Origin of the sequence: Sphingopyxis sp. BE259, from assembly GCF_031457495.1 — a bacterium.
GTDB lineage: Bacteria > Pseudomonadota > Alphaproteobacteria > Sphingomonadales > Sphingomonadaceae > Sphingopyxis.
Map to the genome: position 1 here is coordinate 620,048 of NZ_JAVDWM010000001.1, position 44,953 is coordinate 665,000.

The following is a 44,953-nucleotide window of genomic DNA, read 5'->3' on the forward strand; positions in this document are numbered from 1 at the left end:
AAGATTGTCGATGAGATCACCGAATTCGACATCGCGGCGCCCGGCACCGCCTGGTGGATCACCGCGGGCGAGTGGAACCGCTACGAACAGATTTATCAAAAGACCCCGATCGATGCGGTCGCCACCGCGCACACGCCAATGACGATGCGGCTCGACGACGGCACCCATCTGGCGTTTCACGAAGCGGCGCTGGTCGATTATTCGGGCATGTGGCTGAAACGCGCCGAGGGGCGGCTGTTCCGTTCGACGCTGTCGCCCTCGTCGCGCGGGCCGCGCGTCATCCGCGACTTGCCGTTCAACACCCCCTGGCGCACGATCCGGATCACCGACGATGCCGCGGGACTCGTCGAAAGCGACCTGGAGCTTAACCTCAACGAACCCAATAAGCTCGGCGATGTCAGCTGGGTCAAGCCGATGAAATATATCGGCATCTGGTGGGGGATGATCCGCGGCGACTGGAGCTGGGCCGAGGGGCCGAACCATGGCGCAACCACCGCGCGGACCAAGCAATATATCGATTTCGCCGCCAAACATGGGTTCGGCGGGGTGCTGGTCGAGGGCTGGAACAAGGGCTGGGAAAGCAATTGGTTCGGGCATGGCGACGCCTATAGCTTTACCCAGGCCTATCCCGATTTTGACCTCAAGGCCGTGACCGACCACGCCCGCAAAAAGGGCGTTACGCTGATCGGCCACCATGAAACCGGCGGCAACATCGCGGTCTATGAAGCGCAGCTTGAAGACGCCATGAAGCTCTATGGCGACCTCGGCGTCCGGGCGGTCAAGACCGGCTATGTCGCCGACGCGGGCGGGATTATCGCGCCAGGCGATGCGCCGGGCGAGACGCGCATGGAATGGCACGACGGCCAGCGGCAGGTGCAGCATCATCAAAAGGTCGTCGAGACCGCGGCAAAATATAAGGTTGCGGTCAATCCGCACGAACCGGTCAAGGACACCGGGTTGCGCCGGACTTACCCCAATTGGGTGGCGCGCGAGGGCGCACGCGGCATGGAATATAATAGCTGGAGCGCCTTTGCGAACGGCGGTCCCGACCATGAGCCGACATTGGTCTATACGCGCATGTTGTCGGGGCCGATGGACTATACGCCCGGGGTCTTGAGCCTCGTCGGCGGCGAAGGGCGGCCGCACGCCTCGACCCTTGCAAAGCAGCTGGGACTCTATCTTGCCATTTATTCGCCGATCCAGATGGCGGCCGACTTCATCGAAAATCTGGAAAAGCATCCGCGCGAGCTGGAGTTTATCAAGGTCGTTCCCGCCGATTGGGCCGACAGCCACCTGATCGCGGGTGAGGTTGGCGATTATGCGATTTTTGCGCGCAAGGACCGGAACAGCGCCGACTGGTATGTCGGCGGGGTCAACGACGGCACCGAACGCACGCTGACGCTGGGGTTCGACTTTCTCGACGCGGACAAGACCTACACCGCGACGATCTACAAGGATGGCGAAGGCGCGACCTATCTGACCGAAGCGCGGCACAAGATCGCCTATGAAACGATCAAGGTGAAGAAGGGCGATTCCTACAAGCTATGGCTCGCCCCCGGCGGCGGCGCGGCGATCCGGCTTCACCCAGCCAAGTAAATCGCGCGCTTCGCCGCCGTATCTTTGCCATCGTTTACGCGGCTTTTACCAGTTCTGGTGCATGCCATTTCCCGATGTTTATGGCTGGGGATAAATGATGGACAGCATGCGCGGACTGCTTTCGGGCAGCCACGACCAGGACGACGGGGCGATCGATGCGCCCGCGTCGGTCGGTGTCGATGAACGGCGGATGCAGGTGCGCGCCTATAATTATTGGGCTTCGCTGCTCGCCGACCGCGCTTATCCGTCGGTCGAGGATCTCGATCTGGAGGGCGCCGACTTCGGGTCGAACGCCGTGCTGCTCGACTTTACCGCCGGGGTCGAAAATCCCGGTATCGCCTTCGTCGGCGACCGGCTGCGCGAAGAATCGCAGATCGACGAGGATGTTCACTACATCAGCCAGATTCCGGGTCGCTCGCTGTTGTCGCGGCTGACCGACCATTATCTTCAGATCATCGCCAACCGCGCCCCGATCGGGTTCGAGGCCGAATTCGTCAACGATCGCGGCACGACGATCATGTATCGCGGCATCCTGCTGCCCTTCTCGTCCGACGACGACACGATCGACTTCATCATGGGGGTGATCAACTGGAAGGAAGCGGTGCCCGCCGACCAGGCCGCCGAATTGCAGCTGTCGGTCGAACAGGCGCTGCGCAGCGCCGCCCCGCTGACCGCGCCGGTGCCGGTGTGGGCCGATGGCCCCGACAGCGAACATCTTGACGACGATGTCGCGCCCGATGGCGGTGGCGATGCGACCCCCGGCTTCGCCGCGCTGGTCGATGCGGCGGACATCGAAGTCGCCGCAGTTGGTGACGCCGACGACGTGCCGGTCGACGAACCCGGCGCCGATGCTGAACTTGCCGACTGGCTGGCGCTGGCGCGCGAAACCGCCGAGCGGGCGATTGCTGCCGATAGCCGCAGCCGCGGGGCGCTGTATCAGGCGGTCGCCAAGGCGTGGGATTTCGCACTGGTCGCCCAGGCGCAGCCCGACGCCTTTGCGGCGCTGCTCGACGACGCCGGACTGGCGGCGCAGGAGCGCGCGCCGATGACGCCGGTCGTCAAGCTGGTGTTCGGCGCGACCTATGACAAGACGCGGCTGGCCGAATATGCTTGTGTACTGGGTCATGCCAAGGACGAAGGGGTTGGCCGCGGCGAACTCGCCGCCTATCTCGATCGCTATCCGGGCGGGCTCAAGGGGCTGGTCAAGGATGCGCGCGCGCGCCGCAAGCCGGAGGGCGATGCAGGCGCCAAGGTCGATGACAGGCTCGCCGCGCTCCGCACCGCGCATCCGGCGATCATCCTGGAGCATGACGCCGGCGGTGCCGAATTTGTCGTGCTGATCGCGCGCGCGATGCCGGGCGGGCATATCGGCATCGTCGCCAAGGCGGCGGATGATCCGGCGCTGATTGCCAAGCTGGCGAAGAAGGCGGTAGCGATCACGCCCGGTGCATGAGAGGGCCGGCTGAGAGCGTTCACGCAACAGTCGATCCAAAAATTGAAATATTTTAACGCGGGCGCGCGAACGAGGTCTTGAGCCGCGCGCGTCACAGGCGCATAGGGTGGCGAGCGAACGGGCCCCCGCCGATCGTCGGCAGGGATCCCCGTCTTTTGGTTCGGGATGCTGCACTTTATGCCACAAAATTCGTCCGCCACGCCGGAAACGGACACGCCCCCCACCGCCGCCAAAGTCCCCGCCAAAATCGCCGCCGCCTATCTGACGGCGCTGCGCGGCAGTGCGCTGCCCGGTGAGGGTGACGACATGGACGCGGCCGCGCTGGCGGACGCCAGCCAGTTCGCCGGGCGCGCCTCGCTCGACCGTGCCGCCGAAACCCCGTCGCTGCTGCTCGAACCGATGGCCGCCGACGGCACCGACCGGCGGATGCGGCTGGTCATTGTCAACGACGACATGCCCTTTCTAGTCGATTCGACGTCGCAGATCGTTGCGGCGCAGGGGCTGGCGGTGCACCGCATCCTGCACCCTGTCGTCGCCGTGAAGCGCGATGCCAAGGGGCATTTGCTGGAAGCGGGTAGCGGGTCCGATCGCGAGTCGGTGATTTATATGGAGCTGGAGCGCGGCGATGCGCGGGCGCGCCGCCGCCTGCTCGACGCGCTCGAAGCGGCGCTGCGCGATGTCCGCTCCGCGGTGCGCGACTGGCGTGCGATGCGCGCCGCGCTGCTCGCCGATGCCGCGATGCGGGTCGAGGGTGAGGCCGCCGAACTGCTGCGCTGGTTCGAGGGCGGGTCGATGACCCAGCTAGGCCACGAATGGCGCACCCGCGGCGGCCAGGCGCAGGATCCGTTGGGCGTCAGCGAAAGCGGCGAGAGCCAGCTCTTGTCGCCCGCCGCACTCGACGCAGCCTTTGCTTGGTTCGATGGCGGCGGCCAGGCGCCGCTGCTGATCAAGTCGAACCGGCTGTCGGCGGTCCATCGCCGCGTGCTGCTCGATCTGGTCATCGTTCCCGAACTCAAGGGCAAGAAGGTCGACCGGCTGTCGATCCACGCCGGACTGTGGACCAGCCAGGCGCTGTCGACCCCGCCCGCCAAGGTGCCGGTGTTGCGCGCACAGCTCGATGCGCTGATGACCAAATTCGGTTTCGATCCCACCGGCCACGCCGGCAAGGCGCTGGCGCACGCGCTGACCGCGCTGCCGCACGATCTGCTGATCGCGTTCGACGCTGCCTCGCTGGAAGAACTGGTGCTGACGTCGATGTCGATCACCGACCGTCCGCGGCCGAAGCTGGTCACGGTGCGCAGCGCGCTCGGCCGCCATCTGTTCGCATTCGTCTGGCTGCCGCGCGACGAGGTATCGACCGGGCGCCGCATCGCGGTCGAGGCGATGCTGGTGCGCGAAGCCAAAGCCGGGGTCATCGGCTGGACGATGGTGCTCGAGGATGGCGGCGCCGCCTTGCTACGCTACACGCTCGACCTGCGCAGCGGCGGCGTCGTGCCCGACACCGATGCGCTCAACGCCCAGCTCGAACAGATGGTGCGCGGCTGGCAACCCGAGGTCGAGGCGGCGCTGGCCAAGCGCGGCGATCCGGGGCGTGCCGCGGCGCTGGCGGCGCGCTTTGCGCCGACCTTCCCGCCCAATTACCGCAACCTCTACAACCCCGAGGAAGCGGCGCGCGACATTCTGCGGCTGCGCGATCTCGACGCGACAAATCCGCGCAGCGTCCGGCTGGCGAAAAAGAGTCTCGACGGCGACGACCGGCTGCGGCTCAAGGTTTACAGCGCGGTCGGGCCGCTCGCGCTGTCCGACGTGGTTCCTGCGCTCGAACATTTCGGTTTCGAAGTGCTCGAGGAAATCCCGACCGCGCTCGGCCAGAGCCGCGCCCCAGGGATGGAAGCCGATGACGAACCGCCGATCGTCATCCATGATTTCACCCTGCGTCTGCCCGCCACCGTCGATGAGCTCGCGTTGCTGCCCTACGCCGAGACGCTCGAAGGCGCGATTGCCGCGGTGCTCGGCGGCAAGGCCGAGAATGACGCATTCAACGAACTCGTGCTCACCAACCAGATCGATCCGGGTGCGATCGTCTGGCTGCGCGCCTGGTTCCGCTATCTGCGTCAGGGCGGGTCAGCGTACGGCATGGACACCGTCGTCAGCGCCCTGCGCCACGCCCCGGCGCTGACCGCGGCACTGATCGAGCGGTTCAGCGCGCTGCACGATCCCAAGGCGCGCGATGCCAAGCGCGCCGAGGTGCTGGAAGCCGAAATTCTGGCGGGCTTTGCCGACATCAAGTCGATCGACGAAGATCGCATTCTGCGGCTGTTCCACGCGGTGATCGGCGCGACGCTGCGCACCAACGCCTTTGCCCCCGCCGCCGCCGAAGCACTGGCGTTCAAGATCGATTCCAGCCTCGTCCCTGGCCTGCCCAAACCGCTGCCATGGCGCGAAGTTTGGGTCTATTCGCCGCGGGTCGAGGGCATCCACCTGCGCGCCGGTCCCGTCGCGCGAGGCGGGCTGCGCTGGTCCGACCGCCGCGACGACTTCCGCACCGAAATCCTGGGGCTGATGAAGGCGCAGCGCGTGAAGAACGCCGTGATCGTGCCGACCGGCGCGAAGGGCGGCTTCTATCCCAAGGCGCTGCCCGACGTCGCACTCGACCGTGATGCGTGGTTCGCCGAGGGCACCGAATGCTACCGCATCTTCATCCGGTCGCTGCTGTCGATCACCGACAATCTGGTCGCGGGCAAGGTCGTGCATCCCTCGGGCGTCGTGATCCACGACGGTGACGATCCGTATTTTGTCGTTGCCGCCGACAAGGGCACCGCGACCTTCTCCGACGTCGCCAACGCACTGGCGATGGAGCGCGATTTCTGGCTCGGCGATGCCTTCGCCAGCGGCGGGTCGAAGGGTTATGACCACAAGGCGATGGGCATCACCGCCAAGGGCGCGTGGCTGTCGGTCCAGCGCCATTTCGCGGAAATGGGCGTCGATGTGCAGAGCGACACGATCCGCGTCGTCGGCTGCGGCGACATGTCGGGTGACGTGTTCGGTAACGGGATGTTGCTGTCGAAGGCGATCCAGCTGGTCGCGGCGTTCGACCACCGCCATATCTTCCTCGATCCCAATCCCGATCCGGCGAAAAGCTGGAAAGAGCGCGATCGGATGTTTAATCTGCCGCGCTCATCCTGGGCTGATTACAATGCCAAGCTGATTTCGAAGGGCGGCGGCATTTTCCCGCGCAGCCAGAAAAGCATCCCGCTGTCCCCCGAAGTGCAGGCGTTGCTTGGCCTGTCAGTCAGCGAGATCGACCCCGGCGCGCTGATTTCGGCGATCCTGAAGGCGCCCGCCGACCTGCTGTGGTTCGGCGGCATCGGCACTTATGTGAAGGCGGCGAGCCAGAATAATGCCGAGGTCGGCGATCCTGCCAACGACGCGCTGCGCGTCGATGCCGAAGATTTGCGGGTGCGCGCGGTGGGCGAGGGTGCCAATTTGGGCACCACCCAGGCGGCGCGCATCGCTTTCTCGGCGAAGGGCGGGCGGATCAACACCGACTTCATCGACAATTCCGCCGGGGTCGATTGTTCGGATAACGAGGTCAATATCAAGATCGCGCTCAATCGCGAGATGACCGAAGGCCGCCTCACCCAGGAAGCGCGCGATGCACTGTTGGTGCGGATGACCGACGATGTGTCGGCGCTGGTGCTCGAGGACAACCGGTTGCAGGCGCTGGCGCTGTCGATCGCCGAACAGGGCGGGTCGGCGGCGGTCGCTTCCTATGTCCGGTTGATGGAGACGTTCGAGACGACGGGTCGCCTCGATCGCAAGGTCGAAGGATTGGCGGCGAATGACGAACTGCTGCGCCGCGCCGCCGAAGGCCGCGGGCTGACCCGCCCCGAACTCGCGGTGCTGCTGTCGACCGCAAAGCTCGCGTTGCAGGACGCGATCGAGGACAGCAGCCTGCCCGACGATCCGGCGCTGGGCAGCGATCTGGCCGCCGCGTTCCCCGCCGAAATGCAGCGCGATTTTGCCGGTGCTATTGCCGATCATCAGCTGCGCCGCGAAATCATCGCGACCAAGCTGGCGAACCGCATCATCAACCGCATGGGTATCGTCCATCCGTTCGAACTGGTCGAAGAGGAAGGTTGCGCGCTCGGCGACATCGCCGCAGCGTTCGTCGCGGTCGAGCGGCTGCTCGACATGCCCGCGATCTGGGGCGCGCTTGACGCCGCCAGGATCGATGAAAGCGTGCGGCTGTCGCTGTTCGCCCAAGCCGCCTCGGCGATGACCTCGCAAATGGCCGACCTGCTGCGCGTGACGCAGACGCTGGCGCAACCGGGACCAGTTGTCGCCCGGCTCGAACCCGGGGTCGATCGTCTGATGACCGGGGTCGATGCGCTGCTCAGCCCCTCGGTCAAGCGCCAGTGGGATATGCTGACCCAGCAATTGCTCGACGCGGGCGCCCCCGAAACGCTGACCGCCGCGGTGGTCCAGCTGTTCAAGACCGACGGCGCGATCGGCATCGTCGACCTGGCCGAACGGCGCGGCGACGACGAGGTCGCGGTCACCCACGCCTTCACCCATCTCGGCGAGGCGCTCGGGCTCGACTGGGCGCAAACGCTGGCGGCGCATATGAGCCCGGCCGATCCGTGGGAACGCTTGCTGGTCAACAGTCTGGCGCGTGATTTCCAGCAGATGCGGCTGACCTTTCTGGCCGGGTTGCCGAAGGGCGACCTCGATACGGCGGTGACGGCTTGGCTGACCGAGCACGCTCCGCGCGTTGCCCAGTTCCGCGCCACGGTCGATCGTGCCCGGACGATCCCGAACCCCAATGGCGCCATGCTGTCGCATATCGCCGGACAGGCGCGGGGATTGTTGGGGCGGTAGTGATTGCCGTCATTGCGAGCGGAGCGAAGCAATCGAGAGTGTGACAAGCCGCTCTGGATTGCTTCGCTCCGCTCGCAATGACGGGTTTTAAGGTGGTTCTGAAATGCCGTTCCAACCCCGCGTCGCGATCCTTGTTCCGGCGCTCGACTATTACGAAAACTGGCACCCCGCCTTTGCCCGCAAGGCCGCGGCGCTGACCGGCGCCGGGCTGATCGTCGAGCAGCGGGTGTGGACCGATCCCGGTGACCTGTCGGGTTACGACCTGATCCTGCCGCTGTTCGCCTGGGGCTATCAGCGCGATGTTGCTGCCTGGTATGCGCTGCTCGATCGGCTGGAGGCTGACGCCTTGCCGATCGCCAATCCGGTGCCGGTGCTGCGCTGGAACAGCGACAAGGCCTATCTGTCCGAACTGGGTGCCAGGGGTGTCGTGGTGGTGCCGACGGTCGAGGTCGCGGCGCTGGACGACGCGAAACTCGCCGCAGCGATGGCCGAACTTGCGACCGACGAAGTCGTGATCAAGCCCGCGATCTCGGGCGGCGCCGATGGCACCCACCGCATCGCGGCGGGCGATGCGACCCCTGCCGATGCGCTTGGTCAGCGCCGTCTGGTCCAGCCGTTGATGCCCGGTATCCTGACCGACGGCGAATATTCGCTGTTCTTTTTCGCTGGCCGATTCAGCCACGCGATCGTCAAGCGCCCCGCGTCGGGTGACTTTCGCGTCCAGGAGCAATTCGGCGGGTGCGAGACGGCGTGGGACGCCAGCGATGCCGCGCAGGCGCTGGCCGCGGCGGCGCTGGCTGCCGCCCCCGCACCGCCGGTGTATGCGCGCGTCGATATGGTCGGCGATGCGGCGGGCAAGCTCCACATCATGGAGCTCGAACTGATCGAACCGTCGCTGTTCCTGCATCACGCCGCGGATAAGGGCGCGGCGTTCGGGCAAGCGGTGTACGCCGCGATCTAACCAGCAGCGTGCCGCCACAACCATTGCCGGATTGCCGAGGTCAGATTCGGCGGGTCATCGGCCTCCATTCGCTCGACATCGATCCGAGCGACGAGGGCGTTGATTGGCAGGGATTGGCGCGCTGCTGCGGCCTCGAGGGCGTCCCAGAACATCGGCTCCAGGCTGATCGAGGTTGGGTGACCGGCGATGGTGACCGAGCGTTTGACGGGCGGGTGCAACGGGGCGCTCACCGGCGCGTGCGCCAGCGCTGCAGGATTATGGCGGCGGCGGCCAGCTCGACGATGCCGACGACATAGCCCAGGTTCAGCGGCACGCTGATCCCGAACATGGTGATCCCGGCGACGGCCAGAATCGCGCCGCCGACTACCCAATAGGCGATCTCGCCATACATCGTGCGGAACAGGAAATAGCGGGCGCCAACGATCGCGGCGAAGACGGGGATCGCGAGGTCGGGCGCGCGCACGAGCAGCACCCAGGCGATCATCACGCCGACGAACAGCGGGATCGTCGCCTCGATCGCCAGCGTTTCGAGCGGCTTGCCTACGGTGGCCTTGGGTGCGCGGAAAGCGAGGCGTTCGATCAGGACGCCTAGCGGGTGGATCGCCATACCGCCAAAAAACAGCGCGGCAAAGGCGGCGTTGACGCCGTGTAGTTGCCAAACCGCACCCGCGATCAGCCAGACGAGGCCCGAGACGAGGACGCCGGGGCCGCCGCCGGCATAGGCCTGGGCAAGGTCACGCTGGGCGACTGTGAGGGCGGTGTCGGTCATATTGTCGGTGTAGCGGCAGAACGGGCGACGGCAAAGCCGCCGCAGCCTGCCGCCGCGAAGGCGGGGGTCAGGCGGGTTCGGCGATCTTTCGGATCGCCGCCCCGCTGGCCGTGCCGGGCCGTGGCTTCGCCACCGGTTGCCAGCTCGCCGTTCGCTGACGCGAACGCCTTCGCTAGCGCCCTCGACCCGTCAGTACATATGCTGCCCGCCGTTGATGCTCATCGTCGATCCCGTCACAAACCCGGCATCCTCGCTGCATAAAAAAGCCACGCCGCGGGCGATTTCATCGGCTTGCCCGAGACGCCCGACGGGAATCTTCGCGACGATCTTTTCCAGCACCGGCGCGGGGACCGCGGCGACCATGTCGGTGTCGATATAGCCCGGCGCGATGGCGTTGACCGTCACGCCCTTTTTGGCGCCTTCCTGCGCCAGCGCCTTGGTGAAACCGTGGATGCCCGATTTCGCTGCGGCATAATTGACCTGGCCATATTGGCCCGCCTGCCCGTTGATCGACCCGATATTGACGATCCGGCCCCAGCCGCGTTCGACCATGCCGCCAAAGGTTGCCTTGGCCATGTTGAAGCAGCCGCCCAGATTGACCCGCATCACATCGTCCCAATCGGCATAGCTCATGCGGGCGAGGGTGCCGTCGCGGGTGATCCCGGCGTTGTTGACGACGATGTCGACGGGGCCAAATTCCTCGGCAATGCGCGCGCAGCTGTCGAGGCAGGCCTGATGGTCGCCGACGTCCCATTTCATCGCCGCGATGCCGGTGCGGTCGGTAAAGGCCTTCGCCTTTTCGTCATTGCCGCCATAGTTGGCGATGACGGTGACCCCCTGTTCCTGCAATTTGAGGCTGATCGCCTCCCCGATACCCCGGCTGCCGCCGGTGACGATTGCTACGCGTGCCATGAATCAAGCTCTCCCACACTATTATGGCGCCAGCCTAGGGCGCGGGGCGGGGCGCCGCAAGTTTACCGGAACGTCAATCGCAAAGCTATTCAGGGGTGTAGCCGGGGGACTAATTGCTCACCTGCACGCGCAGCTGCGAAAAGTCGCCGACGGCCAGATCGGCCTTGTCGATCGTCACGACCAGATTGTCGCAATCGCCGAACATCCGGCTCATCAACCCGCTGGTCGGCAGTTCGAGCAGCACCGCGTCGCGGTCGGCGTCAAAATCATGGACATAACGGAAGGGCTCATGCCCTATCGACGCCATTTCGCGCGCCGCCAGATCGCGCCAATAGGGTTCGTAGAAGGCGCGCATCGGTGCCGACAGGCTGTCCGGATTGGCACACCAGGCGTGTTTGGCGCGATCGAACAGGATCGTCTGATAATCATGCACCCACAGATTGGCGTCGGCGCGGTGGGTGGTGAGCGGCAGGGTGATCGTCTCGTGCGTATCGGCCCCGGTTTCAGGATCGACGCGGTGGACCGAGCGCGCCCAATGGATGGCGTGGAGCGCCGACATCACCGCGGTCGCGTCGCTTGCCGAAAAGGCCTCATGCGCCGCACTGTCGTGGATGATGGCGATGATTTCCTCGGCGCGGGTGCGCGCCTCGCGGTTGATTGCGGCGCGCTGTTCCAGTTCGACGATCGCCTCGGCGCTGGCACCCGGGGGCGGCACGGCTTCGGTCATCAGCCGGTCGAGCCGCATTTCCAACAGCGCCGCCATCGCGGTCATGCTGCCCCAGTCGAACGGATGAAAGGCGGGGTCGGCGATGTCATAGCTGCGGTCATACAGCGTCGCGCCGGGTTCGTTCGGATCGGCCTCGACCCGCGGATCGGCATCGCCGGGGCGCACCGCGACCAGATCGACCGGCCATTCGGGAAAGGCGCGCACCGCAAAGGGTTCAAGATCGCCGAACCGCAGACCGCCGTGCGGCCCGAACCAGCCATCGGGATCGTCGAGCGCCAGCGGCGGCGTGACCGCAACGTCGCCGTTGCGCAGGTGGACGACGTGCATCCGATAGCCACGGCGATGGATGAAAAAGGCTAGCGCCCCGTCGCGCGGCCCCAGCCCGTCCCACAGCGCGGGCGGCAGGCTGGCACAGTCGATCTGGGCGAGGAAATCGGCGGGTTCGCTGTCGATCTGCGGCCAGTCCATGCCGCCGGGCAAGCGCGGCCGTCCGCCGAGCCAGCTGTTGGTCGAAATCGCATCGCGCGGCGGAATCTGCGGCACCAGGCGCAGCGTGACCGCCTCAACCTCGCTCTGTTCGATCCGATGCGCTTCGTCTTCCACCTCAGAGGCCATGGCGTCGAGCGTCGCCTCGATCGCCGCCGATTCGGCGTCGATGGCGGGTATTGGCCGATAATCATAGTCCGTCTCAGCTTGCGGTTCGAGCGGCGCCTTGCCGCTGACCCGCGCCAGCCGCGATGCGGAGATTTCAACCGGCTCGACCTCGACTTTGGCCTTGCGCGACAACTTGGGCAGGCGGCTTTCCCCGGGCGTCCGCGGCGCGCGCGGCGCGGCGGGGACGGTGCGGGGACGGCGCAGCCACCATATGGCCAACACGAGCGCCACAAAGGCCAGCACAGCCGCGGCGAGCATCAGCGCTGCCGATTGGACCTGGTTCATGGCGTCTCTCCAAATTGCCGCGGCGGGACCATATTGGCGCCGCGTCGGAGCAATCTAGCGCATCGACCTAAACAGTTGGTAACTATAGCCAGCCGGCGAGTTCGCGGCGCATCAGCGCCTCCAGCATCGCCATGCCGGGGGCTTCGGCGTTCAGGCAGGGCAGATAGGCAAGGCGTTCGCCACCAGCCGCCGCAAATTGTTCCTTGCCGCGGATGGCCAGCTCTTCGAGTGTTTCCAAGCAGTCTGCTGAAAAACCGGGGGCGAAAATTGCGACGCTCTGGCCCGCCTTGCCCAAGGCTTCGAGCCGGGTGTCGGTCGCGGGTTCGAGCCATTTGGCGCGTCCGAAGCGCGACTGGAACGCGACCTCGATCGGACGGCCCATCGCTTCGGACAGCAACCGCGCGGTCTTGCGGCACTGGCAATGATAGGGATCGCCAAGGTGTAGCGTGCGTTCGGGCATCCCGTGAAAGCTGGCGAGCAGCACGTCGGGGGTGAAATCGAGCGCCGCCAGCCCCGCCTCGACCGACATCTTCAGCGCGGCGATATAGGCGGGGTCATCATGGTAGGGCGGCAGATAGCGCAGCGCGGGTTGCCAGCGCAGCGTTTTGAGATGGTCGCCCACCGCATCGACCACCGTGGCGGTCGTCGCGGCGCAATATTGCGGATAAAGCGGCGCGATCAGGATGCGCTGGCACCCCGCCGCGATCAGCGCGTCGGTCGCCGGGCCGATCGCCGGATTGCCATAGCGCATCGCATAAGCGACCCGCACATCGCCGCCGAACGCCGTCTGCAACGCGCTGCTCTGGGCGCGGGTAATCGCGGCCAGCGGCGATCCATCTGGGGTCCACACCTGCGCGTAAGCATGCGCCGATTTTTTGGGCCGGGTGGTCAGGATGATCCCGCGCAGGATCGGCTGCCACAGGATTTGCGGAATCTCGACGACGCGTCGGTCGGACAGGAACTGGGCCAGATAGCGACGCACCGATGGTGCATCCGGGCCGTCGGGGGTGCCGAGGTTGACCAGCAATACGCCGATACGCGGCGCCGGGACGGGGGGATGGTTGGTGGGGAGCGTCATAAAGATTGCGCCGGCGTCCGTCATAGCGGCTGCGCCGAACGGGGCAGACGGCGGATGCGGCGGCCGGTCGCGGCGAACATCGCATTGGCGATCGCGGGCGCGACGACCGGCACCGCGATTTCGCCCAGCCCGCCGGGTTCGCGGTCGCTGTCGACAAATTCGACCAGGATTTGCGGCGTCTGCGACAGCCGCGGCAGGCCGAGCTGACCCAATTTGCGGGCGGTCGCGACGCCGCCATCATAATCGGTGGTGGCCCCAACCGCGGCGGCGAGGCCAAAGATCAGCCCGCCCTCGATCTGTTGCCGCGCGATCGTGGGATTGACGAGGCGTCCGGCGTCGACGACCGCGACCAGTTGTTCGACCTGCAACCCCTTGTCGCTTTGCCGCGCGGTGGCCATCAGCGCGATGTGGCTGCCGCGCATGCTGTGGCACGCCAGCCCCTGCGCGGTGCCCGACACGCCGCCTTCCCAGCCGCCAAGGCTGGTCGCGGTGAGCAGGCAGCGCGCGAGCAGCGGCGCTCCCTCAAGCATCGCCATGCGATAGGACAGGCCGTCGGTCCCGGCGCGCGCCGCCATTTCGTCGATGAAACACTCGGTGAAAAAAGCGGTGTAACTGTCGGCATTGCCGCGCCAGCGTCCGGTCGGCAGGCCGATATCGGCGGGGCAATGGTCGACCGCATGATGCGGGATGGCATAGGGACTTGCCGCGCCCTCGACTGCGGCGGCATCGGCGCTGCCCACCGCAGCGCGCTGCGCCACATCGGCGGGCGTGTTGTCGAATAGCCGCGCCCGCACCTCGTGGTTGGTCGGCGGCACTGCGATGCGGGTCACCAGCGCGTCGATCCCGCCCGCGGCGTTCAGCGTCGCACTCAGCCGCGCGCGAACGGGCGCGCGGGGCGGCAGACGCATGATCTCTTCGGCGCGCGACCAGGCGAGCTGGACCGGGCGCTTTACCTGCAGCGCGATGATCGCCGCCTGCACCGCGGCGCTATGGTCGAGGCAGGCGTCGAAGGAACCGCCCGCCATCATCGGGAACAGCACGACGTCGTTCGGCGACAGTCCGGTGGCAGCCGCAATTGCATCGCGGCATTGGGCGGGCGCCTGCGTCGCCACCCACACCCGCAGCCGCCCGCCGTCGGGCGCGGCGGTCGCGGTGCGGGTTTCGATCGCGGCATGCAGCGCCGGGGCGACGGCATATTCGGCGACGACCTTGGAGCGTCCGGTCATCGCTTCGCCGACGTCGCCGGTATGCGATATGCGGTAGCCACCGTCGTTCAGCGCTTGTTTCAGCGCCGCGTCGATGCGGGTCGTGGAAATTGGCGTCCCGGCGGTTTCAAACAACGGCGCAAAGCGGTCGAGCGCTTGGTTCGCGGCCCACCAGTTGCGCGCTACCGCCGCAACCCAGCGCTCATGCGTGACGACATGGAGCAGGCCGGGCGACTCCAGACCGCGCTTGCGGTCGATACTTTTGAGCCGCGTCGCCCCCAGCGGCCCCTGGCGGATCGCCGCGAACACCATATCGGGCAGGCGGATATCGCCGGCATAATTGGCCGATCCGTCGATCTTTGCGGGCAGGTCGAGCCGGGTCAGTTCCTTGCCATAGAGCGGATCACCGCTGCTGGCGCGATAGACGGGTTCGGCAGGCGGTTCGAGCTGTGCCGCCGCGGCGGCCACCTCGCCAAAGCCCAGCTTTTTCTTGCCCAATAAGACGAACCCGTCCTGGGTGTCGCAATCTTCCCAGTCGGCGTCCCAGCGCGCTGCCGCTGCCATCATCAGCAGCGCGCGCGCCTGCGCCGCTGCGGCGCGGCACGGTCCTTCGAACATCCGCACCGACGAGCTGTTGGCGGTCAGCATCACCGCATGGCGCACCGCCCATTCGCGCCGCGCCCAACTGCGCACATCGGACACGAAATCGGGGACGCCGCCGCGCGGGGTGAAGACCGCACTATCCTCGTCGATCAGCAGGGTGTTGGTATAGAGCGGGCTGATCGGGGCGGTTTCGACCGCGATCGTCCGCCAGTCGGCGCCGAGTTCGTCGGCCATGATCTGGGGCAGCAGCGTCGTGACGCCCTGACCCATCTCGCATTGCGGGACGATGGCGCTGATATGCCCGTCGTCGCCGATCTTCAGAAAGGCGTTGAACACATGTTCGTCGGGCGCGGCGGTCAGATTGGGCTGATAGTCGCGCGGCCACAGGCTCCACGCGATCGCCAGCCCGCCCGCCGCCGTCGCGCCGACGAGCATCTGGCGGCGACTGACGTGCGGCAGGCGCGATTTGTTTTTCAGAGCCGTGTCGCGAATGCCCACCATCGCGGATGCTGATAAGCGGGGCGAGTCGCAAGGGCAAAGGCTTTTGGTGGAGCCACGCGCTCGCTCTGTCACCGTTCGCCCTGAGCTTGTCGAAGGGCCGTTCTTTTCTTCAGCGACGTCGAAGGGAAGAACCGTGCTTCGACAAGCTCAGCACAAACGGAGTTTGGGAGCGTCTACCACCCCCAAGGCGCAGGCGGCGGCGCCACGGGCTGGCGATAGTCAAAGGTCACGCGGAAATCGCGGCCTTCGCGGCTTAAGCCATAAGTGAAGCCTTCAGCCGTGGTTTCGACCGACCAGATGTTGGTGTTCGAAACGCTGCGCCCGGTGCGGGTGAACAGCGCAATCGATTCGGCATCGACCGGAAAGGTCTGGCGGCTCGCCGTCCCGGCATCCTTGGTGTCGCCGCCATACATCGTCAGCTCGTCCTTGCTGCCGTCGGCGTGGCGATGATCATGCTTGAGGCGGAGGCCGGTGGCGGTGCGGGTGATGACCCAGGTGCGCGAGCGGTCCCAGCCGCCGTCGGGACCGACGCCGTCGATGTGAAAGGGGATTTCGATGCGGTCGGGGGTGCAGCTGCGGATATGCATCACCATCGCCTTGCCGCGCATGTCGGCATCGGCATCCTGATTGCTGGCGAGCTTGCCTGCATAGGCCTGGCCGCAACGCGCGGTCAGCGCGGCGAAGAACGCGTCCTGCGGATTGGTGGCTTGCGGGGTCGAGGCGCAACCGGCGAGCGCGGTTGCGGCGAGCAGCGCTAGCGCGGGCTTCACCGCAGCAGCCCGAGTCGCGGGATCTCGATTTTGGGACAGCGGTCCATGACGACCGTCAGTCCCGCCGCATCGGCGCGCTTTGCCGCGGCATCGTTGATCACGCCGAGCTGCATCCACACCGCCTTGGCGCCATGGACGATCGCTTCATCGACCGCAGACCCGGCGTCTTCGCTGTTGCGGAAAATATCGACGATTTCGGCGGGCGGCTCGACGTCGGAGAGGGTCGCGACGACCGGCGCGCCGTGGATCGTGGTGCCGGCATGACCCGGATTGACCGCGATCACGTCATGGCCCTGGCCGACCAGAAAAGCGAGCACGCCGTTCGACGCGCGCGCCGGGTTGGGCGAGGCGCCGACCACCGCGATGCGGCGCTTTTGCCCGAGCAGGTCGCGGATTTCCCTTTCGTCGTTGATCGCCATCTCATTCTCCCCATTAAATAGGGACTGTCCCTATTTATTGCGCTCTTGCAGCCAGCCGGCCACCTTCGCCGCTATCGCATGGAACGGCTCGCCCGCCGGGTCGGTTCCGGCAGCGGGCGGGACGCCGCCGTCGCTGGCCAGGCGGATGCCCATCGATAACGGGACGCGACCCAGGAAGTCGAGGCCCATCGATTTTGCTGCCGCCTCGGCGCCGCCGCAACCGAATGGATCGCTGACCTCGCCGCAATGCGGGCAGGCATAGCCCGCCATATTTTCAACGAGGCCGATGATCGGCACCGCGGCCTGTTCGAACAGGCTGACGGCGCGCGTCGCGTCCATCAGCGCCAGATCCTGCGGGGTCGACACAATGACCGCGCCCGCGGGCTTGTGTTTCTGGATCATCGTCAGCTGGACGTCGCCGGTCCCCGGCGGCAGGTCGACGATCAGCGTGTCGATGTCGCCCCAGCTCGCATCGACCAATTGCTCCAGCGCCTTGCCCGCCATCGGCCCGCGCCACGCGATCGCCTGCCCCGGCGCCGCGATCTGCCCGGTCGACAGCATCGGGACGCCATAGGCGTTGGGGACGGGGACCAGTTTCGATCCGCGCGATTCGGGTTTGACGTGCTCGCTGTCCATCAGGCGCGGCTGCGACGGACCATAGATGTCGGCATCCACCAGCCCGACCTTCACCCCGCGCCGCAACAGCGCGACCGCCAGATTGGCGGCGAGGGTCGATTTGCCGACGCCGCCCTTGCCGCTGCCGACCGCGATGATCGTCATCGATTTTTTCTCGGCGGTCATCGCAATACGAACTTCGCTGACATCGGGTTCGTTCAGCAGCCCGGCGCGCAGCTTGTCCGCGAGCGGTTGGCGATCCTCGGCCGCCAGCCCCGACACGTCGAGCACCACCGCCAGCGACCCGGCGTCGTCGAGCAGGCGGAGTCCGGATGTTCGCCCGTCGCTCAGCTCGGCAGCGGTGGCGGACAGGCGGGCGATGGCGGCGCTGGGATCGGTCATGTTCGCGGCAGATAGGCCTGCGCGGGTCAATTGCCAGCCATTTTCGCGCGCCCCCCTGTTAATCGCGCGCGCCGACCCTATAAAAGCGTTATGAACGACAATATTGACGGCAGCATCGGACGCCGCAGCCCCAGTGGATTGCGGCAATTTTTCGGGTCGATCCTCCAGATGGGTAAGAGCCCGTGGGGCAATGGTCCCGGCAAGGGCGACGACGGGGATGGCGGCGGCAAGGGCGACGACGGCAAACGCCCCGGCCCGCGCAACCCGTGGGTGACCCCCGATCCGATCGACATCAACCGCGGTCGCAAACCGCGCGGCCCCTCCGCGCTCGACGAACTGCTGCGCAAGGGACGCGGCGGCTTTGGCGGTGGCGGTTCGGGCGGCGGCGGCGGCCAGTTCAATCTGGGCGATTCGGCGAAATTCTGGAAATGGGGCGTGCTCGCCGCGGCGGTGCTGTGGGTGATCTTTTCCTCCTTCCACATCGTGCCGCCCGAAAAGGAAGGGGTCGTCACCCGCCTCGGCAGTTATTCGCGCACCGTCGGCCCCGGCGTGAAATTCACCTGGCCGGCGCCGATCGAGCGCATCCGGTTGGAGGACGTCCGCGCGATCCGCACCATGCCAGTCGGATCGCCGAATGCGACCGACGAGAATTTCGTGCTGACCCGCGACCAGAGCCTGGTCGATCTCGCGTATGAAGTGCGCTGGTCGGTGCGCGATCCCGAGCTGTTCTTTTTCCAGCTCGCCGATCCCGAAGGCACGATCCGCGAAGTCGCCGAAAGCTCGATGCGCGCCACCGTCGCCAATTTCAACCTGACCGATGCGATCGGCCCCGGCCGCGTCGAAATCGAAGCGCAGGTGCAGCAACGGATGCAGGAACTGCTCAACCAGTATCGCGCCGGCGTCGCGATCCAGGGCATCGCGATCCGTCAGGCGGATCCGCCGAGCCAGGTCGACGATGCGTTCAAGGAAGTCACCGCGGCGCTGCAGGAGCGCGAATCGGCGATCAACCTGTCGCGCGCCTATCAGCAGCAGGTGCTCGAACGCGCCCGTGGCGACACCGCGGCGTTCGACCAGATTTACGAACAATATCGGCTGGCGCCGGGGGTGACCCGCAAGCGCCTCTATTATGAAACGATGGAGAATGTGTTGTCGAATGTCGACAAGACCGTCGTCGAAGCGCGCGGGGTAACCCCTTATCTGCCGCTCAACGAGGTCCAGAAACGGATTCCCGCCACCCCGCCCGCTGCGGCGACGAAGGGAGGCGAATGATGTTGAATTCGCTGTTCCAGAACCCCGTGCGCCTGCTCGTCGGGGTCGTCGCACTGCTCGTCCTCCTGTCCCAATCGCTGGCGATCGTGCCCGAGGACAAGCAGGCGCTGATCCTGCGCTTTGGCGAGATCGAGCGCACCGTGAACCGTTACAAGCCGAACGAGGATTTCGGCAGTTCGGGAGCGGGCCTGGTGCTGCGCGTGCCGTTCACCGACGGTATCCAATATATCGACAAGCGCATCATGGGCGTCAACATGGAGCGCCAGCAGGTGCTGTCGACCGACCAGCAAAGGTTGCAGGTCGATGCCTTTGCGCGCTTCCGCATCACCAATCCGGTGCGCATGTACACCGCGATCCGCACCGAGGAGCGGTTGCAGCAGCAGCTGGCAACGATCCTGGGGTCGTCGCTGCGCAACGAGCTGGGCAAGCGCACCTTTGCCACCTTGCTGTCGCCCGAACGCGGCGCGGTGATGGACAATATCCAGGTCGCGCTGAACCGTGAGGCGAATAAATATGGCGCCGAAGTCATCGACGTGCGGATCAAGCGCGCCGACCTGCCGGAAGGTGCGACGTTGATCGCAGCCTACAACCGCATGCGATCGGCACGCCAGCAGGAAGCGACCGCGATCCGTGCCGAAGGGCAAAAGGAAGCGCAGATCATCCGCGGTAACGCCGACGGTGAAGCGGCGCGCATCTATGCCGCCAGCTTTGGCAAGGATCCGGAGTTTTACGATTTCTACCGCGCCATGCAAAGCTATCGCCAGACCTTCCTGGGTGAGAACAACCAAGGCGGCACCTCGATCATCATGTCGCCCGACAATGAATATCTGAAGCGTTTCAGCGGCGGTTGATCGGGCCGGACGCGACGGTGAATGGAACCGAAAGCGTCCGTTCATGTTCAATTGGCGTTCAGCCGCTGCGCCGCAGACCGCCGCAGCCGGGGTGTTTGAGTTTTTCGGATGAGAAGAGGATTACCGATCGTGCGTTATGTTTATGGCATCACTTCGGCCTTGCTGGCGGGTGGCACCGCGCTGGCGCTGGTTACCCAGTCCCCGGTCGGCGCGCAGGTCGCGCAAAATGAGCAGAGCGAAATCGCCAAGGTCGTGCCGCGTTCGGGCGCGCCGGAGAGCTTTGCCGACCTGGTCGAACAGTTGCAGCCCGCGGTGGTCAACATCTCGACCAAGCAGGAGGTCACCCTCGGCGTGCGGCTCAATCCCTTTGCCGGGACGCGCGAGCCGATCACCCAGGAACAGCAGGGCGGCGGCTCGGGCTTCCTGATCTCGGCCGACGGCTACATCGTCACCAATAATCATGTGATTTCGGGCGGCCCGCGCGGCGAGGCGGTCAATCAGGTCACGGTGACACTGACCAACCAGAAAGAATATAAGGCGACGATCGTCGGCCGCGATGCCGCGTCCGATCTCGCGCTGCTCAAGATCGAAGCGGGCGGCCTGCCTTTCGTGAAATTCGCCGACAGCAGCACGGCGCGCGTCGGCGACTGGGTGGTGGCGATCGGCAACCCGCTCGGGCTGGGTTCGACGGTGACCGCGGGCATCATCTCGGCGGTGCAGCGCAACATCGGCCAGGGCGGCGCCTATGATCGCTATATCCAGACCGATACCGCGATCAATCGCGGCAATTCGGGCGGCCCGTTGTTCGACTTGCAGGGCAATGTCGTCGGCATCAACAACATGCTGATCTCGCCGGTCGGCGCCAATATCGGCGTCAACTTCGCGATCCCCGCCGACGCCGCGATCCCGGTGATCAACGCGCTGCGCGCGGGCGAAAAGGTTCAACGCGGTTATCTGGGCATCGGTATTGCGCCGGTCGACGAGGATCTGGCGGCGGCCCTCGGTTTGCCCAAGGATCGCGGCGAATTCATCCAGCGCGTCGAACCGGCGCAGGCTGGTGAAAAGGCCGGGCTGAAGCGCGGCGACGTGGTGACCAAGGTCAATGGCCGCGAAGTCACGCCGCAGCAGACCCTGTCCTATATCGTGTCGAACACCAAGCCGGGGACGCGCATCCCGCTCGAAATCATTCGCGACGGCAAGCCGATGACGCTGAACGTTTTGGTCGGCACCCGGCCGCCCGAGGAAGAGCTGGCCGGCACCAACTTCGACCCCGAAGCCGAGCAGACCGAGCCCGAAGATGCGACCGGCGCCGCCGACAAGGCCATTCAGGACGAACTCGGCCTGTCGGTGCAGGTGGTCACCCCCGATATCGCACGCGCGGTCGGGGTCGATGCCGGGACCAAGGGGCTGGTGATCGGCGCCGCATCGGCGAACAGCGACGCGGGCCGCAAGGGTCTGCGCCGCGGCGACGTGATCCTCAGCGCCAACCGCGTGCCGGTGGCGACCAGCGATGCGCTGGCTAAGGCGGTCGCCGACGCGAAGCGGGCGGGGCGAGATGCGGTGCTGCTCGAAATCCTGCGCCGCGGCGGTCCGTCGGCATTCATTGCGGTGCGGGTGAAGTAAGCCGCGCCGTCTCGACCCGATGAAAGGGCGCCGGATCAGCCGATCCGGCGCCCTTTTCATTTGCGCGGTCGCGATCATGTTCCTATTATGTTCCCACAACATCGAGTCGGGAGAAACTTCATGATTGGCTATGTGACCTTGGGCACCAACGACTTGGCAAAAGCGGCGGTCTTTTACGACGCGATTGCCGCTGAACTCGATACCCCGCGGATGATGGAGTTCGACGGCTTCATCGCGTGGGGCAAGCCGGGCGGCGCGGCCGGTATTGGGCTGACCAAGCCGTTCGACGGCAACGCCGCCAGTGTCGGCAATGGGGTGATGGTGGCGCTGGAGGCCAAGGATAAGGACCAGGTCCAGCGCCTCTACGACCTCGCGCTCGCCAACGGCGGCACCTGCGAAGGCCCGCCGGGACCGCGCGGTGAAGGGTTTTATGCCGGATATTTCCGCGATCCCGACGGGAATAAGCTCAATGCATTCATCATGGGGTGATGGTCGGTGCAGCCGGACGTGCTATGATATTCGCACCAGAGCTGGAAGGTGACGGATGACATTACAAAGCGCGGGGCAAAAGGCGGAAGAACCGGCTAAAATGACTGGCGGACCGCATTATTCGTCGTTCGTTGTCGGCGGCGGCTTCGTCTTCGTCTCGGGGCAGCTGCCACTTCGGCCGGGCCGCGATACCTCGCTGGCGAGTGCTCCCTTCGCGGCGCAGGCCGAACAGGCGCTCCAAAATTTGAAGGCCGTTCTGGGGGATGCGGGTGCCGAACTGGCGCAGGTGGTCAAGACAACCGTCTATCTCGCCGACATTGACGACTGGGGCGAACTCGACGCAGTCTATAGCCGCTTTTTCGGCGCTGCGCGTCCGGCGCGCAGCGTGGTGCCCGCCGGACCGCTGCACTTCGGCTTTCGCATCGAGATCGAGGCGATCGCGCTGGCGGCGGACGCGGTTGCGACAGGCGCAAAATTCTAGCCCGATCCGCGGCGCGATCCCGCGTCCGGTTTGGCGATTGCCTGACCTGCCCCTCCGCTCTAGACCCTTGGCGAAACGTTGAAAGTGGAGGACGGCGGGTGAGCGACGGCAGCATGGCGAGCGAAATCTATATCGGCCTGGGCGGCGGCGGCGCCGCCGATGGCCCACGCCAGTCGCTGGTGCTGAAACGCGCCAACCGGCACGGGCTGATCGCCGGGGCAACCGGGACCGGCAAGACGGTAACCTTGCAGGGATTGGCCGAGGGCTTTTCGGCGGTCGGCGTCCCGGTATTCGTTGCCGACGTCAAGGGCGACCTGGCCGGCATGGCTATGGCCGGCAGTCCGATGTCGAAACTGCACGAAATTTTTTCGGCGCGCGCCGCCGAGATCGGCGACAGCGAATGGGCTTATCGCGACAATCCGGTCATGTTCTGGGACCTGTTCGGCGAACAGGGCCACCCGATTCGTACCACGATTTCCGAAATGGGGCCGCTGCTCCTCGCGCGGCTGATGGGGCTCAACGAGGTGCAGGAGGGGGTGCTCGCCATTGCCTTTCGCGTCGCCGACGAACAGAATCTGCTGCTGCTCGATTTGGGCGATCTCCAGGCGATGCTGGTCTGGTGCGCCGAGAATGCCGACGAACTCACCACCAAATATGGCAATGTGTCGAAGGCGACCGTCGGCACGATCCAGCGCCAGTTGCTGACGCTGGAAAGTCAGGGCGGCGCGCATTTCTTTGGCGAACCCGCGCTGGACATCCACGACATGATCCGCTGCGACGACAATGGCCGCGGCTATGTCAATATCCTGGCCGCCGACAAGCTGATGGCGAGCCCGAAGCTCTATGCGACCTTCCTGCTCTGGCTGCTCAGCGAAATGTTCGAAACGCTGCCCGAAATCGGCGACCCCGACAAACCCAAGCTCGTCTTCTTCTTTGACGAGGCGCACCTGCTGTTCGACGACGCGCCGCCGGCGCTGACCGAGAAGATCGAGCAGGTCGTGCGGCTGATCCGGTCGAAGGGCGTCGGGGTCTATTTCGTGACGCAAAATCCGATCGATATTCCCGAAGATGTCGCGGGCCAGCTCGGCAACCGCGTCCAGCACGCGCTGCGCGCCTTCACCCCGCGCGACCAGAAGGCGGTCAAGGCGGCGGCCGAAACCTTCCGCCCCAATCCCAAGGTCGATGTCGCGCGCGAGATCACCGAATTGAAGGTCGGCGAGGCGCTGGTGTCGCTGCTGATGTCCGACGGCGCGCCGTCGCCGGTCGAGCGCACGTTGATCAAGCCGCCCTGCTCGCGCGCCGGGCCGCTCGATGCCAAGGAACGCGCGATCATCAAGTCGATCTCGCCGGTCGAGGGCAAATATGACACCGCGGTCGATCGCGAGAGCGCCGAAGAACTGCTAGCGGTGAAGGCCGAGCAGGCGCAGGCCGCGGCGGTCGAAGCGAAGGCTCAGGTCGAGGCCGACAAGCAAGCCGCGATCGCCGCCAAGGAAGAGGCGAAGCGCAAGGTCGCCGAAGAGAAAGAGCGGCTGCGGCGGGAAACCGCGGCGGCGCGCGAGGCCGCCAAACCGTCGATGACCGAGAAAATGGTGCAATCGGCGGCGCGATCGGCGGCAACGAGCATCGGGCGGCAGGTTGCAGGCAAGCTCGGAGGCCAGTTGATGCGCGGAATTTTGGGCAGCTTGTTCAAGTGAGCTGCGATCGCCGTTCGTCATCCCGGCGCAGGCCGGGATCCGGGCGGCGAGACCCCGGCCTGCGCCGGGGTGACGAAGGTTAGAGGAGGTGAGATCGACTGACGCATTGCTGATGGATGCGAGCCTGATCGCCGTCGCCGATGCGGACATCGACATTCGCCACACTCTGTTCGAGCGGTTCTTTGCCGCCTTTCCCGACCGCCGCGCGAGTTTCATTTCGGTCGATGCGGCGTCGCGGCGGATGACCGACGAAACGCTGCAAATGATGCTGGGGCTGGCGCACGGCGAGGATTGGGTGTGGCCGCTGGTCGCCGAACTGGTGTTCACCCACCGCAATTATGGCGCACTGCCGATCGCTGAATATGACGTGTTTATAGACATGACCGTTGCGGAACTGGGCAGCGCGGCGGGTTCGGCGTGGCGGGCCGAGGTTGCCACCGCGTGGCAGCGGAATGCCGAGGCGCTCAAAGCCATGATCCGGAAGGCCCGCGCCGAATGGGCGAGCGCGATGCCCGCCGGGGCGCCGCAGATCGTCTAAGCTGCCAATGATCCTCCATCGTCATCCCGGACCCTTCGACAGGCTCAGGACAGGCTCAGGACAGGCTTGATCCGGGATCCACTTCGACGAGCGTGGCATGGATTCCGGATCAAGCCTGTCCTGAGCCTGTCGAAGGGTCCGGGATGACGAGATGGGGAGCATTCCATCCCCCCTCGACAAGCCCATCGAATCGCGGCAGCATAAGTTGCATGACAAAACCGATATTGCCTGGAGAGGTAGCCGCCGCCGTCGTCGATCCGGTCGCATACGGCCAATGGGATCCGCTGCACGATCAGCTGGCCTGGGCGCGCGCCAACGCGCCGCTGGCGGTCGCCGAGAATCACGATCATGACCCGTTTTGGCTGGTCACGCGGCACGCCGACATCATGGCGATCAGCCGCGATCCGCAGCGGTTCGCCAACGGCATCCGCCCGACGGTGCTGACCAACCGCGACGGTGAGGCGCTGGCGCGCGCCGCGACCCCGAACAACGATGGCCATCTGATCCGCTCGCTGGTCCAGATGGACGCCCCCGATCACATGAAATACCGGCTGCTGACCCAAAGCTGGTTCATGCCGAAGAACCTGAAGATCGTCGAAGATCGCATCCGCCAGATCGCGCGCGAGACGGTCGATCATATGCTGGAAGCGGGCGGGGCGTGCGATTTTGCCCGCGACGTTGCGGCGCATTATCCGCTGCGTGTCATCATGGACATCTTGGGCGTTCCGGCGGAGGACGAGCCGCGGATGCTAATGCTGACGCAGCAATTGTTCGGCCCGACCGACCCCGAGCTGAACCGCAGCCGCGAGGCAATCACCAGCGCCGAACAGGCGATCGCGATGCTCGATTATGTCATCGCCGATTTCACCCAATATTTCGCCGCGCTGACCGCCGATCGCCGCGCCAATCCGCGCGAGGACATCGCAACGGTGATCGCCAATGCGACGATTAACGGCGAAGCGATCCCCGACCGCGAAATGTCGGGCTATTACATGATCGTCGCGACCGCCGGGCACGACACCACCAGCGCCTCGACCGCTGGGGCGATCATGGAGCTGGCGAAGAATCCGGCGCTGTTCGAACGCTTCCGCGCTGCAGAGGCCGACAAGGCCGGGCTGATCGAGGAAGCGATCCGCTGGACCACGCCGGTCCAGCATTTCATGCGCAGCGCGAAAGAGGATGTCGACATCGGCGGCCAGACGATAAGCGCAGGCGACTGGTTGATGCTCAACTATGTGTCGGCCAACCGTGACGAGGCGGTGTTCGGCGATCCGTTCAAATTCGATCCCGACCGCGAAAAGAACCAGCAGATCGCATTCGGCTTCGGCGCGCATGTCTGCCTGGGCCAGCATCTGGCGCGGATGGAGATACGGATCTTGATGGAGGAATTGTTGCCGCGGATCAAAAGCCTGGAATTGACGGGCGAGCCGGCGCGGGTCGAGTCGGTGTTTGTTGGCGGGTTGAAGCGGCTGCCGATCCGGTTTGTGGCGGCTTAGGTTTGAACGAACGATCGGACGTCAGCTGACGACTGATTGCAGCCCTTAGAATTCGTCATCCCGGACTTGATCCGGGATCCATCGGTTTTCTAAGGATAGGGCGACGCAAGGGGTCATGGACCCCGGATAAGTCCGGGGTGACGAAGAAAGGGTAGCGGTTCTCCACCCCAAAATCGATGTTCGGGCGGTGTTGGCCGCCTAAACCTTCTCAGCCGGAAAAAACCGCGCGATCACATCGCTCGCCAGCCGCGCGGGCCGCAGCGTTTCTGCGTCGATGCAGCACCAGCTCGATTTCACTTCCGCCAGCACGTCCTCGCCGCGCTTGATGATCGTTTCGTAAAAGGCGCGGGCGCCCTGAACCTTTTCGAGGATCACCGTCGCGATGACCTGATCGTCGAGAAAGGCGGGGCGGCGATAAGTGATTTCATGCTTCAGCGCGACCCACAGATGCGCCGCAACCGCGTCGGGCGGTGCGATGTGGCGCCAGTGCGACAGCACCGCTTCCTGCACCCAGCTGAGGTAATGGGCGTTGTTGACGTGGCCCATGAAATCGATCTGGTCGGAACCGACGGCGATGGCATGGTCGTGCGGAAGCGAAGCTGCGGTCATATCGCTGACATTAATGTCAATAAATTGTGACGGAAAGATGAAATCTCATCCCCGGCCGCGATAGGGCGCGACCCCCTGATCGGGCAACCATAGGCCCGCGGGCGGCGGATCCGATTGCCAGAAAACATCGATCGGGATGCCGCCGCGCGGATACCAGTAGCCGCCGATGCGCAGCCACAGAGGCTGCATCTCGTCGAACAGGCGGCGGCCGATGCCGACGGTGCAGTCCTCGTGGAACCCCGCATGATTGCGGAACGACCCCAGAAACAGCTTCAGGCTTTTCGATTCGACGATCGTCTCGCCGGGTGCATAATCGATGACGAGATGCGCAAAATCGGGCTGGCCGGTGACCGGGCAGAGCGAGGTGAATTCGGGCGCGGCGAAGCGCACCAGATAAAGCTCGCCGACGCGCGGGTTGGGCACATAGTCGAGGATCGCCGCTTCGGGTGCGGCAGGAAGGTCGCTCGACTGGCCCAGATGTTTCGGCGCGAGCGGTGCGGGGGTAGAATCGGTCATCGAAACCATCTAGGGACGCGCGCGGCCGCTGTCATCCCGTGGATGGCCCGGTTCAGCGCCAATTCAGCGGCGCGGCGAGCATATCAGCAGTTTGGGATCGCGGACATTTCGATGACGGTGCGGAAATTTGGGCAGGGACGGTGGCAGCGTGCTTTGCCGCTTGCGGCCGCGATGATCGCGGTTGGCGTGGCATCGCCGATTGCGGCGCAGCAGACCGAATCGCCCGCTCCGACCCCCGCGCCTTCGTCCATCTTCCGGCTGCCGCCTGCCGACGACGGCCGCGCGCCGGGGGTGCAGGGGCCGTCTGACAATGGCCTGCCACCGGTCGGCCCGAACGAGAATCGCACGCCGACGCCAACGCCGACGCCCGCCCCGGCACCGACGCAGCCTGCCACCCCGCCACGGGTGACGCCGACGCAGCCACGAACGGCGGTGCCGACCACCCCGGTGGCGCCGACCGCGGCGCGGCCCGCCGCCCCCGGTGCCGCTACGCGTGCTGCGCCCTCGCCAACCGTTCCGGGTCCGGCGATCGCGGTGCCCGGCAGCGATACGCCGCCGCTGCAAGACGCGGCGCCGACGGTCGGCGCCGATGTCCCCGCGCTGCCACCGGCGCCAACCGATGTCGCACCGGCGACTGCCGATGCACCGATCGACGCGCCAGCCGGAACGTCGATCTGGGCGTGGCTGCTCGCCGGGCTCGCGGCCTTGGGCGCGGGACTGTGGTATTGGCGGCGGCGCACTGCGCCCGCCGGGCCGATCATCGACGAGGTCGCGGCGCCGCGCGCCGCGCCGCCTGCTGCGCCAGCGCCGACAGCGCCGACAGCGCGGCCTGCCGCACCCGCGGTTCGCCGAGCCGAGCCGCGGCCCGCATCGCCGCTGGTCAACCGCGCCGCGGGCGAACGGCGCGCGGTGGTCGGCATGGCGCTCGACATTCGCGGTATCCGCTTTGCGCCCGATCATGTCATCGTCGCCTTTTCGCTGCATCTGATCAATCAAGGCATATTGCCCGCGCCCGGCCTGATGGTCCGCATCGCGCTCAATCAGGGGTCGGCGATGCCCGAAGCGGTACTCGGTCGTTTCTTTGACGGGGCCGGGGGCAGCGTGCTGCGCGACGATATGACGCTCGATGCCGGGGCCGGCGAGGAACTGTCGACCGAGGTCATGCTGCCGCGCGCGACGATCGAGCCGCTGATGATCGGCGGCAAGCCGATGCTGGTGCCGGTGCTTGCGTTCGATGTGACCTATCATTGGGACGGGGAGGGCGAGGCTTTCGGCCAGAACGCCGGGAGTTTCGTGCTGGGCCGCGAGCAGGGTACGAGCGGAAGCGATAAACTCGCACCGCTGCCGCTCGACCAAATCTCCTATCTGGTGGACCGGCCGGGCTCCCGCACCACGTCGGTCAAGCGCAGCCAATAGTTTCCGGCATAGCGCCATAAAAGCGCAGCTTTTTTGTTGCAGCGCAGCATTGGCTGAGGCACAGCGCCACCGCGCTTGAAAAAGCGCAACGCGGGGCATAGGCTTGTCCTCCCCGGAAAGAACGGCGCAGGATGACCGGCGAAGGAACGGGTAAAGTTCCGATCGGTCGCAACAGGAGCATGACATGGACGCCTTGGTCTCAACCGACTGGCTGGAACGCGAACTGGGGGCGTCGGACCTGCGGGTCGTGGACGCGACGAAATTCATGGACGACGCTGGCCGCGATGCGCGCGGTGAATATGAGGCCGGGCATATCCCGGGCGCCGTGTTCATGGACCTGGCCGAACTGACCGATGCGTCGAGCGACATCGACAACATGGCGCCGCAGGCCGAAAAATTCGCGAGCCGGATGCAGTCGCTCGGGCTGGGCGATGGCAGCCGCGTCGTGCTGTATGACGACAGCCCGCTGAAAAGCGCGGCGCGCGCCTGGTGGCTGCTCAAATTGTTCGGCGCGCATGACGTCGCGCTGCTCGACGGCGGCCTCGCCAAATGGAAGGCCGAGGGCCGCGCGCTCGAAATGGGCAAGCAGACGCTGCGCCACCGTCACTTCACCGTGTGGCGCGATGCGAAAGCGGTGCGGACCAAGGATCAGATGCTGGCGAATGTCGATAGTGGCGCCGAACAGGTCGTCGATGCGCGCCCCGCAGCGCGCTTTACCGGCGAAGAACGCGATCCGCGTCCGGGCCTGGCACCCGGCCATATTCCGAATTCGCGCAGCCTGCCGCACAGCGCATTGTTCAATGCCGACGGCACCTGGAAACAGGGCGACGATCTGAAGGCCGCGTTCGACGCTGCCGGGATCGACCTCGACAAGCCGCTGGTCACAACCTGCGGCAGCGGCATGACCGCGACCGTCGTGGCGTTCGGCGCGCATCTGCTCGGCAAGGACGATGTCGCAGTGTACGACGGCAGCTGGACCGAATGGGGCGCCGACCCGGCAACGCCGAAGGCGACCGGCGCGGCTTGAGGCGCCCAACTTGATCCGCTTTTTTCGTTCGTGCTGAGCCTGTCGAAACACCGTTCTTTCTCTTGCGTTGCTAGCAAGAAAGGACGGCACTTCGACAGGCTCAGTGCGAACGGTTTTCAATGTCTGCGCTTGTTGCCGGTGTAGGTATTTATAGTGGCCCGCACTGGATTTTGCGCATGGCTCCGCTAACACAGCGGGGATGAGCAAAAGCGACGATGCAAACCTACGCCCCGCGACCAGATTGGTGCAGGGTGGGCGGCGGCCCGAGTGGACCGGCGACCCGCGGCTGGGCGGCGGCGTGGTCAATCCGCCGGTGTGGCGCGCCTCGACGATCCTCTACGACAATATGGCCGACCTTGAGGCGAGGGGCCATGCCACCCATGACAAGCTCTATTATGGCCGCCGCGGCACGCCGACGGTGTGGGCGCTCGCCGACGCGCTGACCGATATGGAGCCGGGGGCGGCGGGCACTTTGCTGTATCCATCGGGGGTCGCGGCCAATTCGGCGGGCCTGCTCGCGCTGCTGGCGCCCGGCGACCATCTGCTGATGGTCGATAGCGCCTATGAGCCGACGCGCGCTTTTTGCGACGGGTTGCTCGCGCGTTACGGGGTCACGACGACCTATTATGATCCGCTGATCGGCGCCGCGATCGCTGACCTGATCACCCCGCAAACCAGGCTGATCTTCCTCGAATCGCCCGGTAGCCTGACCTTTGAGGTGCAGGATATTCCCGCGATAACCCGCGTCGCGCGCGACAGATGCGTGCTGACGATGCTCGACAACACCTGGGCGACGCCGCTTCTGTTTCCGGCGCTGGCGCACAGCGTCGATGTGACGATGATGAGCCTGACCAAATATGTCGGCGGTCACAGCGACGCGATGATGGGGTCGCTGACCGCGACGAAAGCAGTGTGGCCGCGGCTGCGCAGCGCGGCGTATCAGCTCGGGCAGGCGGTGTCGCCCGACGATTGCGCGCTGATGCTGCGCGGTCTGCGCACGCTCGACGTGCGGATGACACGGCAGGGGGAGAACGGCCTGATGGTGGCGAACTGGCTCGCCGCGCGGCCCGAGGTGGGCCGCGTGCTGCACCCCGCGCTGCCCGGCGATCGCGGCCATGCAATCTGGTCGCGCGACTTTTCGGGGACCAGCGGGCTGTTCGGCTTTACCCTGAAGTGCGCCGACATGGCGGCCCGCGTCCGCTTTATCGACGCGCTGGCGCTGTTCGGGATCGGGTTCAGCTGGGGCGGTTTTGAAAGCCTGGTCGTCCCCGGCAACCCGGTTCGCACCGCGACCGAATGGACTGACCCCGATCCGCTGGTCAGGCTGTCGATCGGGCTGGAGGATCCCGCTGACCTGATCGCCGATCTGACCCGCGGATTCGCCGCGCTATGAGTGCCGCGACCAATCTGCGCGAGGGGTTCGACGGGATGGTCATCGCGATGAAGGCGATCGGGCTCGATGTCGGCGCCTATCGCCTGTCGCTCTACAGCCTGTTTTCGACGGTCGTTGTCGCAATCCTGCTGTATCTGGCGGTCAAGATCGTGCTGCGTGCGACCAAGTGGCTGCTCCGCCGCAACACCCATATCGACCAGACGCAGCGATTGCTGACCGAAAAGCTGATCGCGATCGCGCTGTTCGTCTTTGCGATGCTGTTCGGCATCGACTTGCTCGGCATCGACCTGACCGCGCTGGCGGTGTTTTCAGGCGCCGCGGGCCTCGCGATCGGGTTCGGGCTGCAGAAAACCGTCGGCAACCTGATCGCCGGGATCATCCTGTTGATGGACCGGTCGATCAAGCCCGGCGACGTGCTCGTCGTCGGCGACGGCAGCAGCATGGGCGGATCGACACTGCCCGGCGGGATGCCCAATGTGGGCCGCGTCGCCAAGATCGGGGTGCGCGCGGTCAATGTCGTCACGCGCGACGGCAAAAAGCATCTGATTCCGAACGAGCTGCTGATGACGCAGGCGGTCGAGAATTGGAGCTATGCCAGCCCCGAGGTGCGGGTACGGATGCGGATTCCGGTGCCTTATGACACCGACCTGCGACTGGCGCAGCGGCTGATCGTCGAAACGGCGAAGGCAAACCCGCGCATATTGGACGAACCCGAACCGGCGGTGTGGATCACCGCCTTTGGCGAACGCGCGGTCGAGCATGAACTGCGCATCTGGATTTCGGACCCCGAAGCGGGGCTGGGCAATATCCAGGGCGAGGTGTTCCTGGGGATCTGGGACCGGTTCCAGGACGCGGGGATCCGGATTCCCTATCCGCGCACCGATGTGCGGGTGTTGCCGGACGAAGGCGGGGCACTCTCGGCCTGAATTCGTCATTGCGAGCGAAGCGAAGCAATCCAGAGCGGTTTACGCCAGCTCTGGATTGCCGCTTCGCTTCGCTCCTCGCAATGACGGTGGCTTTTAAAACCCCACCGTCTTCGCGCGCTCAATGCACTCGACGATGATGCGCTTGGCTTCGTCGACGTCACCCCAGCCGTTGAGTTTGGCCCACTTGCCGGGCTCAAGATCCTTGTAGTGGGTGAAGAAATGCTCGATCTGCTGCAGCACGATCGGCGGCATGTCGGTGTAGCTCGCGACATCGGCATAATAGGGGAAGGTCTTGTTGACCGGCACGCACAGCAGTTTTTCGTCGCCGCCGGCATCGTCTTCCATCATCAACACGCCGATCGGACGGCACTTGACCACCGCGCCCGCGACGATCGGCGAACGCGCGACGACGAGGGCGTCGAGCGGATCGCCGTCTTCGCCCAGCGTGTGCGGCACAAAACCGTAATTGGCGGGATAGCGCATCGGGGTGTGGAGGAAGCGATCGACGAACAGCGCGCCTGATGCTTTGTCGAATTCATATTTCACCGGCTCGCCGCCGATCGGTACTTCGATCAGGACGTTCAAGCTGTCGGGCGGGCTGTCGCCGGCGGGGATCAGGTCGATGCGCATGGGAGAGTGGAGTCCTTTTGGTTTATGAGTCGCGTGTTTTTATGAGTCGGGCGCCCCTTAGCCGTTCGTGTCGAGCGAAGTCGAGACACCCATCGCGGGTGAACGAATTAGGGGCATCTCGGCTTCGCTCGATGCGAACGGAATTCCAAGGCACCTAGAGTGTGCGGCGCGGCGCCAGCAGTCGGTCGAACCAGTCCGGCCCGCTGCCAACCTTTTCGAGGTGCGGCCAGCGTAGCCCGCCGTGATAGGCGATGTCGATCTGGCGATAACGACCGCCGCGTTCGACGAGCAGCCGCACCGGGGTCTTGCCGTCGGTCGCGGCGCGGATCGCGGCCTCCAGCCGCTCCTTGCTGTAACTGGTGCCATCGACCGCGACGATCTTGGTGCCGTTGACGATGTCGGCCTTGAACGCCGGGCTGTCCCACAGGATCGCGCCTGCAATGCCGTCCTTGTCGATCGTCATCCCCAGCGAATGGGTGAGGTCGTAATTCTTCGCCTGCGCCATGCGGTCACGGTCGTACACATTCGGCGCGTCGCGCCACGCCAGCCGATATCCAGCGCGTTCGATCCCGGCGACGGGGGCGACCTGTCCGGGCATTTGCAACCGCTGGCGCAGGAACCCAGCCCAGTCATGGGGATGCACCGCGTTCAGCGCCGCCACGACATCGTCGAAATCATAGCTGTTCTGCCCCCAATCGCCCTCGCGCCCACCGAAAAAGGCGCGCGCGAAATCGTCGAGGCTTTTGGCATCGTTCGTCGCCTGGCGGATCAGCAGATCGGCCTCAAGCCAGGTCAGCGATCCTTCGTTGTAATAATCCTCGCCGCGCGACCAGCTGGCAAAGGGTTTGGGTTTGCGCGCGCCGATGACCGGGTCGAGCGTCGTATCCTCGACCGATCGCCATTCGCGCCCCGGCTGCGCGCTGTAAAAGCCTGCATGGGTCGCCCATTCGGCCAAGATCATTTCTTTCGACTGCATCCCCGAACGGCCCGCGAGGACCAAATCCCAATAGCTGGTCTGGCCTTCATAGACCCACAGCAGATTGCCCTGCATCGGCGTGCGGTAATCGGGGGTCCACAATTTGTCGGGGCGGCGATATTTGCCGTTCCAGCTGTGGACCAGCTCGTGCGGCAGCAGCCCGCGCTCGCTGTCATTTTCGTCCCATTCGGTGAAATAGTCGCGGTTGCGGCTGTTCTCGCTGCTCCGGTGATGTTCCAACCCGATGCCGCCCAATTCGTCGGTCAGTGCGAGCAGGAATTCATAGCGGTCGAAATGGCGGACCCCGAACAGCGCCACCGCTTCGGACACCAGCGCGGCGTGGCGCGCGATATGGTCGGGGCGGGCGTCGAGATATTTGGCTTCGTCGGCGACGACGTTCAGCGTGACATTCTGCCCCAGATCCCATTTGCGGAAATGGCGGCCCGCGAACATCGGGCTGTCGACCAGCACTTCATAATTGGTCGGGGCAAAGCTGTAGCGGTTGCCGCTGATTTTCAGCCCGTCGAGCGCCGCGGCGCCGGTCCACCCATCCGGCAGGGTCACCTCCAGCTGTACCGGAATTTGCCGGGTGAAATATCCCGCGGGGTAGAGGCTGACCTGTTCCCACTGCAGGTTCATCATCGCCGGGGTGACGACGACGCGGCCCTCGCTCGTGCGGGTCGGCGACAGGAAATCGAACGCAATGTCGATGCTTTTGACGCCGGCCGGGACATCGACGTCGAACGCATAGACATCGGTCGGCTGGCGCGTCCACGCCAGCGGCTTGCCGCCCGCGCTGGGTTTGAACCCCGCCATCTCGGCAATCGCACCGCGCGGCGCGTGCTTGCCGGGCAGCCATTCGGGATAGAGCAGGGTCAGCTTGCCGGGCCTGGCGACCGGGATCGTCTGGCGGACATGGAAGATACCGCGCGCGACGTCTGTGGCATCGACCTTGAGCTGCGTGGTGCCCGGATAGGGTTTGTCGGCGGGCAGCGGGATGATGTGCGGCTGGACCACCGGCTGCGGGCGGCTGTTGCCGGTTTGGGCAAAGGCGGCGGGGATGGCGGCGATGAGGGCAGATGCGACGAGCAGTTGTTTTTTCATCGCCGGGTTGTGCCGGGAAATGAGCGTGAGGTCCAGACTGCTACCTCCCTCTCCCCTTGAGGGGGTGCGGGGTTGGATTGCCCCCGGCAATCCAAGTCCAGTCCGGGGGACTGGACGACCCCGCGCCGGTTGCGCAGACTTGCCAGCTTGCTGGCTAGTCGAAGCTGGGTGAGGGGGTCAGACCTTGCGAGCGAATTCAACGTCTGAACCCCTCATCCAACTTCGCCTAGTCGCTCCGCGACAAGGCTCCGTATCCTTCTCCCTCAAGGGGAGAAGGTTTGATCGCGGCTCTTTGCCTTTCGGCCAAAAACCATTAGACGCCGCCGCCATGAGCAAGGATAAATCCGCCAAAATCCCGACCCCGCAGGCCGTTCGCGGCACGCAGGACATGCTGGGCGATTTCGCCGACCGTTTTGCGCATGTCGTCGAGACGTTCGAACGCGTCCGCCGACTCTATGGCTACAAACGCATCGAGGTGCCGGTGATCGAGCCGACCGCGGTGTTCGCGCGATCGCTGGGCGAAACGACCGATGTCGTGTCGAAGGAAATGTATTCGTTTGAGGATCGCGGCGGCGAATCGATCACGCTGCGCCCTGAATTCACGGCGGGGATCGCGCGGGCGTATATCACCAACGGCTGGCAGCAGTATGCGCCGCTCAAAGTCGCGACGCACGGACCGTTGTTCCGTTATGAGCGCCCGCAAAAGGGGCGGTATCGCCAGTTTCATCAATTGGATGCCGAAGTGCTGGGTAGCGACAGCCCGCTTGCCGATGCCGAACTGCTGGTGTTCGCCGATCAGCTGCTGAAGGAACTGGAGATTGCCGAGGGCGTGACGCTGACGCTCAACACGCTGGGCGATGCGGCAAGCCGTGATGCTTGGCGCGCGGCGCTGGTCGATCATTTCGAGGCGCATCGCGGCGATCTGTCGGAGGACAGCCTGGCGCGCCTCGACAAGAATCCGTTGCGGATTTTGGATAGCAAGGACCCGAAGGACCGCCCGATCGCCGACAGCGCCCCCGACATCGACGCGTTTCTGACCGGCGAAGCGCAGGATTTCTTTGGCGCGGTGACCGCGGGGCTGGATGCCGCGGGGGTTGCGTGGGAACGCAATGCGCGGCTGGTGCGCGGCCTCGACTATTATCGCCACACCGCGTTCGAATTCGTCACCGACCGGCTCGGTGCGCAAGGCACCGTGCTCGGCGGTGGGCGCTATGACGGGTTGATCGAGGCGCTGGGCGGACCGCCGACCGCGGCAGTCGGCTGGGCGGCGGGGATTGAGCGGCTGGCGATGTTGGTAGATGATGCACGGGATGTTGGTTTGGACGTCGTAATTGCGCTTGAAGATGACCGTTCATCTGCATTTGCTCAGTCGTTTCTCGCTACTCTGCGACGCGACGGCATTTCTGCTGACATCGTCGCGACTGGCTCGCCGAGAAAGCGGTTCGACAAAGCTACGAAAATGAACGCCAAATCGATCCTGAGCATTGTTTACGATCAAGATAACAGCCGGCCGACTACCGGTTTTCGTGGGCCGAGTGATCTCGCGGAGCGGGTCGACCAACTTCTGCCTCCCTCGTCACCCCGGACTTGATCCGGGGTCCATGACCGCCGGTGTCGTCTGGATCCCGGATCAAGTCCGGGATGACGAAGACTTGAAATGACAGTGAATAGATGACCTCCGTTTCCGAAAAGCAGATCGACGCCATCATCGAACGCCACGCCGCGCTGCAAGCGCGCATGGCGACGGGCGATATGGCGCCGACCGATTTTGTCGCGGCGTCGAAGGAGTTCGCCGAACTCGAGCCCGTCGCCACCGCGGCGCGCGAAGTGGTGCGGCTGCGCGGCGAACTTAGCTCGTTGACCGAAATGCTGACCGATCCCGAGATGAAGGCGATGGCGGCCGAGGAAATCGCGGCGGTCGAGGCAGCACTCCCCGCCGCCGAGCACGACCTCGCGCTCCAGCTGCTTCCCAAGGATGTCGCCGACGCGCGCGCCGCGATGCTCGAAATCCGCGCCGGGACCGGCGGCGATGAGGCGGCGCTGTTCGCGGGCGACCTGCTGCGCATGTACAGCCGCTATGCCGATGGCCAGGGGTGGAAGGTCGAAGTGATTTCGGCCAGCGAGACCGAGGTCGGCGGCTACAAGGAGGTCGTCGCGTCGGTGACGGGGCAGGGCGTCTTCGCAAAGCTGAAGTTCGAAAGCGGCGTCCACCGCGTCCAGCGCGTCCCGGCGACCGAAAGCCAAGGGCGCATCCACACCAGCGCCGCGACCGTCGCCGTGCTGCCCGAGGCCGAGGAGGTCGACGTCGCAATTGCGGACAGCGACCTCAAAATTGACATCTACCGCGCATCGGGCGCGGGCGGCCAGCACGTCAACACTACCGACAGCGCGATCCGCATCACCCATATCCCCTCGGGCCTCGTCGTGATCCAGCAAGACCAGCGCAGCCAGCACAAGAACCGCGCGAAGGCGATGCAGGTGCTGCGCGCGCGACTTTACGATCTGGAGCGCGCGAAGATCCACGATGCCGAGGCGTCGGCGCGCAAGTCGATGGTCGGGTCGGGCGATCGCTCGGAGCGCATTCGCACCTATAATTTCCCGCAAGGGCGGGTGACCGATCACCGCATCAACCTGACCCTCCACCGCCTGCCCGAAATCATCGAGGGCGCGATGGACGAGCTGATCGACGCGCTCATCGCCGAGGATCAGGCGCAGCGGCTGGCGGGGCTGGGTGACTGAACCCCCAACTTTTGCGGGGGTGGCAGAATCGCTCCGCACCGCTACCAACTTGCTCACCGCGATCAGCGACACGCCGCGGCTCGATGCCGAATTGCTGATGGCGCATGCGCTGGGGGTCGAGCGGCAGGATGTGCTGCTCGATCCGGCACGGTTTGATGTGCCCGAACTATACGCGCATCTGATCGCGCGGCGCATGGCGCATGAGCCGATCGCCTATATCGTCGGTTACCGCGATTTCTGGACGCTGCGGATCGAAGTCGGGCCGGGGGTCCTGATCCCGCGTCCCGACAGCGAAATCCTGATCGAGGCGTCAATCGACCTTGCGCGCGAACGCGGAGCTGGCTGGCCCGCGCGAGTGCTCGACCTCGGGACGGGGCCGGGAACTTTGCTGCTCGCGGTGCTGAGCGAAAGTCCGGATGCAATCGGGCTCGGGATCGATGCGTCCGAATTTGCGCTGGCCTATGCGCGCGACAATGCCGAGGCGCTGGGGATGGCGGACCGCGCGACCTTTCAGGCGGGCGACTGGGGGGAAGGCGTCGACGGCCCGTTCGACCTGATCCTGTGCAATCCGCCCTATATCGGCACCGACGAGCCGTTGATGGCCGATGTTGCGGAGCATGAACCAGCGGGCGCGTTATTCGCCGGGGCCGACGGGCTATCCGACTATCGCCGTATCATCCCCGATTTGCCGCGCCTGCTGGCGCTGGACGGAGTCGCGATCCTTGAAATCGGGCATATGCAACATATCTCCGTTGGCAAGCTCGCCGAGGCTGCGGGTTTCCACGTCGCCTGCCGCCAGGATCTGGGCGGCCGCGACCGGGCGCTTTTGCTGACCCGCGCCTGACCCGCCTTCGCAAATATTGCTTGGTTTTCGCCGCAAAGCGGGTTAGGGGCCAGTCACAGACCCGGCTGGGATACCATTGGCGATGCACCGCATCGATACTGGTCCGGCGGATCTGCTTCCCACTTACGATGTTCGTATCGGGCCTTGGTCCAGACGAGCGGTAAAGGGCAAGAACCGCGCTTGGCGCGCGGGCACGACGCGCAAATGGCGCGGTCGGCCAAAAGGGGTTGGCATAGCTTATTTAGCTTTTCGACAGGATGTCTCAGTTGAACATGAACAACCGGCAAAGCGGTCGCCGTCGCGGCCGCAACAATAACAACAGCAACAACAATAGCCGCCCGCAATCGGGCGGCCGCGGCGGAGTCGATCAGGCGAACCGCATCGACAGCCGGGCGCGCGGAAACGGCGCCCAGATGATCGAGAAGTACCGCAATCTGGCGCGCGACGCACAGCTGGCCGGGGACCGGGTGCAGACCGAATATTACCTTCAGTTCGCCGATCATTATTTCCGCGTCGTGAGCGATTTCCGCCTGCGCCAGGAAGAAAAGAACGCGGCGAACGGCCAGGATCGCGGCCAGGACCGCCAGCGCGAAATTCGCGGCGTCGAAGATTTCGACGGCCATGACGACAGCGATCTGGATATGGACGCCGACCGCGACGACAATGGCGACGACAATCGCGGCGAGCGGAATGACCGCAACGATCGCGCCGACCGCAACGACCGTCCCGAGCGCAGCCAGCGCGAAGGTCGCGGCAACCGCGACACGCGCAGCGACCGTGACGACGACAATCGCGGCAACCGCCAGCCGCAGGAACGCCCGCGCCGCGATCGCGACGAGGGACGCAGCGATGTTCGGAGCAGCGATAGCGACGACGCAGAAACCAATGTCGTCGAAACCGTCGCCGAGGAAGCTCCCGCACCGCGCGCCAACCGCCGCAGCCCGCGCCGTCCGCGCGCTGCCGAGGTCGACGGCAACGACGATGGCGGCAATGCCGGCATCGACACCGCGGTGCTGCCCCCGGCCATCGGCCGCCCCGAACGCAGCATCGAAGCCGACGCCGAGACTGACGGCGGCGAGGAAGCGCCCGCCGCCAAGCCGCGCCGCGCCCGCCGCACGCTGGCGACGCGCAGCCCCGGTGTCGAAGCGGCCGAATAAGTACATCTTCGCGCTGGTCAACGACCGCGACATGCCATAGCCTCCCTGCGGAACCATCTGCGGGGAGGCTTTTTTATGCGCGCTTTGGCAACGACTTGCGGGGCGATTGCCATCGCTGGCGCATTGGCGGCCGGTACCGCCGTGGCGCAGGATGCCGCCCCGGCCAATGCCCAGGGCGACGTCGCGGTCACCATCTATAACAATGGCCAGTCGCTGGTGCAGGACGAGCGCCAGTTGAGCGTCGCGGCGGGGCGCAACCGCATTGAATTTCCCGACGTGTCGGCGCGCATCCGCCCCGAAACGGTAACGCTGTCGGGGCCAGGCATCGCCATCGTTGAACAGAATTTCGATTTCGACCTGCTGACCCCCGACAAATTGATGGACAAGGCGGTCGGCCAGTCGATCACGCTGGTCCGCACCAACCCTGCGACCGGCGCCGAACGCAGCGAGCGCGCCAAGGTGCTGGCGGCGAACGGCGGCATCGTGCTCCAGATCGGTGAACGGATCGAGGTGCTGCGCGACGACGGTCTGCCCGTGCGCGCGGTGTTTGACCGCCTGCCGCCCAATTTGCGCGCGCGCCCGACGTTGTCGGTGACCGTCGATTCCGCCAGCGCGGGGACAGTCCCGACCCGGCTGTCGTATCTGACCCCCAACCTCGGCTGGACCGCCGATTATGTCGCGCTGTTTGACGCGGCAAAGGGCGCCATGGACATTCAAGGGTGGGTGACGCTGACCAACAGCACCGGCACGACCTTTGCCAATGCGCGCACGCTGCTCGTCGCGGGCAATCCGGGCGGGGGCGGCGGTTTTCGTCAGATGACCGGCGCGATGGACAGCGCCGGGACCGAAAGCAACGACCGCGAACGGCTCGGCGACTATTATCTCTATCCGCTCGCGGCGCGGACGACGATCGCCAACGCGCAGCAAAAGCAGGTGAGTTTTCTGGATGTGAAGGGTGCGCCCGCGCAATCGACCTATGAATATGTCAATCGCTGGCTGGGCAGCAGCACCGAGGCGGCAAGCACCGCCAGCGTGCTGCGCTTTTCGACCTCGCGCCAAGGCGGTCTCGGCGACCAGCTCCCCGCCGGCACGATCCGCGTCTATATGCGCGACGCGCGCGGCGATCCGCAGTTCATCGGCGAAAACAGCATCGGCCACACTCCGATGGGGTCGGCGATGTCGCTGCGCACCGGTGACGCCTATGATGTGAAGGTGCAGCCGACGGTGGTGTCGCGCACCCGCAAGGGCGATTCGCGCTGGGTGACCAAGATGAAATATACCGTCACCAATGCGCGGCCCGCGCCGGTGACGGTGCTGCTGGCGCAGGATGGCCTCTATGGCGATGTGCGGATCAGCGACGAAAGCCTGAAAGGCGAGCGCATCTCGGCCGATCGCGTCGAATGGCGGGTGCCGGTGCCTGCCAATGGCAAGACCGACGTCACCGTCACCTTCGACACGCGCTACTAAGGCGCACGGGATGCGGGGCGCGCTCCTGCTGGCATGGCTTGCGGCGCTGCTGGCGCCGGGGGCGGCGCTTGCCCAGACCGACCCCGCAATTGTGGTGTCGGCAAAAATCGACGATGCGGCGGTCACCGTCTATCGCGCCCCGAATCGCGGCGGCGGGCCGATCAATCCGCGCTGGCCGCAGGGCTTTGCCTTCATCACCGAAACGCGCACCGTCACCTTGCCCGCCGGGACATCAGTACTGCGGTTCGAAGGCGTGGCCGAGGGGCTGTTGCCCGAAACCGCGGTGGTCAGCGGCCTGCCCGACGGGGTAATCGAAAAGAACCGCGATGCGCGGCTGCTGTCGCCCGCGGGGCTGGTCGATGCGTATCTGAAGCGCAGTGTGACGCTGCGCCGCACCAATCGCGCCACCGGCAAGGTGACCGAACAGGACGCGGTGATCCAGGCGGGTCCGAACGGCGGGGTGATTCTGCAAAATGCCGCCGGAGGCTTCGAGGCACTGGCCTGTTCGGGGCTGCCCGAGCGGATGCTCTATTCCCGCGTGCCCAAGGATCTGTCGGCGAAGCCGACGCTGTCGGTGCTGGTCGAAAGCCGCGCCGCGCGGACAGTGACGGTGCAATTGCTCTATCTTGCCGAAGGGTTCGACTGGGCGGCCAATTATGTCGCCGACCGCGATTCGGACGGCAAGACGCTGGGGCTGACCGGGTGGATCACCGTCGCCAACGGCGGGGTCACCAGCTTTCCGGGCGCGCAGCTCAACGTCATCGCGGGGCGGCTGAACAAGATTTACAGCCCACCGCTGCCGCGTAGCACGCCGGGGCCACTGGTGCTGAAATGCTGGCCGATGGATATCACCAGCACACATCCGTTGTGGGAATTGCCGCCGATTATCGAGATCGAGCAGGATTTTGCCGCGGATGCCGCCGAAGATGTCGTCGTGACCGGCAGCCGGGTCTCGCGGCGGGAGTTGATGTATCTGCCCGCGCCGGTCGCTCCTCCACCCCCGCCTCCACCTCCCCCGCCCCCGCCAGAGGATCTCGGCGACCTCAAATTCTATCGCGTCCCGTTCCGCGTCGATGTGTCGGCGAAGGGGCAGAAGCAGGTGGCGTTGCTGGCGAAGGACAAGGTCGCGGTCGAGCAGCTCTATGCCGCGACCCTTTACCAGAACGGCCAGCCGCAGCCGCTAACGCCGCGGCTGCGTGTCCAGAACCGCGAATCGGACGGGCTGGGCCTCGCGCTCCCCGCCGGGACCGCGGCGGTATTTGAGACGATCGGCGGCCAGCGCCTGCTCGTCGGCGAGGCGGCGATCGGCGACAAGGCGAAGGACGAGCGCGTCGATTATGACATCGCCCAAAGCCCCGCGGTGCAGTTTCGCGCGGTGGTGCAAGACCGTGATGCGAAGGGCGAATTTCAGACCTGGCGGGTAACGCTGACCAATGCGCGCCCGTTCGCAGCCGAGGTCGAGATGCTGATCCCGTTCGCGATCGACCCCGCGCCCGATGGCTGGGAGCGCCGCGGCAGCAGCTGGGTCTGGCGGGTGCGGGTGCCTGCGAACGACAGCCTGGTGCGCGAATTTCGGCAGAAACTAAAAGGCGGCTGATTCGCCGCCCAGGCCGGGGTCAGACCGGCGGCAAGGCCCGCGGGCGGTGATTTTCGTCGAGCGCGACAAAGGTGAACACGCCTTCGGTCACCTTGACCTCAATCTCGCCGCGGTCGCGGGTCGCGATGACCTCCAGCCGGATCGCCAGCGAGGTGCGGCCGCGCCGTTCGATATGGGCGTAGATCGAGATGATGTCGCGCAGCAGGATCGGGGCGATGAATTCCATCGTCTCGATCGCGACCGTGGCGACCGCGCCCTGCGCCTCGCGACCCGCGACGATGCCGCCTGCGATGTCCATCTGGCTGAGTACCCAGCCGCCAAAGATATGGCCGTTGGCGTTGATATCGGCGGGACGGGGAACAACGCGCAGGATCGGGTCGCGCGGGCAATCTGGCTTATCGGTCATGGTTCATATCCGAATCGTTCTCGAACGGGTCTTCGATCGCCTCGTCATGCCCGCTGCCGCTCGACAGGAACACCAGTCCCATCAGGGCGGCGCCCAGCATTACCGACAGGCCGACGCCCGCGGCGGTCGCGACGATCATATGGATGGTCAGCGCGCTGCCCATGCTGATCCGCAGCCAGCCAAGCGCGCCAACGACCGCGAGCAGCGACACCAGCGCCATGCCGCGCATCAGGCGGCGATAGCGCGCCCAAGCGACTTTCGATGTGGCGTCCTTGTCGAGCGGGGAGGGTTTGACCATGGGCCCTGCCATGAACCAACGCGGCGATCAGGCCAAGCGCAATTGGAATACGGTCATCGGTTTCGGCTTTGCCGAGAATCATGATAGGCTTTGCGTCCAGAGAATCGACATGGGGAGCGGCAAGGCATGACGATCGGAGCGATCCTCCACGGGCGCACAGGCCCGGTGATTTCGGCGCGCAAGGAAGACACGGTGCGCGCGGTGCTCGACCTGCTGGCCCAGCATCGTATCGGCGCGGTGCCGGTGATGGAAGGCGACACGATCGTCGGCATCTTTTCGGAACGCGACCTCGTCCGCCTGATGTCGTCCTATGGACCCGAGGCGCTCGACCGGCAGCTCGACGAGGTGATGACAAAATCGCCGATCACCTGCGAGCCGAGCACCGCGGTGATGGGGGCGCTGTCGCAAATGACTCAGCGCCGCATCCGCCATTTGCCCGTCGTCGATGGCGGCCGACTTGTCGGCTTCGTGTCGATCGGCGACCTCGTCAAATATCGCATCGACCGCATCGAGGCCGAAGCTGCGGCGATGCGAGACTATATCGCGTCCTGAGCGGCGACTTCGGCGGCGGGCGGTTGGCGGCGCAGCACAAGCCGCATGACCTCGGCAATGGCGTCCCGCTCGAGTAGCCAGAGCAGCGCACCGTAAAGCGCGACCCCCAACCCAACGAGCGCGACCAGCCGAATCGGCGCGACCAGCCCAAGTGGCGCGATCGCCTGTGCAGTAAAGCCGACCCCGACCGCCATCACCAGCGCGGGGGCGAGCCCCGGCAACATGGCGCGACCGACATCCCATAAGGACACCCCGATCAGCGGCGCCGACAGGCGCGCGGTGACGATCAATAGCAGCGGCGCGGCGATCAGCCACGCCCAGGCCATGCCGATCAGTCCCCATTCGGCGCCGATCAGAAAGGCGGCCGGAAAGATGATGGCGCCGCTGAGGGCGGTGAACATCGACAGCGATGGCTTGCCAAGTGCATTGGTCAGCGGCGCGAACAGGATCTGCACCGTCATCAGCATCAGGCCGAGCGCGATGATCTGGATATAAGGCACCATCCCCAGCCACTTCACCCCGAATACCGTTTCGACCATCGGCGCCGCCGTGACCGCGAGGCCGCAATAAAAAGGCGCGGCGACCAGCGTCAGCAGCCGCACCGTCTTCAGGAAGCTCCAGCGCACCGCCGCCATGTCTTGCTTGATTCGGGCGTAAGCGGGAAAGGCGACCTCGTTCAGCGGCGGCACAAATTTGGCCATGAAGATCTGCGCGAGGAACAATGCCTCGGCATAGAGGCCGAGCGCATGCGGTTCGAATCGGCCGCCGGCGATGAAGATGTCAGACTGGCTTTGCACCAGCCAGAACAGCTGACTGAACAGCACTGCCGACCCGAAGCCGATGATCTGGCCGCAGCCCTTGAAATTGAAGCTGGGCCAGACGAGCAGCCGCGCGACCAGCGTCAGCCCGATCGCGCGGGTCCAGAACAGTGCGATCGGCGCATAGACCAGCGTCCACACTCCATAGCCCGCGAGCGCGCAGCCGAGCGCGGTGCCCGCGCCCGCAAGGGCGGCGAGCAGATTGA

General features: G+C 65.5%; 39 protein-coding genes (2 of these 39 cut by a window edge). 23 read left to right on the top strand and 16 right to left on the bottom strand.

The window, feature by feature from the left end:
• From J2X44_RS03010 to J2X44_RS03025, 4 genes are all read left to right on the top strand, one after another.
• Positions 1–1,596, top strand: partial view of a glycoside hydrolase family 97 protein gene (locus J2X44_RS03010; protein WP_310087808.1) — the 3' portion only. The gene continues 453 nt to the left of window position 1, outside the view; the window shows 1,596 of its 2,049 coding nt (coding positions 454–2,049); its start codon lies off the left edge, out of view; it ends in the stop codon at positions 1,594–1,596.
• A gap of 97 nt (positions 1,597–1,693) precedes the next feature.
• Positions 1,694–3,049, top strand: coding sequence for a hypothetical protein (locus J2X44_RS03015; RefSeq protein WP_310087810.1), 1,356 nt, complete (start codon positions 1,694–1,696; stop codon positions 3,047–3,049).
• A 177-nt stretch (positions 3,050–3,226) separates the two neighbouring features.
• Entirely contained in the window at positions 3,227–7,930 is a 4,704-nt protein-coding gene (locus tag J2X44_RS03020; protein ID WP_310087812.1) for an NAD-glutamate dehydrogenase domain-containing protein, read from the top strand.
• Positions 7,931–8,033: 103 nt separating this feature from the next.
• Positions 8,034–8,891, top strand: a complete 858-nt coding sequence (locus J2X44_RS03025; protein ID WP_310087813.1) for a hypothetical protein — start codon at positions 8,034–8,036, stop codon at positions 8,889–8,891.
• Here J2X44_RS03025 and J2X44_RS03030 read toward each other — a convergent pair.
• From J2X44_RS03030 to J2X44_RS03070, 9 genes are all read right to left on the bottom strand, one after another.
• Complete coding sequence (locus J2X44_RS03030) at positions 8,888–9,121, bottom strand: ribbon-helix-helix domain-containing protein (RefSeq protein WP_310087814.1); 234 nt, start codon at positions 9,119–9,121, stop codon at positions 8,888–8,890. The two genes, J2X44_RS03025 and J2X44_RS03030, sit on opposite strands and share 4 nt — an antisense overlap.
• Positions 9,118–9,660 (bottom strand): DUF7010 family protein, encoded by a 543-nt coding sequence (locus J2X44_RS03035; protein ID WP_310087816.1) that lies wholly within the window; start codon positions 9,658–9,660, stop codon positions 9,118–9,120. Before J2X44_RS03035 ends, J2X44_RS03030 begins: the two co-directional genes overlap by 4 nt.
• 189 nt (positions 9,661–9,849) lie before the next feature.
• A complete protein-coding gene (gene phbB / locus J2X44_RS03040; RefSeq protein ID WP_310087817.1) occupies positions 9,850–10,572 on the bottom strand; it encodes an acetoacetyl-CoA reductase in 723 nt (240 codons plus the stop codon).
• 109 nt (positions 10,573–10,681) lie between these two features.
• Positions 10,682–12,238 carry a DUF1963 domain-containing protein gene (locus J2X44_RS03045; RefSeq protein ID WP_310087818.1) on the bottom strand — a complete coding sequence of 519 codons (1,557 nt, stop codon included), beginning with the start codon at positions 12,236–12,238 and terminating at the stop codon, positions 10,682–10,684.
• An 82-nt stretch (positions 12,239–12,320) separates the two neighbouring features.
• Positions 12,321–13,316, bottom strand: coding sequence for a ferrochelatase (hemH, locus tag J2X44_RS03050; protein WP_310087820.1), 996 nt, complete (start codon positions 13,314–13,316; stop codon positions 12,321–12,323).
• Between the two features lie 20 nt (positions 13,317–13,336).
• Entirely contained in the window at positions 13,337–15,625 is a 2,289-nt protein-coding gene (locus J2X44_RS03055; protein ID WP_310087822.1) for a molybdopterin cofactor-binding domain-containing protein, read from the bottom strand.
• Positions 15,626–15,798: 173 nt separating this feature from the next.
• On the bottom strand, positions 15,799–16,395 hold the full coding sequence (locus J2X44_RS03060) for a hypothetical protein (RefSeq protein WP_310087823.1): 597 nt from the start codon (positions 16,393–16,395) through the stop codon (positions 15,799–15,801).
• The gene (locus J2X44_RS03065) at positions 16,392–16,814 is read right to left on the bottom strand and encodes a CoA-binding protein (RefSeq protein ID WP_310087826.1); all 423 of its coding nucleotides are present in this window, start codon (positions 16,812–16,814) and stop codon (positions 16,392–16,394) included. Before J2X44_RS03065 ends, J2X44_RS03060 begins: the two co-directional genes overlap by 4 nt.
• A 30-nt stretch (positions 16,815–16,844) precedes the next feature.
• A complete protein-coding gene (locus J2X44_RS03070) occupies positions 16,845–17,831 on the bottom strand; it encodes an Mrp/NBP35 family ATP-binding protein (protein WP_310087828.1) in 987 nt (328 codons plus the stop codon).
• Between the two features lie 90 nt (positions 17,832–17,921).
• Between J2X44_RS03070 and J2X44_RS03075 the strand changes: the two genes are divergently transcribed.
• The 8 genes from J2X44_RS03075 to J2X44_RS03110 all read left to right on the top strand — a co-directional run bounded on the left by J2X44_RS03075 (position 17,922) and on the right by J2X44_RS03110 (position 26,272).
• Entirely contained in the window at positions 17,922–19,100 is a 1,179-nt protein-coding gene (locus J2X44_RS03075) for a protease modulator HflK (protein WP_310087830.1), read from the top strand.
• Complete coding sequence (locus J2X44_RS03080) at positions 19,100–19,951, top strand: protease modulator HflC (RefSeq protein WP_310088319.1); 852 nt, start codon at positions 19,100–19,102, stop codon at positions 19,949–19,951. The genes J2X44_RS03075 and J2X44_RS03080 overlap by 1 nt, the downstream gene beginning before the upstream one ends.
• A gap of 129 nt (positions 19,952–20,080) precedes the next feature.
• Positions 20,081–21,574, top strand: coding sequence for a trypsin-like peptidase domain-containing protein (locus J2X44_RS03085; RefSeq protein ID WP_310087832.1), 1,494 nt, complete (start codon positions 20,081–20,083; stop codon positions 21,572–21,574).
• A 120-nt stretch (positions 21,575–21,694) separates the two neighbouring features.
• Positions 21,695–22,063 (top strand): VOC family protein, encoded by a 369-nt coding sequence (locus J2X44_RS03090; protein ID WP_310087833.1) that lies wholly within the window; start codon positions 21,695–21,697, stop codon positions 22,061–22,063.
• Positions 22,064–22,163: 100 nt separating this feature from the next.
• Complete coding sequence (locus J2X44_RS03095; RefSeq protein WP_310087835.1) at positions 22,164–22,544, top strand: RidA family protein; 381 nt, start codon at positions 22,164–22,166, stop codon at positions 22,542–22,544.
• 113 nt (positions 22,545–22,657) lie between these two features.
• Complete coding sequence (locus tag J2X44_RS03100) at positions 22,658–24,238, top strand: helicase HerA-like domain-containing protein (RefSeq protein ID WP_310088320.1); 1,581 nt, start codon at positions 22,658–22,660, stop codon at positions 24,236–24,238.
• A gap of 88 nt (positions 24,239–24,326) precedes the next feature.
• Positions 24,327–24,776, top strand: a complete 450-nt coding sequence (locus J2X44_RS03105; RefSeq protein WP_310087837.1) for a hypothetical protein — start codon at positions 24,327–24,329, stop codon at positions 24,774–24,776.
• Positions 24,777–24,985: 209 nt separating this feature from the next.
• A complete protein-coding gene (locus J2X44_RS03110) occupies positions 24,986–26,272 on the top strand; it encodes a cytochrome P450 (protein WP_310087839.1) in 1,287 nt (428 codons plus the stop codon).
• A 198-nt stretch (positions 26,273–26,470) separates the two neighbouring features.
• Here J2X44_RS03110 and J2X44_RS03115 read toward each other — a convergent pair whose 3' ends face one another.
• A complete protein-coding gene (locus J2X44_RS03115) occupies positions 26,471–26,881 on the bottom strand; it encodes a thioesterase family protein (RefSeq protein ID WP_310087841.1) in 411 nt (136 codons plus the stop codon).
• Positions 26,882–26,926: 45 nt separating this feature from the next.
• A complete protein-coding gene (queF, locus tag J2X44_RS03120) occupies positions 26,927–27,397 on the bottom strand; it encodes a preQ(1) synthase (RefSeq protein ID WP_310087843.1) in 471 nt (156 codons plus the stop codon).
• Between the two features lie 171 nt (positions 27,398–27,568).
• Between queF and J2X44_RS03125 the strand changes: the two genes are divergently transcribed.
• The 4 genes from J2X44_RS03125 (at position 27,569) to J2X44_RS03140 (ending at position 32,159) form a co-directional block, all read left to right on the top strand.
• The gene (locus J2X44_RS03125; RefSeq protein WP_310087845.1) at positions 27,569–28,813 is read left to right on the top strand and encodes a hypothetical protein; all 1,245 of its coding nucleotides are present in this window, start codon (positions 27,569–27,571) and stop codon (positions 28,811–28,813) included.
• Positions 28,814–28,997: 184 nt separating this feature from the next.
• Positions 28,998–29,840: a 3-mercaptopyruvate sulfurtransferase gene (gene sseA, locus J2X44_RS03130; protein WP_310087846.1), complete on the top strand. Its 843-nt coding sequence runs from the start codon at positions 28,998–29,000 to the stop codon at positions 29,838–29,840.
• Between the two features lie 199 nt (positions 29,841–30,039).
• On the top strand, positions 30,040–31,233 hold the full coding sequence (metC, locus tag J2X44_RS03135) for a cystathionine beta-lyase (protein WP_310087848.1): 1,194 nt from the start codon (positions 30,040–30,042) through the stop codon (positions 31,231–31,233).
• Positions 31,230–32,159 (top strand): mechanosensitive ion channel domain-containing protein, encoded by a 930-nt coding sequence (locus J2X44_RS03140; protein WP_310087850.1) that lies wholly within the window; start codon positions 31,230–31,232, stop codon positions 32,157–32,159. Before metC ends, J2X44_RS03140 begins: the two co-directional genes overlap by 4 nt.
• Positions 32,160–32,252: 93 nt before the next feature.
• Here J2X44_RS03140 and ppa read toward each other — a convergent pair whose 3' ends face one another.
• Both ppa and J2X44_RS03150 read right to left on the bottom strand, forming a co-directional pair.
• Positions 32,253–32,789: an inorganic diphosphatase gene (gene ppa / locus J2X44_RS03145; protein WP_310087852.1), complete on the bottom strand. Its 537-nt coding sequence runs from the start codon at positions 32,787–32,789 to the stop codon at positions 32,253–32,255.
• Between the two features lie 154 nt (positions 32,790–32,943).
• Positions 32,944–34,869, bottom strand: a complete 1,926-nt coding sequence (locus J2X44_RS03150) for a peptidase M61 (protein ID WP_310087854.1) — start codon at positions 34,867–34,869, stop codon at positions 32,944–32,946.
• Between the two features lie 328 nt (positions 34,870–35,197).
• On the opposite strand from J2X44_RS03150, the gene hisS reads away from it, so the two are divergent.
• From hisS to J2X44_RS03180, 6 genes are all read left to right on the top strand, one after another.
• A complete protein-coding gene (gene hisS / locus J2X44_RS03155; protein ID WP_310087856.1) occupies positions 35,198–36,460 on the top strand; it encodes a histidine--tRNA ligase in 1,263 nt (420 codons plus the stop codon).
• A gap of 80 nt (positions 36,461–36,540) precedes the next feature.
• Positions 36,541–37,608, top strand: a complete 1,068-nt coding sequence (prfA, locus tag J2X44_RS03160) for a peptide chain release factor 1 (RefSeq protein ID WP_310087858.1) — start codon at positions 36,541–36,543, stop codon at positions 37,606–37,608.
• Positions 37,601–38,452 carry a peptide chain release factor N(5)-glutamine methyltransferase gene (gene prmC, locus J2X44_RS03165; protein WP_310087860.1) on the top strand — a complete coding sequence of 284 codons (852 nt, stop codon included), beginning with the start codon at positions 37,601–37,603 and terminating at the stop codon, positions 38,450–38,452. The genes prfA and prmC overlap by 8 nt, the downstream gene beginning before the upstream one ends.
• Positions 38,453–38,709: 257 nt before the next feature.
• Positions 38,710–39,609: a DUF4167 domain-containing protein gene (locus J2X44_RS03170; RefSeq protein ID WP_310087862.1), complete on the top strand. Its 900-nt coding sequence runs from the start codon at positions 38,710–38,712 to the stop codon at positions 39,607–39,609.
• A gap of 75 nt (positions 39,610–39,684) precedes the next feature.
• Positions 39,685–41,076 (top strand): DUF4139 domain-containing protein, encoded by a 1,392-nt coding sequence (locus J2X44_RS03175; RefSeq protein WP_310087864.1) that lies wholly within the window; start codon positions 39,685–39,687, stop codon positions 41,074–41,076.
• Positions 41,077–41,086: 10 nt separating this feature from the next.
• Positions 41,087–42,673 (top strand): hypothetical protein, encoded by a 1,587-nt coding sequence (locus J2X44_RS03180; protein WP_310087866.1) that lies wholly within the window; start codon positions 41,087–41,089, stop codon positions 42,671–42,673.
• Between the two features lie 19 nt (positions 42,674–42,692).
• On the opposite strand, the gene J2X44_RS03185 is transcribed toward J2X44_RS03180, so the two are convergent.
• Both J2X44_RS03185 and J2X44_RS03190 read right to left on the bottom strand, forming a co-directional pair.
• Positions 42,693–43,079: an acyl-CoA thioesterase gene (locus J2X44_RS03185; RefSeq protein ID WP_310087868.1), complete on the bottom strand. Its 387-nt coding sequence runs from the start codon at positions 43,077–43,079 to the stop codon at positions 42,693–42,695.
• A complete protein-coding gene (locus tag J2X44_RS03190; protein ID WP_310087871.1) occupies positions 43,069–43,377 on the bottom strand; it encodes a hypothetical protein in 309 nt (102 codons plus the stop codon). Before J2X44_RS03190 ends, J2X44_RS03185 begins: the two co-directional genes overlap by 11 nt.
• Positions 43,378–43,503: 126 nt before the next feature.
• Between J2X44_RS03190 and J2X44_RS03195 the strand changes: the two genes are divergently transcribed.
• A complete protein-coding gene (locus tag J2X44_RS03195) occupies positions 43,504–43,929 on the top strand; it encodes a CBS domain-containing protein (RefSeq protein ID WP_310087873.1) in 426 nt (141 codons plus the stop codon).
• Here the strand turns inward: J2X44_RS03195 and J2X44_RS03200 are convergent.
• Positions 43,914–44,953 carry the 3' portion of a lipopolysaccharide biosynthesis protein gene (locus J2X44_RS03200; RefSeq protein WP_310087874.1) on the bottom strand. Its footprint extends 493 nt past the window's final position, so 1,040 of the gene's 1,533 nt are visible here — the last part of the coding sequence; the start codon falls outside the window, past its right edge; its stop codon occupies positions 43,914–43,916. The two genes, J2X44_RS03195 and J2X44_RS03200, sit on opposite strands and share 16 nt — an antisense overlap.

What these genes read in the sequence shown, in the direction of transcription:
- J2X44_RS03125 (WP_310087845.1), top strand. Translation starts at nt 27,569, where the DNA reads ATGATCGCGGTTGGCGTGGCATCGCCGATTGCGGCGCAGCAGACCGAA.
- J2X44_RS03020 (WP_310087812.1), top strand. Translation starts at nt 3,227, where the DNA reads ATGCCACAAAATTCGTCCGCCACGCCGGAAACGGACACGCCCCCCACC.
- J2X44_RS03065 (WP_310087826.1), bottom strand. Translation starts at nt 16,814, where the DNA reads ATGGCGATCAACGACGAAAGGGAAATCCGCGACCTGCTCGGGCAAAAG.
- J2X44_RS03015 (WP_310087810.1), top strand. Translation starts at nt 1,694, where the DNA reads ATGGACAGCATGCGCGGACTGCTTTCGGGCAGCCACGACCAGGACGAC.
- J2X44_RS03195 (WP_310087873.1), top strand. Translation starts at nt 43,504, where the DNA reads ATGACGATCGGAGCGATCCTCCACGGGCGCACAGGCCCGGTGATTTCG.
- J2X44_RS03055 (WP_310087822.1), bottom strand. Translation starts at nt 15,625, where the DNA reads ATGGTGGGCATTCGCGACACGGCTCTGAAAAACAAATCGCGCCTGCCG.
- J2X44_RS03190 (WP_310087871.1), bottom strand. Translation starts at nt 43,377, where the DNA reads ATGGTCAAACCCTCCCCGCTCGACAAGGACGCCACATCGAAAGTCGCT.
- sseA (WP_310087846.1), top strand. Translation starts at nt 28,998, where the DNA reads ATGGACGCCTTGGTCTCAACCGACTGGCTGGAACGCGAACTGGGGGCG.
- ppa (WP_310087852.1), bottom strand. Translation starts at nt 32,789, where the DNA reads ATGCGCATCGACCTGATCCCCGCCGGCGACAGCCCGCCCGACAGCTTG.
- J2X44_RS03080 (WP_310088319.1), top strand. Translation starts at nt 19,100, where the DNA reads ATGTTGAATTCGCTGTTCCAGAACCCCGTGCGCCTGCTCGTCGGGGTC.
- J2X44_RS03115 (WP_310087841.1), bottom strand. Translation starts at nt 26,881, where the DNA reads ATGACCGCAGCTTCGCTTCCGCACGACCATGCCATCGCCGTCGGTTCC.
- J2X44_RS03045 (WP_310087818.1), bottom strand. Translation starts at nt 12,238, where the DNA reads ATGAACCAGGTCCAATCGGCAGCGCTGATGCTCGCCGCGGCTGTGCTG.
- J2X44_RS03035 (WP_310087816.1), bottom strand. Translation starts at nt 9,660, where the DNA reads ATGACCGACACCGCCCTCACAGTCGCCCAGCGTGACCTTGCCCAGGCC.
- J2X44_RS03070 (WP_310087828.1), bottom strand. Translation starts at nt 17,831, where the DNA reads ATGACCGATCCCAGCGCCGCCATCGCCCGCCTGTCCGCCACCGCTGCC.
- J2X44_RS03075 (WP_310087830.1), top strand. Translation starts at nt 17,922, where the DNA reads ATGAACGACAATATTGACGGCAGCATCGGACGCCGCAGCCCCAGTGGA.
- J2X44_RS03025 (WP_310087813.1), top strand. Translation starts at nt 8,034, where the DNA reads ATGCCGTTCCAACCCCGCGTCGCGATCCTTGTTCCGGCGCTCGACTAT.
- queF (WP_310087843.1), bottom strand. Translation starts at nt 27,397, where the DNA reads ATGACCGATTCTACCCCCGCACCGCTCGCGCCGAAACATCTGGGCCAG.
- J2X44_RS03175 (WP_310087864.1), top strand. Translation starts at nt 39,685, where the DNA reads ATGCGCGCTTTGGCAACGACTTGCGGGGCGATTGCCATCGCTGGCGCA.
- J2X44_RS03185 (WP_310087868.1), bottom strand. Translation starts at nt 43,079, where the DNA reads ATGACCGATAAGCCAGATTGCCCGCGCGACCCGATCCTGCGCGTTGTT.
- J2X44_RS03110 (WP_310087839.1), top strand. Translation starts at nt 24,986, where the DNA reads ATGACAAAACCGATATTGCCTGGAGAGGTAGCCGCCGCCGTCGTCGAT.
- phbB (WP_310087817.1), bottom strand. Translation starts at nt 10,572, where the DNA reads ATGGCACGCGTAGCAATCGTCACCGGCGGCAGCCGGGGTATCGGGGAG.
- hisS (WP_310087856.1), top strand. Translation starts at nt 35,198, where the DNA reads ATGAGCAAGGATAAATCCGCCAAAATCCCGACCCCGCAGGCCGTTCGC.
- J2X44_RS03095 (WP_310087835.1), top strand. Translation starts at nt 22,164, where the DNA reads ATGACTGGCGGACCGCATTATTCGTCGTTCGTTGTCGGCGGCGGCTTC.
- prfA (WP_310087858.1), top strand. Translation starts at nt 36,541, where the DNA reads ATGACCTCCGTTTCCGAAAAGCAGATCGACGCCATCATCGAACGCCAC.
- J2X44_RS03180 (WP_310087866.1), top strand. Translation starts at nt 41,087, where the DNA reads ATGCGGGGCGCGCTCCTGCTGGCATGGCTTGCGGCGCTGCTGGCGCCG.
- J2X44_RS03090 (WP_310087833.1), top strand. Translation starts at nt 21,695, where the DNA reads ATGATTGGCTATGTGACCTTGGGCACCAACGACTTGGCAAAAGCGGCG.
- J2X44_RS03170 (WP_310087862.1), top strand. Translation starts at nt 38,710, where the DNA reads ATGTCTCAGTTGAACATGAACAACCGGCAAAGCGGTCGCCGTCGCGGC.
- metC (WP_310087848.1), top strand. Translation starts at nt 30,040, where the DNA reads ATGAGCAAAAGCGACGATGCAAACCTACGCCCCGCGACCAGATTGGTG.
- J2X44_RS03100 (WP_310088320.1), top strand. Translation starts at nt 22,658, where the DNA reads ATGGCGAGCGAAATCTATATCGGCCTGGGCGGCGGCGGCGCCGCCGAT.
- J2X44_RS03140 (WP_310087850.1), top strand. Translation starts at nt 31,230, where the DNA reads ATGAGTGCCGCGACCAATCTGCGCGAGGGGTTCGACGGGATGGTCATC.
- J2X44_RS03150 (WP_310087854.1), bottom strand. Translation starts at nt 34,869, where the DNA reads ATGAAAAAACAACTGCTCGTCGCATCTGCCCTCATCGCCGCCATCCCC.
- hemH (WP_310087820.1), bottom strand. Translation starts at nt 13,316, where the DNA reads ATGACGCTCCCCACCAACCATCCCCCCGTCCCGGCGCCGCGTATCGGC.